The organism is Stenotrophomonas maltophilia (genome assembly GCF_025642255.1).
GTDB lineage: Bacteria > Pseudomonadota > Gammaproteobacteria > Xanthomonadales > Xanthomonadaceae > Stenotrophomonas > Stenotrophomonas maltophilia_P.
Map to the genome: position 1 here is coordinate 230,191 of NZ_CP106759.1, position 55,048 is coordinate 285,238.

Here is a 55,048-nt window from a genome sequence, read left to right on the forward strand (position 1 = left end):
TGCACATAGAACAGGATGTTGCCGCCGTTGAGCAGGCCCAGCAGCGCACCCGCGCCGAGGTTGTGCCAGGCCAGCCGGCTGCGACCGCTGAAGTGCCGCCACAGCTGCAATGCCAGCATCAGTACGAAGGCCACGCTGAAGCTGGCCAGCACCGCCGCCATCGACGGCGTGCCGGACAGCGCCACCTGCTTGAGCAGCACGTCCACCACCGCGAAGCCGCCCCACACGCCCAGCAGCCAGCCCCAGCCACCCGGCGAGGACGCCACCGCCGGGCCGCGCGGGCGCAGGCTGATGGCCACCATCGCCAGCAGGCCCAGGCCGAGCCCGGCCAGCTTCCACGGCGTGGCGGTCTGGCCGAAGAACAGGAACGCCGCCGCCAGTGACAGCAGCAGCGACAGCCGCTGCGCCACGTCGCTGCGGACGATGCCGGCCACCGCCACCGCGCGGCCCAGCACCAGGAAGATCGAGGGCAGCACCACCGCCAGCGCCAGCAGCGACGGCCACGGGGCATGCGGCGCGCGCAGTGCGTCCAGCGGCGGCTGCAGCACCACGGCGGTCAGGGTCGCGGCCACCAGGTAGTTCCAGGTGACCATCTGCGCAACATCCAGTTGGCGGCGTCCGGCCACCTTCAACAACACCGAAACCAGCACGCTGCAGATCACGGCCAAAGACAGGTAGAGCATGGGGCGGGCACAGGGCAGGGGCGGGGGACGGTATCATGGTGCCATGCACAAGCCTTCGTTCCCCGTCGCCCCTGGCGAAACCGCCTGCCTCGAACTGGACGGCCCGGCCGGCCCGCTGGAAGTGGTCGTCGACCTGCCCAAGGCCGATGTGCCGGTGCAGCCGATCGTGGCCATCGTCTGCCATCCGCTGTCCACCGAGGGCGGCACCCTGCACAACAAGGTGGTCACCATGACCGCCAGCACCCTGCGCGAGCTGGGCATCGCCACGGTGCGCTTCAACTTCCGCAGCGTCGGTGGTTCGGCGGGCACCTTCGATGGCGGCGTGGGCGAGCAGGATGACCTGAAGGCCGTGACCGCCTGGGTGCGCAGCCAGCGCCCCGACGACCGCCTGTGGCTGGCCGGCTTCAGCTTTGGTGCGTTCGTTTCGCTGAAGGCAGCCGCCACGCTGCAGCCGGAGGCGCTGATCTCGATCGCGCCGCCGGCCGGCCGCTGGGATTTCGACGGCGTGCAGCCACCGGCCCGCTGGCTGGTGATCCAGGGCGAGCAGGACGAGATCGTCGACCCGCAGGCGGTCTATCAGTGGCTGGACGCGCTGCAGGCTCCGCATGAGCTGGTGCGGATGCCCGACACCAGCCACTTCTTCCATCGCAAGCTGATCGACCTGCGGGGTGCGTTGACCCACGGCGTCAAGCACTGGCTGGGCGCAGCGGCATGAGTGCAGTCGAGTTGACCCCGTCGCAGCGGTATGCGGCCGGGGTTGCCCGGGGTGACTGGCAGGACGACCCCGCCCAGCACGCGGCGCTGGCCGAGCTGGACCGCATCCACGTGGGCCTGCTGGACAACGCCGACGACGGCTGGCTGGACCGGTTGTCCTCGTTCTGGAAGAAGCCCGAGCCGGTCAAGGGGCTGTATTTCTGGGGGGGAGTCGGCCGCGGCAAGACCTTCCTGGTGGATCTGTTCTACGACGGGCTGCCAATCAAGCAGAAGTACCGCACCCACTTCCATCGTTTCATGCGCAGCGTCCACGAGCGCCTGCGCGAGCACCAGGGCCAGAGCGACCCGTTGGCGAAGATCGCCCAGGAATGGCGCAGCAACCTGCGCGTGCTGGTGCTGGACGAATTCTTCGTCACCGACATCGGCGACGCCATGCTGCTGGCGCGCCTGCTCGAACGCCTGTTCGCCGAGGGCGTGACCCTGGTCACCACCTCCAATACGGCGGTGGAGAACCTGTATCTCAATGGCCTGCAGCGCGAGAGCTTCCTGCCCGCCATCAGCCTGCTGCAGCGCTTCTGCGTCGAGCTGTACGCCGAAGGCACGGAGGATTACCGGATGCGCGCGCTGACCCGCTCGCCGGTGTACCGCGCGCCGCTGGCCGCCGATAGCGACGACTGGCTCGCCACGCGCTGGAACGAACTGAGTGGTGGTCAGCCCGCCAAGGCCGGCAACATCGAGATCGAAGGCCGCAAGATTCCGGTCCGCGGCCGGGGCAAGAGCATCGCCTGGTTCGACTTCGCCGCCCTGTGCGAAGGCCCGCGCGGCCCATCGGACTACATCGAGATCGCGCACGAGTTCAATACGGTGCTGCTGGGCGGCATTCCCGCCTTCGATCGCCTGAACGAGGACGCCGCGCGCCGCTTCGTCAACCTGATCGACGAACTGTACGACCGCCACGTCAACCTGGTCTGCACCGCCAGCACCTCGCCGGTCGAGCTGTACACCGGCCAGCGCCTGCAGGGCGCGTTCGAGCGCACCGCCTCGCGCCTGATCGAGATGCAGAGCGCTGAATACCTGGGTACCCCGCACCGGGCGTGAGGGCCCGGGAGCTGCACGATCTGCCGGAAGGGCAGCCGCGCGCAGGCGCTGCAGCGGCAGCTCGACGTTACCGGCTGGGCGCCAGTGCGTTCCCCTGCGGCCGCTCCTCCGGCCCGGTCGACACCTGCAGGCCGTTGTCGCTGCGCTCCAGCAGCCGCAGCGGCTGGCCCTGGTAACGCACTTCCAGCGCATCGTGGGTATCGGCCAGCGCACGCACCAGCGGGCACAACGCCATCGCGCTGGCCTCCACACGCTGGGCACCGGCTTCCAGGCGCCGGTCCAGCTCGGCATCCAGGCGCTCGGCACGTTCCTCCATGGCGTCGCTGCGGCCGGTGAAGACCTGCCAGAGCACGCTGCGGGCGATCGAGCCGGACAGCGTCTCGGCCATGTCCTGCACCTTCGCCTCGAATCCGGGACCGAAGGTCGCCTGTTCCCAGTAGCCCTTTCCGAGCGTCCCCTCGATCCAGTCATCCGCCTGCCGCCGCAGGCGCCTGACCTTGCGGCTGTTGGCGGTGCCGGTCAGGCTCTCGTAGACGCCATCGAGCGCGTCGAAGCTCAGCTGGCTGACATCGCGCGCCAATGCCGTGGCGGCGGGCATCAACCGGCGCGCGCCGGCCTCCAGCTGGCGCAGGCGGGCGGCATCGGCGTCGCTGACCGGCACGATCGTGTCATCCAGGCTCAGCACACCATCGTGGAACACCACCTCGTGCGGCGCCTGCGGGCCGTGTCGCAGCCAGATGCCGCCGCTGTCCACCAGCACGTCATAGTCCGTGCGGATGCCACACTGGTCCGCGTGCAGCTTCGGCGCGTCGGCCGCCTGCGCCGGCATGATGCACAGCGCCGACAGCACTGCCAGGGCAGGCAGTCGCAGGTCCATTGGACATTCCTTTTCCAGTCGCCAGAGCCCAGCGTCCGCCTCTCCGGCCTGTCCGTCATCGGCCGAAAGTCACGCCGTCCACCGGCTGCCCACCTTCTATCCACAGGGTTGTCCCTTGGTCATTCCGTTACTGTCATGTGAAGCTGTCATTGTTCTGTTTCCGCACTCCTTTGTACCGCCGGAATGACGCGTTCCGGTCTTGACTGCGCGGCCCGTTCCGGCAGGTCCAAAGCGTCCGATCCGGGCGCCGATGGCACGATCCTTGCGGCGCAAGGGATTGCCGAATTTCACTACATTTGGCGTTGACGGACCCCACCACCCCCACTATCTTGTGGCCATCGGTCGCAGCGACCCCAAGTCGCAAGGACAACGGGGAAGGCGCAGAGGCGGGAGCCACGCGGCACCCCCGTCCACAGCGATACCCGTCGGCGACCGTCACGGCAGCGGCAGGCGCAGGTCTCACCTCCTGCGACGCCCAGCTGCCATCCTGGACCGTCATGTCCTGGGCCGCGCCACCGATGCACCTGCAACCACCCCATCACGCCAAGAGGACACACGCCGTGACCACCGAAACCAGCGCCACCATCGAAAAGGAAAGCGAGTTCCTGTTGACGTCGCCGCCGACGGCCAACGCGATGAGTGTGACCAAGCGCAATGGCACGACCGAACTGGTGGATCTGAACAAGATCGTGCGTGCGGTGCAGCGTTCCTCCGAAGGCCTGCACGCCGTCGATCCGATGCGCGTGGCCACCCGCACCATTTCCGGCCTGTACAACGGCGCCACCACCCGCGAACTGGACGAGCTGTCCATCCGCACCGCCGCCCTGCTGATCGGTGAAGAACCCGAGTACGGCCGTCTGGCCGCGCGCCTGCTGGCCAACTACATCGCCAAGGAAGTGTCGGGCCAGGAAATCTATGCCTTCTCGCAGTCGGTCAGCCGTGGCCATGAAGTCGGCCTGATCAACGACCGCCTGCTGAACTTCGTGCAGACCAACGCGCGCAAGCTCAACGATGCGATCGACATCTCGCTGGACCTGAACTTCGATTACTTCGGCCTGCGTACCCTGTACGACCGCTACCTGCTGCGCCATCCGCACACCCGCAAGGTGATCGAGACCCCGCAGCAGTTCTTCCTGCGCATCGCCAGCGCGCTGAGCGAGGACGTGTCCGAGACCCTGGCGCTGTACAAGCGCATGGGCAACCTGGACTACCTGCCGTCCAGCCCGACCCTGTTCAATTCCGGCACCACCCACGAGCAGCTGTCCTCGTGCTTCCTGCTCGATTCGCCGCAGGACTCGCTGGAGTCGATCTACTCCAAGTACGGCGATATCGCCCAGCTGTCGAAGTTCTCCGGCGGCATCGGCGTCAGCTACACCCGCGTGCGTTCGCGTGGTTCGCTCATCAAGTCCACCAACGGCCATTCCAACGGCATCGTGCCGTGGCTGAAGACCATGGACTCGTCCGTGGCGGCGGTGAACCAGGGTGGCAAGCGCAAGGGCGCGGCCTGCGTGTATCTGGAAACCTGGCACGCCGACATCGAGGATTTCCTCGAGCTGCGTGACAACACCGGTGACGAAGCCCGCCGTACCCACAACCTGAACCTGGCCAACTGGGTGCCGGACCTGTTCATGAAGCGCGTCGAGGCCGACCAGGAATGGTCGCTGTTCGATCCGCGCGTCGTGCCGGAGTTCACCGATCTGTTCGGCGAAGCCTTCGAGCAGGCCTACCTGCAGGCCGAAGCCCAGGGCAAGGCCAACCGCACCATCTCCGCCCGCAAGCTGTACGCCCGCATGATGCGTACGCTGGCCGAGACCGGCAACGGCTGGATGACCTTCAAGGACAAGTGCAACCGCGCCAGCAACCAGACCCTGCGTCCGGGCAACGTGATCCACCTGTCCAACCTGTGCACGGAAATCCTGGAGGTCACCTCCAACGATGAAACCGCGGTGTGCAACCTGGGTTCGATCAACCTGGGCAACCACTTCGACGAGCACAACGAGTTCGACTTCGAGAAGCTGGCCGAGACCGTGCGCCTGGCCGTGCGCCAGCTCGACCGTGTCATCGACCTGAACTTCTACCCGATCGAAACCGCCCGCCGCGCCAACCTGCGCTGGCGCCCGGTCGGCCTGGGCTGCATGGGCCTGCAGGACGTGTTCTTCCGCAAGCGCCTGCCGTTCGACAGCGCCGAAGCCCGTGCCCTGTCGAAGAAGATCGCCGAGACGATCTACTTCCACGCGCTGGAAACCTCGACCGAGCTGGCCCAGGAACGCGGCAAGCACCCGTCGTTCAACGACACCCGTGCCGCCAGTGGCGAACTGCAGTTCGACGCCTGGAACGTGGTGCCGGAAGACACCGCGCGCTGGGATGCCCTGCGTGCCCGCATCAAGGAGCACGGCCTGCGCAACTCGCTGATGATCGCCATTGCCCCGACCGCGACCATCGCCTCCATCGCCGGCTGCTACGAGTGCGTCGAGCCGCAGGTGTCCAACCTGTTCAAGCGCGAAACCCTGTCCGGTGACTTCCTGCAGGTCAACCGCTACCTGGTGAACGAGCTGAAGAAGCTGGGCCTGTGGACCGCCGACATGCGCGATGCCATCAAGCTGGCCGAAGGTTCCATCGCCGGCCTGACGCAGATTCCGGAAACCCTGCGTGAGGTCTACCGTACTGCGTGGGAACTGCCGATGCGTTCGCTGATCGACATGGCCGCCGAGCGTGGCGCCTTCATCGACCAGTCGGCCTCGCTCAACCTGTTCATGGAAAGCCCGAACATCGGCGCGATGTCGTCCATGTACATGTACGCGTGGAAGCAGGGCATCAAGACCACCTACTACCTGCGCTCGCGTCCGGCCACCAAGATCGCCAAGACCACGGTCAGCAACGCGGCCCCGGCCAAGGTGTTCAGCCCGGACGAAGCCATCGCCTGCTCGCTGGAGAACCCGGAAGCCTGCGAGGCCTGCCAGTAATCGCGCGCTGTGCCGTAGATGGAGCCGGGCTCGGCCCGGCTGCGCAATGACAAGGTAGCGCCGGGCCATGCCCGGCGTTTTGACCCGAGAAGACAAGGAAACACCCATGGCCGACAAGCCCAAGCAGATGCTGCTCGATCCCGGTTTTGAACTGACGTTGCGCCCGATGCGCTACCCGCAGTTCTATGACATGTACCGGAATGCGATCAAGAACACCTGGACGGTGGAAGAGATCAATTTCCAGATCGACATCACCGACCTGCACAGCAAGATGTCGCCGGGTGAGCGCCACCTGATCCATCGCCTTGTCGCGTTCTTCGCCACCGGCGATTCGATCGTGTCCAACAATCTGGTGCTGAACCTGTACCAGCACCTCAATGCGCCGGAAGCGCGCATGTACCTGTCGCGCCAGCTGTATGAAGAAGCGCTGCACGTGCAGTTCTACCTGACCCTGCTCGACAACTACCTGCCGGACCCGGAAGAGCGCGCCAAGGCGTTCTCGGCGGTGGAGAACATCGACTCGATCAAGAAGAAGGCCGATTTCTGCTTCAAGTGGATCGACTCGATCCAGGACCTGACCCGCATCGAGACCCGCGAACAGCGCCGCCAGTTCCTGCTCAACCAGATCTGCTTCGCCGCCTGCATCGAAGGCCTGTTCTTCTTTGCTGCGTTCGCCTACGTGTACTACTTCCGTTCGCGCGGCCTGCTGCCGGGCCTGGCCTCGGGCACCAACTGGGTGTTCCGCGACGAAAGCGCCCACATGGAGTTCGCGTTCGAGTCGGTGCGCGTGGTCCGCGAGGAAGAGCCGGACCTGTTCGATGACGAGATGAAGCAGCAGGTGTACGACATGCTGGCCGAAGCGATCGAATGCGAAGTGCAGTTCGCCGAGGACGTGCTGTCCGGCGGCGTGGCGGGCATCTCCACGCGCGACATGCGCCAGTACCTGCAGCACTGCGCCGACCAGCACTTCGCCAAGCTGGGCATGGAAAAGAAGTACAACGTGCGCAACCCGCTGCCGTTCATGGAACTGCAGGACGTGCAGGAGCTGACCAACTTCTTCGAACGCCGCGTTTCGGCCTACCAGGTCGGCGTGCAGGGCGAAGTTGCCTTCGACATGAACTTCTGACCCGTCCGGTCAGGCCTGTCGCAGCGAAAACCCCGGCCAACGCCGGGGTTTTTTGTGGGTAGCGCCGGGCCATGCCCGGCGGGTACCGCCCGGGGCTGCGCGCAGCGTCGATCGCGCCGCGCGCTCGCCGGGCATGGCCCGGCGCTACCGCCGCCCTTCCACCGCCATGCGCACCGCCAGCCCGGCCAGGACCGTGCCCATCAGCCAGCGCTGTGCCGCCTGCCAAGTGGGGCGCGCGGCGAGAAATGCCGCGATGCTGCCGGCCAGCACCACGATCACCGCGTTCACGCTCAGGCTCACCACGATCTGGGTAGCACCCAGGACCAGCGACTGCATCAGCACGCTGCCGTGTCCGTCCGGATGCAGGAACTGCGGCAGCAGGGACAGGTACATCACCGCGATCTTCGGGTTCAGCAGATTGGTCAGAAAGCCCATCGCAAACAATCTGCGTGGGCTGTCCGGCGGCAGGTCGCGCACCGCGAACGGCGAGCGGCCACCGGGTCTGAGCGCCTGCCAGGCCAGGTACAGCAGGTACAACGCCCCCCCGATGCGCAGCGCGTCGTAGGCGAACGGCACCGTCATCAGCAGGGCGGTGATGCCCAGCGCCGCGCACAGCATGTAGAACACGAAACCCAGCACCACCCCACCCAGCGAGACCAGGCCGGCGCGGCGGCCCTGGCAGATCGAGCGCGAGACCAGGTAGATCATGTTCGGTCCGGGCGTGAGCACCATGCCCAGCGAGATGAGGGCGAACGCCAGCAGATCGGAGGGCGCGGGCATGGGCAGTCCTGGCAGTGGGCGTGGCGCAGTGTAGCGCTGCCTGTACGGGGCCTGGCTTAACATTGCCGCACCCCACACCGAAGCCCTACCCATGACCCCGATCCCTGAAACCGTGCCACCGATCGAAGTGCGCATGGCCGAAATCGTCTTTCCCAACCATACCAACCATATGGGCACGCTGTTTGGTGGCCAGGCGCTGGCGTGGATGGACAAGGCCGCCTTCCTCGCCGCCGCCCGCTACTCGCGCCGCACCGTGGTGACCGCGCGCAGCGACCAGGTCGACTTCAAGCTGCCGATCCGCATCGGCCAGATGGTGGAAACGATCGGCCGCATCGTCGAGGTCGGCCGCAGCTCGATGAAGGTCGAGGTGGAACTGATTGCCGAAGACCTGCACAGCGGCGAGCGCAGGCTCTGCACCCGCGGCCACTTCGTGATGATCGCGCTGGACGAGGCGGGCCAGCCGATCGCGGTGCCGCCGCTGCCGGCGCCCTGAGCCGGCGCTTGTGGGGGCGCCGTGCTGCCCCCATCTGGTCGGCATGACCCCGCCGCTGACCGACTTCATCGACCGCGCCCAGCGCCTGTTCGTGCTGACCGGCGCTGGCTGCAGCACGGCCTCGGGAATCCCCGATTACCGGGATACCGATGGCCAATGGAAACGCACGCCGCCGGTCACCTACCAGGCATTCATGGGCGAGGCCGCCACCCGCCAGCGCTACTGGGCACGCAGCCTGCTGGGCTGGCCGCGCTTCGGCCTGGCCCAGCCCAACGGCACCCACCAGGCGCTGGCCGCGCTGGAGAAGCAAGGCAAGGTGCAGTTGCTGCTGACCCAGAACGTGGATGGCCTGCACCAGCGCGCCGGCAGCCGGAACGTGATCGACCTGCATGGGCGGCTGGACCTGGTGCGCTGCATGGGCTGCGAGCGCCGCAGCGGTCGCCAGGCGTTCCAGCAGCGCCTGCTGGACGCCAATCCCGGCTGGGACACGCTCGAGGCCGGCATCGCCCCCGACGGCGACGCTGATCTGGAGACCGATTTTTCCTCCTTCGTGGTGCCCGACTGTCCGTCCTGTGGCGGCCTGCTGAAGCCGGACGTGGTGTTCTTCGGCGAGAACGTGCCGCGTGAACGCGTGGCGGCAGTGCATGAGCACCTGCAGCAGGCCGATGCCGTGCTGGTGGTGGGGTCCTCGCTGATGGTCTATTCCGGCTTCCGTTTCGTGCAGGCCGCAGCAAAGGCCGGATTGCCGGTGGCTGCCGTGAACCGTGGCCGCACCCGTGCCGACGACCTGCTGCAGTTCAAGGACGAGCGCGATTGCGCTGAAGCGCTGGCCGGGTTCGTCATCGGGTAGCGCCAGGCCATGCCCGGCGAGCATGCAGCGCCACCGCGAAACAGCGATCCATCCACATGGTTGATTCGCCGCCCTTGCAGCGGTGCAATACGCACCCCCCTCTGCCCGTCCCTGCACCCCTCGTGAGCCAGCTGTTCTCGCCGATCACCTTCGGCCGCCTGACCCTGTCCAACCGCATCGTCATCGCGCCGATGTGCCAGTATTCCGCCGAAGACGGGCGCGCCAGCGATTGGCATGCCATGCATCTGGGCAACCTGGCGCAATCCGGTGCCGGCCTGCTGATCCTGGAAGCGACGGCGGTTGAGCCGCGTGGACGCATCAGCTGGGCCGACCTCGGCCTGTGGGATGACGGTACCGAAGCTGCGCTGGCACACGTGCTGGCCAGCGTGCGGCGCTGGTCGCCGATGCCGCTGGGCATCCAGCTGGGCCATGCCGGCCGCAAGGCCTCGGTACAGCGTCCCTGGGACGGCGGTGGCCAGCTGCCGGCCGATGATGCACGTGGCTGGACCACGGTGGCGCCGTCAGCGCTGCCGTTCCATGCTGCCGATCCCGCGCCGCAGGAACTGGATGAGGCGGGCATCGCGGGAATCGTTGCTGCCTTCGCCGCCAGCGCGGTGCGCGCCGAACGCCTGGGCTTCGAACTGATCGAAGTGCATGCCGCGCACGGCTATCTGCTGCACCAGTTCCTGTCACCGCTGAGCAACCGGCGCACCGATGGCTACGGGGGTTCGCTGCCCAATCGCCTGCGCCTGCTGGTAGAGGTATTCGATGCCGTGCGCGCGGCAGTGTCCGACAAGGTGGCCGTCGGCGTGCGCATCTCCGCCAGCGACTGGGTCGACGGTGGCTGGGATCTGCTGCAGAGCGAAGCGCTGTCCCAGGTGCTGGACGCGCGTGGCTGCGATTTCCTGCACGTGTCCAGCGGCGGCCTGGATGAGCGCCAGAAGATCAGCGTCGGGCCGGGCTACCAGGTGCCGTTCGCGGCCGCGATCAAGGCCAAGGTGCGCATGCCGGTCATCGCGGTGGGGATGATCACCGAACCGGAGCAGGCCGAATCGATCCTGCGTCATCGCCACGCCGATGCCATCGCCCTGGCCCGCGGCATCCTCTACGACCCGCGCTGGCCCTGGCACGCGGCAGCCGCGCTGGGCGACAGCGTGGTGCCGGCCGCGCAGTACCTGCGCTGCGAGCCGCGTGAGGCACGCGGCGTGTTCACCCCGCGCTGAAGGTCATGCCCGCCAGGCGGGCGGCAGGCCGGCCTGCAGGTGATCGAACAGCGCACGGATCCTGGCGGTGAAGTCGCGGCGGTCGCTGACGCAGAAATAGACCTCCATCGGTTCCGGGCGCCATGCGCTGTCCGCGCCGAACACCGCCTGCAACCGGCCATCGCGCAGAAAGGGATCGGCCACGAAGGCCGCCAGCCGGGTGATGCCGGCACCGGCCGCGGCCAGTTCGGCCAGCGCGTCGATGTCATCGCACACCATGCCGGGCGGCAGCGGCGCATCCGCGCGCTGGTCGCCCTTGCGCAGGCCCCAGCGCAGAGGCCGCCCATCGGTGGGGAAACGATGCAGCACACCCCGATGCCCGCGCAGTTCGGACGGCTCCTGTGGGCAGCCATGCGCCTGCAGGTAGGCAGGCGAGGCGCAGAAGACGAAGGGAATGCGTGCCAGCGGCCGCGCCACGACGCCGTCCTCCAGCTGCGCACCGATGCGGATGCTGGCATCGACCGCCTCCGGACCATGCTGCACGGCCCGGTCGGACAGCCGCAGTTCCAGCTGCAGCTGCGGATAGCGTTGCTGCAGTGAAGGCAGCAGGGGCGCCAGCACGTGGCGGCCGAACGCGCGGCTGCTGGCGATGCGCAATGGCCCGGCCGGCTCGATGTCACCGCTGGTGACCAGGGCCTGCGCCCGCGCCAGATCGGTTTCGATGTGGCGCACCTGCGCCAGGTACAGCGCACCGGCCTCGCTCAGCGCCAGCTGGCGCGTGCTGCGGTTCAGCAGGCGCACGCCCAGGTGTGCCTCCAGGCGATGGATGTTCTGGCCGACGGCGGTGGCGCTGATGCCAAGGCTGCGGGCCGCAGCGGCAATACTGCCGGTGTCTGCGGTGCGGGTGAAGCTGCGGATCAGCTGCAACAGGTTCATGACCCGCCAGCGTGCCACGAAAGCCCGCCACGATCACTTGGAACTGTCCGAAGTGGTTCGTTGCATCGGTGACAATGGATCACGCGGGCGGGGTGCTGCCCTACACTTGCAGGATGCGACCCGATTCCATCCTCACCCTGTCCTGCCCCGACCGTACCGGCATCGTCTACCGCGTGTCGGGCCTGTTGTTCGATCATGGCTGCAACATCCTCGACGCCCAGCAGTTCGGCGACGAGGAAAGCGGCCGGTTCTTCCTGCGCGTGCATTTCGACCGCGACGCCAGCCTGCCCCTGGACACGGTACATGCGTCCATGGCGGCACTGGCCCGCGAGTTCGGCATGGACTGGCAGCTGCAGGACGGTCGGCGTCGTGCGCGCCTGCTGGTGCTGGTCAGCAAGCAGGGCCACTGCCTGAATGACCTGCTGTTCCGCGCGCACAGCGGGCAACTGAAAGTGGATATCGCGGCAGTGGTGTCCAACCATGCCGATTTCGCACCGCTGGCTGCGTCCTACGGCGTGCCGTTCCACCATCTGCCGGTGAACGCGGATACGCGTGCGGTGCAGGAGCAGCAGATCATCGATCTGGTCGAACACGAGCGTATCGACCTGGTGGTGCTGGCGCGCTACATGCAGATTCTTTCACCCACCCTGTGCCGCGCGCTGGCCGGCCGGGCGATCAACATCCATCACAGCTTCCTGCCCAGCTTCAAGGGCGCGCAGCCCTATCACCAGGCGCACGCGCGCGGGGTAAAGATCATCGGCGCCACCGCGCACTATGTCACCGAGGATCTGGACGAAGGTCCGATCATCGAACAGGACGTGGCCCGGGTCGATCATGCGATGACGCCGCGCGACCTGGTACGCCTGGGCAGCGATACCGAATCGCAGGTGCTGGCGCGTGCCGTGCGCCGCCATGTGGAGCACCGCATCCTGCTCAACGGGCACCGCACGGTGGTGTTCCGCTGATACCTGCCCGGCCGGACGTGCGTCAGAGGATCCCGATCCCCGCAGTGCCCAGTGCTTCGCGCACCATCCCGTCGTTGGCCTCGGTCACCGGCCGGGTCAGGTCCCAGAGGAATTTCACCCTGAAGCCGGACGTGGCTGCGTCCTGCGCGCTCCACAGCACGCAGTAGTCGCGGGCCAGGCCACAGACGTGCACCTCGTCGATGCCGCGCTCATGCAGCCAGCCGGCCAGGCCAGTGGCGGGGCGTCCGCCATCGGGGCCGTGGTTCTCGCGGAAGGCGCTGTAGGAATCCACCTGCTGGCGGGTGCCCTTGCGCAGGATCAGGTCGGCCATGTTCCAGTCCACCTGCGGATGCAGGGCGGCACCGGAGCTGCCCTGCACGCAGTGGTCCGGCCACAGGGTCTGCGGTTGCGCATGCAGCAGGATCGTTTCGAACGGACGATGGCCGGGGTGCTGGCTGGCGAACGAAGCATGGTCCGCGGGATGCCAGTCCTGGGTGGCCACTACGGTGCGGTAGCGGCGCTGCGCCAGCAGCTGCGCGATCGGCGCGACCAGCGCATCGCCGCGGTCACAGGCCAGCGCGCCACCGGGCATGAAGTCCGGCTGCAGATCGATCACCAGCAGGGCGACAGTGGCGGGCAGGGTGAGCATGGACGTTCCAGCGCGGCGGAAGAGGCGACCAGCGTGGCCGCCCCCTCGCCACACGTCAATCGCCCTGCGGCGTTTCGTTGTCCTGGTCGTAATACAGCAGCCCGATCCGGATCCGCTCGCGGCCGGTCTCCCGGCGGTGCCGGTTGGCATCGCGCAGCGAGTACACGCAGCCACAGTACTCCTGCTGGTAGAACCGCTCGCGCTTGCTGATCTCGATCATGCGGCTGGCACCACCGCCCTTGCGCCAGTTGTAATCCCAGTACTGCAGGCCCTCGTAGCGCGCCGCGGCGCGGATGCCGCAGTCATTGATCTGCGCCATGTTCTTCCAGCGCGAGATGCCCAGCGACGAGCTGATGGTGTCGTAGCCGTGCTCATGCGCGTACAGCGCCGTGCGCTCGAAGCGCATGTCGAAGCACATCGTGCAGCGGATGCCGCGCTCGGGTTCGTTCTCCATGCCGCGCGCGCGGCTGAACCAGTTGTCGGTGTCGTAGTCGCAGTCGATGAAGGGGACGCCATGCTGCTCGGCGAAGCGGATGTTCTCCTGCTTGCGGAGCTCGTATTCCTTCACCGGATGGATGTTGGGGTTGTAGAAGAAGATCGCGTAGTCGATCCCGGAGGCGGTGATCGCCTCCATCACTTCGCCGGAGCAGGGCGCACAGCACGAATGCAGCAGCAGGCGCTTGCCGTCGGCGGGCAGGGACAGGGTGGGGCGTTGGAGCTCGGTCATCATCAGGTACCGCACGGACCGCCGGCAACGGCGGCGGCCCGTGCATCGGGGTGGAGAGACAGGTCAGGCGACGCGGGCGTCGGCGTGCTCGGCACGCAGTTCCACTGCGGCGGCAACCAGTGCCTGCAGTGCAGCGCGGGTTTCCGGCCAGCCACGGGTCTTCAGCCCGCAGTCCGGGTTGACCCACAGCTGCTCCGGCTTCAGCACGGCCAGCGCCTTGCGCAGCAGGTCCACCATCTCCGCCTTGTCCGGCACGCGGGGGGAGTGGATGTCATACACGCCCGGGCCGATCTCGTTGGGATAGTTGAACTTCACGAAGGCATCCAGCAGTTCCATGCGCGAGCGTGAGGTCTCGATCGAGATCACGTCCGCGTCCATCGCTGCGACCGAGTGGATGATGTCGTTGAACTCCGAATAGCACATGTGGGTGTGGATCTGGGTGGCATCGCGCACGCCGCTGGTACTGATGCGGAACGATTCCACCGCCCAGTCCAGGTAGGCGCGCCAGTGGGCGCGGCGCAACGGCAACCCCTCGCGGATGGCCGGCTCGTCCACCTGGATCACGCCGATGCCGGCTGCTTCCAGGTCCTGCACTTCGTCCCGCAGGGCCAGCGCGATCTGCCGGCAGGTCACATCGCGTTCCTGGTCGTCGCGCACGAACGACCACTGCAGTACCGTCACCGGACCGGTCAGCATGCCCTTCATCGGCTTGTCGGTGAGCGATTGCGCGTAACTGGACCAGCGCACCGTCATCGGCTGCGGGCGGCTGACGTCGCCGAAGATCACCGGCGGTTTGACGCAGCGCGAGCCATAGCTCTGCACCCAGCCGTTGCCGGTGAAGGCGAAGCCTTCCAGCTGCTCGCCGAAGTACTCGACCATGTCGTTGCGCTCGAACTCGCCGTGGACCAGCACGTCCAGGCCCAGCGCTTCCTGCACGCGTACCGCATGCGCGGTCTGCTGTTCCAGGAAGGCCTCGTACTCGGCCAGGCCCAGCTTGCCGGACTTGTGCCGGGCGCGTGCCTCGCGCACCTCCAGCGTCTGCGGGAAGGAACCGATCGTGGTGGTGGGCAGCAGCGGCAGCTGCAGCGCCGCATGCTGTGCGATGCGGCGCTGCGGGTAGGCGGTGTGCCGCTGCGCATCGGCCACGGTCAGCGCGGCTAGGCGTGCGGCCACGGCCGGGTTGTGCACGCGTGGCGAGCGACGACGCCCCTCCAGTGCAGCGCGGTTGGCAGCCAGGCCTGCTTCCGCATCCGCCCTGCCATCGAGCGCGTCGGCCAGCAGGCGCAGTTCCTGAAGCTTCTGCCGGGAGAACGCCAGCCAGCCCTTCAGTTCGTCATCAAGCTTCTTTTCCAGCGCAAGATCCACGGGCGTGTGCAGCAGGGAACAGGACGGTGCCAGCCAGAGCCGGTCGGCGCCGCGGTCCACCTGGGCAAACCGGGCCAGGATCAGTGCGTTGTCCAGATGGGTGCGCCAGATGTTGCGGCCGTTGACCAGGCCGGCCGACAGCACGCGCTCGGCCGGCAGCGCCTTCAACACGGCGTCCAGCTGCTCCGGCGCGCGCACCAGGTCCACGTGCAGTCCGTCCACCGGCAGGCCGGTGGCCAACGCCAGGTTGTCCTCGAGCGCACCGAAATAGGTCGCGACCAGCAGTTTCGGACGCCGTGCCGTGGCCAACCGGGCATAGGCGCGCTCATAGGCTGCCTGCGCATCGGCGTCGAGATCCTGCACCAGCAGCGGCTCATCCAGCTGCACCCAATCCGCACCGGCGTCGGCCAGCTGGCCGAGCAGCTGCACATAGGCCGGCAGCAGGGCATCCAGCAGGTCCAGTGCGGCGCTGCCGTCGGTGGTCTTGGACAGCAGCAGGAAGCTCACCGGCCCCAGCAGCACCGGACGGGTGTGGATGCCCAGCGCCCTGGCCTCGTTGAACTCGGCCAGCGGCTTGTCACCGCGCAGGGCGAAGGCCTGGCCCGCGTGCAGTTCCGGCACCAGATAGTGATAGTTGGTGTCGAACCACTTGGTCATCTCCAGCGCGCGCAGGTCGATGCCATCGCGCTGCAGGCCACGGGCCGTGGCGAAGTAGGCGGCCAGTGGATCGTGCGCGGCCAGTTCGCGGTAGCGTTCGGGAATGGCATCGAACAGCCATGCGGTGTCGAGCACCTGGTCGTACAGGCTGAAGTCGTTGCTCGGCGGTACATCGACGCCGGCCTCGATCTGCAGCTGCCAGTGCCGGGCACGCAGCGCCGCGGCGGTGGCCTGCAGGGTGGCGGCGTCGTCCTCGCCGGCCCAGTGGCGTTCGAGCGCCCGCTTCAGTTCGCGCTTGGCGCCGATGCGGGGAAAGCCCAGGTTGGTAACAGTGGTCATTGCAGCGTGTCCTCATTGCATGTCGGCATTGAGGAACGAAGGAACCGCAGGACGACGCGTGCCGTTGCCGGCCCACGGGCGTCTTGCCAGCGACCTTCGCCCCCGCGGGCGAACCGGATGCCGTGAAAAGGACGCACGTGGCCGCGCACCCTGCAGGCGCAGGACGACGACGGCCCCGGCAACCTCCCCGCGGAGATTCCAGGTCGAGTCAGGGGACGGTCGTGTCCCCCGGCCGGGGCCGGTATTCGGGCTGTTGGACGCGGGCCGCAGCCCACCTACTACCTGCCGCTTCCCAGGCGCGAGCCCAGTGCTGTTGGCAGGATTCGTTTCCATTCACCGCTGCGGGGCAGCTCCGGAATGGGCGCGCGAAGCGCCTTCACCGGATTCCCGTTTAAATTCATCCCTTCATTCGCATGAAGAGATGAATACCTTCGGCGTGCACAAGGTAGGCCGGTTGGCAGCAATGGTCAAGGCCCGGCATCACACCACCGGGATGTGGCACCTTTCTCAGGCAGTGAGAGGCCGGCTTGCGATACTGGCAACCGACGGACGGGAGGTGACGTGTGGCGGCGAAGTACTGCGATCTGGTCATGAAAGGTGGCATCACCAGCGGCATCGTGTACCCCAATGCGGTACTGGCGCTGGCGCGCGAGTATCGCTTCAAGAGCATCGGTGGCACCTCGGCAGGCGCCATCGCCGCCGCGGTGGCGGCGGCGGCGGCCTATGGTGATCGCCGCCAGCAGGCGGGCGAGTCGCTGCCCGGCGATGCCGGGTACGGTGGATTGTCGGCGGTGTCGGCGCAGCTGTCGCGGCGCGGGTTCATCTACGGTCTGTTCCAGCCGGCGCGCGGCGCGCGTGCAGCCTATCGGCTGCTGGTGGTGCTGACCGGCAATGCAGGCTGGCCCCGCAAGCTGCTGTGCCTGGCCATCGCCGTGTTCCAGATCGCGCCGCTGGAAGTGCTGGTGTCGCTGGCATTGCTGCTCGCGCTGGGCGCGTGGGGCGGCGGCTGGAGTGGAGTGGCGGCAACATTGCTGCCGTCCCTGCTGTGCGCCTACGGCGCTGGCGTGGCCGGGGCCGCGCTGCGGGTCGCGCGGGTGGCACGACGCAATCTGCTGGGCCTGTGCAGCGGCCTCGGCAGCGACGCGCGCCGGCCGGCGTTGACGGAATGGCTGCACGGCTGCCTGCAGCAGCTGTCAGGCAAGCCGGCCGATGTGCCGCTTACCTTTGCCGACCTGCACGATGCGCCGCGCTATGCCGACGAGCCGGACAGCCCGCATGCCATCACCCTGCAGATGATCACCACCTGCGTATCGCACAACGAACCCCGCACGCTGCCGCTGGGCGGCGCGCAGTTCTGGTTCCTGCGCGAAGAGTTCGACCAGCTGTTCCCGGCCAGCGTGGTGCAGTGGCTGGTCAACCATGCGGGTCCGCCGCTGGACGTGGATGGACGACTCTATTACCGCCTGCCGCAGGGGCCGCAGCTGCCGGTACTGGTGGCAACGCGGATGAGCCTGAGTTTCCCGTTGCTGATCAGCGCAGTGCCGCTGCATGAGCCCTCGCGCCGCGAGCGCCGCTGCGACCCTGGGGCGACCGCTTCCGATCCGGAACACAACGTGGCCGACAGCATGGAGGGGCTGACCAGTGCCGGCCAGGCCTGCGGCCCGGTGATCACCGCCTTCCGGATCTGCTGGTTCTCCGATGGGGGCATCAGCAGCAACTTCCCGATCCATCTGTTCGACGCGGCGCTGCCGCGCTGGCCGACCTTCGCCATCAACCTGGTCTATCCGCAGCATGCGGAGGAGGTCAGCTCCGGCGGCAATGCACGGCAGGCGCTGGAGCGATCGGTGTTCCTGCCCAGCGAGAACCGCCATGGCTGGCAACGCACCTACCAGTCCATCGCCGCGCCGGTGGCGGCCGGCGAGCTCGGCCGTTTCCTGTTCGCGGTGGTGGCAACCATGCAGAACTGGCGCGACCTGCTGCAGGCGCGTGCGCCGGGCTATCGCGACCGCATCGTGCACGTGACCCTGCAGGGAGACGAGGGCGGCATGAACCTGGACATGCCGCAGGAGGTGCTGACCCGCATCGCCGACAAGGGCAGCCTGGCCGGTGCGCGCTTCTGCGCGTTCTCCTTCGAGAATCACTACTGGATCCGCTGGCGCAACCTGGCCTCGGCCTACCAGCGTTACACGCTGGAAGTGGCGCGTACCGACGATCCCGCGCAGCAGGTGCTGGCCTATCGGGCGGCGTACACGATGGTGGCTGCCGGCGTGCCGTCGCCGCCGTCGTACAAGCTGGGCTCGGAGGACAAGCGGCTGGCGTCACAGCAGTTGTGGGGGCTGATGGTGGAGCAGGGCCGCAGCTGGGAGGATCTCGGCCCGGACCTCACCGACGGCGCACCACGGCCGCTGCCGCAGATGAAGGTGACCCCGATCTACTGACCGCTGCCGCAGCCGATTGAACTGTTCCGGCGGGTGCCGACCTTGTCTGGTGGGTGCCGACCTTGGTCGGCACGATCTGATCCCTGCGGTGGCTCATCGCCAGGGTTCGTGTCGACCAAGGTCGACACCCACCAGGGCAATGCGTCGTTCTGACAGCTTGCGAAGATCTGTTGCAACCGGACCCGCCCCGCCATCCCACGGAATGCAAGCTTTTGCCGTTGCTGTTGCTTCGGCCTGTGCAGGTGCAGGGCGCAGCCCTGCCGAACCAGCCCTATCGCCCCGGCAGCTGCGCGAACGCGCGCTGCATGCAGTCCTCGCGCGGGCACACCCGGCAACCCGGGCCGATCGACACCGAATTGCCCGGGCTCTGCACATCCAGCCCCAGCGAATACACCAGCCGCTCGGCATGCTGCAGGTCGCAGCCCAGCGCTACTGCGAAGGTCTTGCGTGGTTGGCCGTGACCAACCGGGCCGCTGCTGACCTGCCGGGCCAGCCAGAAGTGGCGCCGCCCATCGGGCATGCGCGCGGTCTGGGTCAGGATGCGGCCGGGCTGGTTGAACGCCTCGTAGACGATCCACAGCGGGCATGAGCCACCCACCTGCGAGAAGTGGAAGTCGGTGGCCGAGTGACGCTTGGAGACGTTGCCGGCGCGGTCCACACGGATGAAGAAGAACGGCAGGCCGGGCGCGCTGCGGCGGGCCAGCGTGCTCAGCCGGTGGCAGACTGCTTCGAAGCCGACACCGAACTGGTGCGCCAGCAGCTCGATGTCGTAGCTGCTGGCTTCGGCCGCACGCAGGAAGCGCAGGTAGGGCATTACCAGGGCCCCGGCGAAATAGTTCGACAGGCCGATGCGCGCCTGCGCGATGCGCGCCTCGTCGCTGAATCCGGCGCGGGCAATCACCGCATCGATCTGCGGCAGGTAGCCGTGCAGTGCCAGTTCGGCGGCCATCTGGAAGGCCTGCTGGCCCGGCTCCAGGTAGTCCGGCAGCCACAGCCGGCGGGCACCGGCATCGTAGTGGCGCTTCTCGCGCCCGGCCTGCAAGGCAGTCACTTCCACCAGCACGCCGTGGCGATCGGCCAGCAACTGGCGCAGGCGCGGGGCGACGTGCCCCGGCGACAGTCCCCATTCGGCGAACAACCGCTCGGCCAGCTCATCCAGCTCCGGGATGTGGTTGTGCATGCGGTTGAAGAACTCGCGCACCTGGTCGCCCGCCGGCAGGGTGCTGCCGGCACCGGGTTCGCCCAGCTGGAACTCCAGTGCGGCGGCATGTTCCCGCAACGCAAGGTGGCGGCGATGCAGGTCCAGCAGCGCCCGGCTCACCTGCGGCAGGTTGCCGGCCAGTGCCCGCAGCTCGGTGGCACTGACGTCGGCCAGCCCCAGGTCCCGCAGGGTTTCGGCCAATGATTCCTGCAATGCCGCGGGTTCATCCTCGTCGAACAGGGCGGAAACGTCGCCCAACACCTCCCCCAGCTTCTTCTGCACGGCGGGCGTCAACGGGCGCTTGTTGCGCTCGATCTGGTTCAGGTAGCTGGCAGACAGGCCCAGGGCGCGGGCCAGGTCGATCTGGCTGTAGCCGCGCTGCTCGCGCAGGCGCAGCAGGCGCAGGCCCAGCTGGCGCTGTGAGGATGGTAGATTCACAGAATTAACAGGAATCGTGAGGGGTGTTGGCCAGATTAAGCGGATTCAGGCCGGAAATCGAGGCGGCGGCTGTGAATAATGCCAAGCATCTTTCGCACCCCTGGATGTCGTCATGACTGTTGCAGCGCCCCGTATCCGCATGCTGATCGATGGCCAGTTCGTCGAATCGGCGACCTCCCACTGGCAGGACGTGATCAACCCGGCCACCCAGGACGTGCTGGCCCAGGTCCCGTTCGCCACCACCGCTGAAGTGGACGCTGCCGTGGCCGCCGCCAAGGAAGCGTTCAAGACCTGGCGCAAGACCCCGATCGGCACCCGTGCGCGCATCTTCCTGAAGTACCAGCAGCTGATCCGCGAGAACATGAGCGAGCTGGCGCACATCCTCACTGCCGAACAGGGCAAGACCCTGCCGGATGCCGAAGGCGATGTGTTCCGCGGCCTGGAAGTGGTCGAGCACGCCGCCGCCATCGGCAACCTGCAGCTGGGCGAGCTGGCCAACAACGTGGCCAACGGCGTGGATACCTACACGATCATGCAGCCGCTGGGCGTGTGCGCCGGCATCACCCCGTTCAACTTCCCGGCGATGATTCCGCTGTGGATGTTCCCGATGGCCATCGCCACCGGCAACACCTTCATTCTCAAGCCGTCCGAGCAGGACCCGATGGTCACCATGCGCCTGGTTGAACTGGCGCTGGAAGCCGGCATTCCGAAGGGCGTGCTGAATGTGGTCCACGGTGGCGAGGAAGTGGTCAACGCGATCTGCGACCACCCGGACATCAAGGCGGTCTCCTTCGTGGGTTCCACCCGCGTGGGTACCCACGTGTACAACCGTGCGTCGCTGGCCGGCAAGCGCGTGCAGTGCATGATGGGCGCCAAGAACCACGCCGTGGTGCTGCCGGATGCCAACAAGGAGCAGACCCTCAATGCGATGGTCGGTGCCGCCTTCGGTGCCGCCGGCCAGCGCTGCATGGCGGCCTCTACGCTGGTGCTGGTGGGTGAAGCGCGCGGCTGGGTGCAGGATCTGGTGGCCAAGGCCAAGACCCTGAAGGTCAGCGGTGGCACCGTGTCCGGTACCGATGTCGGCCCGGTGATTTCCTGCAGCGCGCGCGAGCGCGTGGAAGGCCTGATCGCCTCGGGCGTGGAGCAGGGCGCGCAGCTGGTGCTCGATGGCCGCAATCCGCAGGTCGATGGCTTCGAGAAGGGCAACTTCGTCGGCCCGACCATCTTTGCCGGTGTCACCACCGACATGCGCATCTACCAGGAAGAAATCTTCGGGCCGGTGCTGGTGATCCTGGAAGCGGAAACGCTGGAAGACGCCATCGCGATGGTCAACAGCAACCCGAACGGCAACGGCACCGCACTGTTCACCCAGTCCGGCGCCGCCGCGCGCAGGTTCCAGGAAGACATCGACGTCGGCCAGGTCGGCATCAACGTGCCGATCCCGGTGCCGGTGCCGCTGTTCTCCTTCACTGGTTCGCGCGCCTCCAAGCTGGGTGACCTGGGCCCGTACGGCAAGCAGGTGGTGCTGTTCTACACCCAGACCAAGACCGTCACCGCGCGCTGGTTCGATGACGAGACGCTGAGCCACGGCGTCAACACCACGATCAGCCTGAAGTAACGGCAGGAGCAGCCATGAGCCACTCGATGACGACGGAACTGGAAGAAGCGCAGCAGGCCTACCGCGAGGCCGCCCGCGACTTCGCACTGGCCGAACTGGCGCCGCACGCCGCGCGATGGGATGCGGAGGGCATCTTTCCGCGCGAGGCGATCGCCAAGGCCGGTGAACTGGGCTTCTGCGGTCTGTACATGGACCCGGAAGTGGGCGGCAGCGGCCTGAGCCGGCTGGACGCCGCCGTCGTCATCGAGGAGCTCGCCAGCGTCGATCCCTCGACCGCGGCCTACATCAGTATCCACAACATGGCCTCGTGGATGGTGTCCAAGTGGGGTCAGCCGGCACTGCGCGACGCGTGGGGCAACGATCTGGCGGCGGGCATCAAGCTGGCCTCGTACTGCCTGACCGAACCGGGCGCCGGTTCCGATGCCGCCTCGCTGAAAACCACCGCCGTGCGCGATGGCGACCACTTCGTGCTGAACGGCGCCAAGGCCTTCATCTCCGGCGCCGGCGCCACCGAACTGCTGGTGGTGATGGCGCGCACCGGCGGTGCCGGTGCCGGCGGCGTCAGCGCCATCGCGGTGCCGTCGGACCTGCCGGGCATCAGCTTCGGCCGCAAGGAAGAGAAGATGGGCTGGAACAGCCAGCCCACCCGTGGCATCACCTTCGAGAACGTCCGCGTGCCGGTCAGCCACCTTCTGGGAGAGGAAGGCGGTGGCTTCAAGCTGGCGATGAAGGGACTCGATGGCGGCCGCATCAACATCGCCGCCTGTTCGCTGGGTGCCGCGCAGGGCGCGCTGGATGCCGCACGCCGCTACATGGGCGAGCGTCGCCAGTTCGGCAAGGCGCTGGCCGAGTTCCAGGCACTGCAGTTCAAGCTGGCCGACATGGTCACCCAGCTGGTGGCCGCCCGGCAGATGGTGCATACCGCCGCGCGCAAGCTCGATGCCGGCGCCAGCGACGCCAACGTGTGGTGCGCAATGGCCAAGCGCTTCGCCACCGATGCCGGTTTCACTGTCTGCAACGAAGCGCTGCAGATCCACGGCGGCTACGGCTACATCCGCGAATACCCGATCGAACGCCTGCTGCGTGACTGCCGCGTGCACCAGATCCTGGAAGGCACCAACGAGATCATGCGGGTGATCGTTGCCCGTCACCTGCTCAACACCGAAGAGGAACTGCGATGAAGGATTGGCGTACCCAGGAGCACGTGGGCCTGAAGGTCGAGGCCGATGGCCACACCGCCGTGGTCACCCTGCACAACCCGCCGGCGCATACCTGGACCGTGCACAGCCTGTCCGCGCTGCGCGACCTGGTGGCTGCGCTCAATGCGGACCGCGACATCTACGCGCTGGTGATCACCGGTGATGGCGAGAAGTTCTTCTCCGCCGGCGCGGATCTGAACCAGTTCGCCTCCGGCGACAAGGCCGCCGCGCGCGAGGCCGCACGCCGCTTCGGCGAAGCCTTCGAGGCGCTGTCCGGCTTCCGCGGCGTGTCGATCGCCGCAATCAACGGCTATGCGATGGGCGGCGGGCTGGAATGCGCGCTGGCCTGCGACCTGCGCATCATCGAAGACCATGCCCAGGTCGCGCTGCCGGAGGCCACCGTCGGCCTGCTGCCGTGCGCCGGTGGTACCCAGAACCTGCCTCGGCTGGTGGGCGAGGGCTGGGCCAAGCGCATGATCCTGCTGGGCGAGCGCATCAATGCCGAGACCGCGCTGCGCATCGGCCTGGCCGAGGAGAAGGTCGGCAAGGGCGAGTCCAAGGCGCTGGCGCTGGAATGGGCGAAGAAGGCCGGCAAGCAGAGCCCGACCAGCATCGCGGCCTGCAAGACGCTGGTGCAGTCCACCCGCACCGGCACCCATGCCTCGGCGCTGGTGGCCGAACGCGAGGCCTTCGTCGATCTGTTCGATACCGCCGACCAGGTCGAGGGCGTGAACGCCTTCCTGGAAAAGCGCGCCGCGCAGTGGAAGAACGCATGACCACCGACACCGTTGCCGACGAAGCGCCGGTCCTGTTCGAAGAGCGCGTGGCCGGTAATGGCGCGCGCATCGGCATCGCCACGCTGAACGCGCCGCGCACGCTCAATGGCTTCTCGCTGCCGATGGCGCACCTGCTGCTGAAGCAGCTCAATGCCTGGGCCGACGACGACGGCATCGCGATGGTGGTGCTGCAGGGCGCCGGTGAAAAGGCGTTCTGCGCCGGCGGTGACCTGCACAGCCTGTACCAGAGCATGCGTGCATTCCGCGAGGCCGGCCGCAGCGATATCCGCGACAACGACTACGCGGCCGAGTTCTTCGACGTCGAGTACCGCGTGGATTACCTCATCCACACCTATGCCAAGCCGATCCTGTGCTGGGGCCATGGCATCGTCATGGGAGGGGGCATCGGCCTGATGTCCGGTGCCAGCCACCGCGTGGTCAGCGAGCGCTCCAAGCTCGCGTTCCCGGAGATCACCGTCGGTCTGTTCCCGGACGTGGGTGGCAGCTGGCTGCTGCCGCGCGTGCCGGGCAAGGGTGGCCTGTTCCTGGCCTTGACCGGTGCACTGCTCAACCCGGGCGATGCGATCTATGCCGGCCTGGCCGACGTGCACGTGGCCGAAGCGCGCCGCAGCGATGTGTTCGATGCACTGCTGCAGGTGGCCTGGTCACGCGACGCCGCGAGCAACCACGAGCGCCTGGGCCACCTGCTGCAATCGTATGCCAGCGATGCCGCGACCGGTCCGCTGCTGGCCAACGCGGCGAAGGTCGACGCACTGTGCGATGGCGATGACCTCGATGCCATCGTCGAAGGCATCGCCCACCTGCAGACCGAGGATGCCTGGCTGCAGGCCGCCCAGAAGACCCTCGCGGCCGGCGCGCCCGGTTCGGCGCGGCTGGCGTTCGAGCTGCAGCGCCGCAGTGCGGGCCAGGATCTGGCTGCAGTCTACCGCCTGGAATACATCGTCGCCCTGCACTGCGCTGCCCACGGCGATTTCGCCGAAGGCATCCGTGCGCTGCTGATCGACAAGGACCGCACGCCGTCGTGGAACCCCGGCACGCTGGCCGAAGCCAGCGCCCTGTGGGCAGATACGTTCTTCGCTTCGCCCTGGGCCGATGCCGCGCATCCGCTGGCCGACCTGGGTACCCCTGCCGCTGAAAGGAGCCTGGCATGAGCCGCATTGCATTCATTGGGTTGGGCAACATGGGTGGCCCGATGGCCGCCAATCTGGTCAAGAACGGCCACACCGTGCGCGTGTTCGATCTGGTGCCGGCCGCCGTGCAGGCCGCCGTCGACGCCGGTGCCGGTGCCGCGTCGTCAGCACGTGACACCCTGGCCGACGCCGAGGTGGTGATCTCGATGCTGCCGGCCAGTCGCCACGTCGAAGGCCTGTACCTCGGCGATGACGGCATTCTCGCCGCGATTCCGGCCGGCGCGCTGGTCATCGATTGCAGCACGATCGCTCCGGCCAGCGCCCGCAAGGTGTCCGAAGCGGCGGCCGCACGCGGCCTGCAGATGATCGATGCGCCGGTTTCCGGCGGCACGGCCGGTGCCCAGGCCGGCACCCTCACCTTCATCGTCGGTGGTGAGGAGGATGCACTGGAGCGTGCGCGCCCGGTGCTGCAGGCGATGGGCAGGAACATCTTCCACGTTGGCGCCAGTGGTGCCGGCCAGGTGGCCAAGCTGTGCAACAACATGGCGCTGGGCGTGATCATGGCCGTCACCGGCGAGGCCATCGCACTGGGCGTGGCGCACGGTCTGGACCCGAAGGTGCTGTCGCAGATGATGGCGGTGAGCACCGGCCGCAGCTGGGCCACCGAAGTGTGCAATCCGTGGCCGGGCGTGCTGGAGAATGCGCCGGCCTCGCGTGGCTACAGCGGCGGCTTCGGGAGCGACCTGATGCTCAAGGACATGGGCCTGGCAGTGGAAGCGGCGATGAGTGTCGGCGCCTCGATCCCGCTGGGTGAAGTGGCCCGCAACCTGTATTCGATGAATCATCAGGCCGGGCGCGGCAAGCTGGATTTCTCCAGCGTCGTACAGCTCATCACCAGCGAGAAGTAAGCGAATGCGTCCCTGGCCGCGTGCCGGGGCCCACCCGGGGTGGGATGGGCGGATGCCTGGTTTCGACCGGCATCCGCCCATTTTTTCTGCGCTTGGAGCCCCGGGGTCAGATCCCTTTCGCAACGCGAAAGGGATCTGACCCCATTTAGCCGCTGGGGTCAGAGCCCTTTGCCGTTGCAAAGGGATCCGACCCCGCCTCCATCAGGCGACGATCAGCGTCACGTCGATGTTGCCGCGGGTAGCATTCGAGTACGGGCACACGATATGCGCCTTCTGCACAAGCGCTTCAACCTGCTCGCGCGGCACGCCCGGCACGTTGATGGTCAGCTCGGCCTCGATGCCGAAGCCGGTCGGGATCTGGCCGATGCCCACCTTGCCGGTCACGGTGGTGTCGGCCGGCAGCGCGACCTTGGCCTGGCCGGCCACGAACTTCAGCGCGCCCAGGAAGCAGGCCGAGTAGCCGGCGGCGAACAGCTGCTCCGGGTTGGTGCCCGGGCCGCCCGCGCCGCCCAGCTCGCGCGGGGTCGACAGCTGGATGTCGAGCACGTTGTCGGAGGAGACGGAACGGCCTTCGCGGCCGCCGGTGGAGGTCGCCTGGGCGGTGTACAGAACCTTTTCGATGGACATCGGGATGCTCCTGGTCAGTGGGTGGTAGTGCGTTGGAGCCTACTTTGCCCGCTTTCCAAGGACGATGGGTGACAGACCGTCTGAGAAATTTGACCGATCGTCCTGCCTGTCTAGATCGTCCATTCCCGATCGGTGGTGAACATGATCGTCAGCCACCGGTCCGGCGAGGCTTCGCCCAGTGCATCGCCGATCTCGTCACGCAGTTGGTCCCACTCCCGCAGGGGCCGCGGCGGATCATCGGCCGGGACCACGAAGAACAGCTCGATCTGCTCGCCACGTCCCACCTGCGCCACATAGCTGCGGTGTTCGACGAAGCCATGCCTGGCGACGATCGCGCGCGCCACTGCGTCCACGTGGGCCTGCAGCTCCGGCGGAGTCACCAGCAGGATGCCGGCCAATGCCCGCCGCACCGTGCCCAGCGGCGCGATCATCACCAGTACGCAGACGAAGGCGAGGATGGCCGGGTCGATGTACGGCCCGATCCAGTCCCACGCGGTGCCACGCACCAGCGCGCCGCCCAGGAAGGCGACCAGATAACAGGCCGACATGCTGGCCGCGATCATCCAGTTCTTCGCGTCCAGCGCGATGAACTCCGACCCGATGCGGCGGTTGGCGCGCAGCACGAACACGCCCAGCGCTGCCTCGGCCAGCAGGGACAGCGCGGCGAAGATCATCGCCGGCCCCAGCGCGATGTGGCGGCCGCCGGACATCAGCGCGTCCACGGCATTGACCAGTGCATACAGCGCCGCACCGATCATCAGCGTGCCGCTCACGCCCAGCACGATCGGTTCCAGGTGCCAGAAGCCCATTGTGAAGCGCTGGTTGAGGCGCGACTGCAGCGCATCGGTATTGGTCGACAGCGCGATCAGGCGCGCGACCAGCAGCGACAGCCAGGTCATCACCACATCGATCAGCCCGTAGATGCCATCGAAGATGATGAGCGAGGAATTGGCCAGCAGGCCGAACACCACCGCAGTCAGCGCCAGCAGCAGTGCGCCGGCGATCGACAGGCGCAGCACCCCCTGTTCGGTGGTGGGGTCGAAGAAGTGGGGGCGATCGGTAGCCATGACCCGATTGTAGAGCGGAGCCATGCTCCGCTGCGTCTGCGCTGTCGAGGACATCACCGAGACGCCCAGCGAGCGCAACCGCGAATGCGTCGGCCAGGGCGTGGCCAACACGGTCACCGGCTTCCTCGGCGGCATGGCCGGCTGCGCGATGATCGGCCAGTCGATCATCAACGTGAGCTCCGGCGGCCGCGGTCGCCTGTCATGCCTGGTGGCCGGCGTCGTGTTGCTGGCGATGGTGGTGTACGGCAGCGAGCTGGGCGCGGCCTTTGACTACCAGCACGTAGCACCGAAGGTGCAGATTGACCTGCGCGATGCCCATCTGTGGGATCTGACCGCCGTGGCCGCGCTGGAGCGCGCGCAGGAAAAACTGGCCGCGCATGGCGCCGATGTAACGGTGGTGGGGCTCAATGCCGCCAGCCGGACGTTGATCGAGCAGGTGGGTGGGCGCGGCGGCGGGCACCGAGTTCGCACTCATCAATCGCCGCCACCTGTGCTGGGACATGGGTCCATAGGCGCTTCGGCAGGGGGCACCCGGGTGACCGCAGCGGCGGTCACCCGCGTTGTTGCATCAGTGCCTGCGGCCCATGCACCTGACTTCCACCCGCATGTCGGCGTCCATCACTTCGCTGGTGCAGATCATCTGGTTGTCGCCCGGCCCGATGTTGGGGCGCACGCCCAGATCGAAGAGGTAGCGACTGAAGTCCATGTAGGCGTCACTGGTGATGCCACCGGGGAACTCGTACACCACCGGATTGCCGTCCTTGGCAACGTCTGCTTTCGTCTCTGGAACCGGGTTGCCGTGAACGTCGCGGCCGGTGCCGGGAATAGGCGCCCAGCTTTTCATCTCGATGTCGTACGAGGCCTTGATGCTGGAGCCATCGGCGAAGTTCAGGGTGGTCACCGGGCGGCCCGCAGTCAGCGAGATGTTCTTTCCGCTGACCAAATTGACGAACGTCATGTGCGCCGCATACCCGCGGGCGAGCCAGGAGGCATTCAACTGTTCGATCGCGTTGTTCATCCTGGCCGGGCTTTGCAATGCATCGTATACGGTTGCCGGAACCGGCCGGTCTGCGGCGGGAGCGCGGCCGCCTGCATCTGAGCGTATGAACACCCTTCGCACGGGATATCTTGTATCTGCTTCACCTGCGCGTGCGCTCCCTGCGCACAGAGCAACAACGCCACCGCAGTGGCGTATCGGAACAGCCTCCTCGAATTCGATTCCTAGATGGATGGATTGGGTAGGAAATGAATGACGATCCTGGCTACTGCCGCAATGACCAGCGCAATCGACACGGCGCGGGTGAAGCGATGAATCTCGCGCCGTTGGAAGGGTATCCATACCGTGAGCAGGATGGTTGTGAGACCAAAAACCAGAACCGGGGTGCCGGAGGTCGTCATCGCCATGCACAGGCTGATGAAGGCGAACAGCTCCAGGACCAGTTCGATATAGGTGCGTTGCTGCATTACATGTTCCGTTTGCTTGGGACATCCATGCCGCACATCGTCATGCGGCGCTCAAACGATATCACTTCTCATTCGTATTTGGTGGCGTGGCGGGCGCGTGCCACACCAGCAATGGGGCACCGGCGCTTCGCACATCGCCTGACGCCCCGGCGCCATTCAGCCACCCGGTGTAAACTATTGATCTCACTGGCAATGCCGGTCTCCACGATCAACGCCCCGATGACGTCCGCCACCGCCCGTTACGCCGAATCCCTGCGCCTGTCCGTCGCCCCGATGATGGACTGGACGGACCGCCATTGCCGCGTGTTCCATCGCGTGCTGGCTCCCGGGGCGCGGCTGTACACGGAGATGGTGCACGCCAACGCGGTCATCCATGGTGACCGCGAGCGCCTGCTCGGCTTCGACCGCAGCGAACAGCCGCTGGCCCTGCAGCTGGGTGGCAGCGATCCGGCCCTGCTGGCGCAGGCCGCGCGCATCGCCGCGGACTGGGGCTACGACGAGGTCAACCTCAACTGCGGCTGCCCGTCCGATCGCGTGCAGGCGGGCCGCTTCGGTGCCTGCCTGATGCGCGAGCCGGTGCTGGTGGCCGAATGCGTGGCCGCGATGGTCCATGCGGTCGACATCCCGGTGACCGTGAAGTGCCGTCTGGGCGTGGATGAGGACAACGAGTACGAGGCGTTCGCCAGCTTCGTCGATCGCCAGGTCGCTGCCGGTGCAGCGATGGTGGTGGTGCACGCGCGCAATGCCTGGCTGAAGGGCCTGTCGCCCAAGGAGAACCGTGACGTTCCGCCGCTGAAGTACGACTGGGCCTACCGCCTGAAGCAGGAGCGGCCCGCGCTGCCGGTGGTGCTCAATGGCGGCCTGGCCAGCATCGAAGCCGTGCAGGCCCAGGCCGGCCATGTCGATGGCGTGATGCTGGGCCGGGCCGCGTACCACGATCCCTATCTGCTGCATCAGCTGGAAGCGCTGCACACCGGTACGCCGCTGCGGTCGCGCGCGGATCTGCTGCGCGCGCTGCGCCCGTATGTCGAGGCCCGTCTGGGCGAGGGCATGGCCCTGAAGCACATCACCCGTCACCTGCTCGGCCTGTTCCATGGGCAGCCCGGTGGGCGCGCGTTCCGCCAGGTATTGAGCGAGGGTGCGCACCGTCCAGGCGCCGACTGGACATTGGTCGAACAGGCCCTTGCCGTCACCGAGCGCGACGCTGACCGTGCCGCTGCGTGACGTCCGTCACATTCCTGACTTGACAACGCCGGCCGATTCGTCCCGAATGTTCACTTAGATGAACAAACCTGCGGTTCGCCCGGAAAAGTTCAGATCGGATTCACTGCCCCAAACCAAGAATTTGCAAAGGAATTGTAAAGACCGGGTCCCGCACCCGGTTCCCGGATTTACGACTTTTGAACGAATCGCCGTGCTCGGCTAGGATCGCATCGATGTCTTCCGCTCCCCTCCATTGCCGCATTGCCCTGGCCACCTGCGTGGTGCTGGCGGCTGCGCCGCTGTCGTCGGCAATGGCACAGCAGCCCCCGCGTGCGGAACACGGCCGGGCGGAGATGATGGAGCGGAGCGAGCGGGGCGGCCGTGGCGACGAGCGTTCGCTGTCCGATGCCGTGCGCCGCGTGCAGCGCACCACCGGTGGCCACATCCTGGGCGCCGAACGGGTGCCGTTCGATGGTCGTGACATCAACCGGGTCAAGTACATGGATGACCGGGGCCGGGTCCGCTACATGGACGACCCCGCCCCGTCGCGTTCACAGCCGCGCACGCCGCGGTCGGATATGTCTTCACTACGCGGCGATAACCCCTGAACAGGGATAGTTGTCGCTATCAACCCGTACCCCACTGGCCTCCGGGCCACACCCAGGACACTAGGGAGAGTTCATGCGTATCCTTCTGGTCGAAGACGAAGCCCCGCTGCGTGAGACCCTGGCAGCCCGGCTCAAGCGCGAAGGCTTTGCCGTCGATGCTGCGCAGGACGGCGAGGAAGGCCTCTACATGGGGCGCGAAGTCCCGTTCGACGTCGGCATCATCGACCTCGGCCTGCCCAAGATGTCGGGCATGGAGCTGATCAAGGCGCTGCGTGACGAGGGCAAGAAGTTCCCGGTGCTGATCCTGACCGCGCGGTCGAGCTGGCAGGACAAGGTCGAGGGCCTGAAGCAGGGCGCCGACGATTACCTGGTCAAGCCGTTCCACGTCGAAGAGCTGCTGGCCCGCGTCAACGCGCTGCTGCGCCGCGCCGCCGGCTGGAGCAAGCCGACCCTGGAATGCGGCCCGGTCGCCCTGGATCTCGCCGCGCAGACGGTCAGCGTTTCCGGCAGCAATGTCGACCTGACCAGCTACGAGTACAAGGTGCTGGAGTACCTGATGATGCATGCCGGTGAACTGGTCTCCAAGGCCGACCTCACCGAGCACATCTACCAGCAGGACTTCGACCGCGACTCGAACGTGCTGGAAGTGTTCATCGGCCGCCTGCGCAAGAAGCTGGACCCGGACGGCGAGCTGAAGCCGATCGAGACCGTGCGCGGCCGCGGCTACCGTTTCGCGATCCCGCGCAACGAGGGCTGAGCCGGCTCACCCTGGCGATTGCACGATGTCCGGCCGTCTGTGGTTCTTCCGACGCTGGCGGCCGCGCTCCCTGCAGGCGCGCCAGCTGTTCGCCGCGTCCGTGGGCCTGGTCGCGTTCCTGGCCCTGGCCGGTTACGCGCTCGACGCCGCCTTCGCCGATACGGCGAAGGCCAACCTGCGTGAGCGCCTGAAGAACTACGCCACTGCCTATGCGGCGGGCATCGACTTCACCCGCGATCGTTCGCTGTACATCCGCGAGCAGCCACCGGACCCGCGCTTCGACGTGCCCGGCAGCGGTCTCTACCTGCAGGTGGTGATGCCGGACGGCAAGGGCAATTCGATGTCGGCCGAAGGCCCGATGCTGCCCACCGTCGGCGGCGGCCTGCTTGCGCCACGCCAGGAGGTATTCGAAGGCCCGCTGCCGATGATCCAGATCGACGGCAGCCAGGGTTCGGTGTACCGCTACGGCCTGGGCCTGGTGTGGGACGCCGATGCCGATCCCGCCACCGAGTTCCCGTACACCATCTACGTGATGGAAGACTCGCGCGCGCTCGGTGCGCAGCTGCGGGTGTTCCGCAGCCGTGTCTGGTTCTACCTGGGTGGCATCGGCCTGATCCTGCTGCTGCTGCAGACGGTCATCCTGCAGTGGAGCCTGCGTCCGCTGCGTCGCGTGATCACCGAGCTGACCAAGGTGCAGCGCGGCGAGACCGAGCGCATGAGCGAGCGCCACCCACGCGAGCTGGAGCCGCTGACCGACAGCATCAATGCCTTCATCGAAAGTGAGCGCGAGAACCTCGAACGCCAGCGCAACACGCTGGCGGATCTTGCGCACAGCCTGAAAACGCCGATCGCGGTGCTGCGCACGCAGATGGACAGCGGTGCCGGTGATGGCGCGCTGCGCGAAGAGCTGGACGTGCAGCTGCAACGCATGAACAACCTGGTGTCCTATCAGCTGGCGCGCGCTGCGTCGTCGGGCCACAAGCTGTTCTCCGCACCGTTGCCGATCGAGTCCAACGCCGAAGAGATCGTGCGGGGCCTGGAAAAGGTCTATGCCGCCAAGGGCGTGCTGTGCGAGTTCGACATCGATCCGGCCGCGCGCTTCCATGGCGAGCCGGGTGACCTGCAGGAACTGCTGGGCAATCTGCTGGAAAACGCCTTCAAGTGGGCCAAGCGCCGTGTCCTGCTGACCGCGCAGCCCCTGCCGGCACCGAATGCACGCCGCGCCGGCCTGCTGCTGGCCGTGGACGACGACGGCCCCGGTATCGCGCCGGACGATATCGGCAAGGTGCTGCAGCGTGGCGTACGTGGCGACGAACGCGTGCAGGGCCACGGCATCGGCCTGTCGATCGTGCAGGACCTGATCAAGGATTACCGCGGCGAACTGGCGGTCGGCCGTTCCAGCGAACTGGAAGGCGCCCGCTTCGAAGTGCGTCTGCCGCCGGGCCCGTAATCCACGCCGCCGGGCATGGCCCGGCGCTACCTACGGCCAAACGGTAGCGCCGGGCCACGCCCGGCGAACCGATGACATGACTCAGCCGCCCAGCGCCGGTGGTTCACCATAGAAGCGCCGCAGATGCGCGGCGACATCGGGCAGCGCTTCGGCCAGCACGTCCGGAGCGGAGAAGTGGTACTCGCTGGCGACCGCGAAGAACTCCTCCGGTGCTTCGGCGGCATACGGGTCGATCAACGTCTCCTGGCCGGCATCCACCTGCGCGCAGAACGCATCGTAGGACTGCTGGAAGACAGCAGCCCACTCACGTTGCCACGCACGCGGCAGCGGCGGTGTGCCGTCCATCGCGCCATCGAGCGCATCGAGCTTGTGCACCATCTCGTGCACGGCCACGCAGTAGCCCTCGTACGGTGCGGCCAGATCGGCCTGCACGTCGGCCCAGGACAGGATCAACGGCCCGCTGTCCCACGATTCGCCGATCAGCTCGTCGTCCCATTCGTGCAGCACGCCCGCCGCATCCACGTGGCTGCGATGCACGCGGAATGCGTCGGGGTACACGATCAGCTGCGACCAGCCCTGCAGCCCCACCTCGCCGAACTCGAGCAGTGGCAGGCAGCACAGGGCCGCCAGCAGCACGCCGTCGGCGGCCTGCAGCTGCAGGTTGCCGATCGGGGTGATGGTCTTCTCATGCAGGAAGCGCGCCGCCAGCGTGCGCAGCCGGGCGCGTCGTTCGTCGGAAAGCCCCTGCAGCCATGCCGCACGGCGGCAGGCCTCATCCCAGTATGCGTCTTCGATCGGCCGCGGTGCGGGCCGCAGCCACTGCAGCAACGACTTGATCAGCGGAACATTCCCGGCAGGTAGCTGTGCCACTTCGGCGCACGCAGCCGCTGCAGCATGTCCTCATCGCTGCCGCCACCGCCGGTGCTGGTGGCGCTGCTGGCCGCCGGGCGTGCCGGAGCAGGCTTGGCCGTGGTGGTCGATGCCGTCGGTGCGCGCTGCGAGGCGGCATCGCCGTTGGAGGACACACAGGCGCCGCGGCTGTCATCCAGTGCTGCTGTGGCCGACGCCGCGAAGGGCATCGTCAGCAGGATCAGGCAATGGGCATAACGGCGCATTGACGACATCCACGTTAAGGGAAGGTGAGTTCCCGATTCTAGCCCGAACCCGGCACCGGATTGGAAGCCCGCCGCCGGCCCCGTGGCGGGCGTCGCTGGCGGCTTTCCCGCATAATTCCGTCCTGACTTCGTGGAAGCTGCCGTGGACGATCGCCAATTGCTGGCCAAACTCGCTGCCGGTCGCCTGTCCGGCGACGCCCTGGCCCGTGAGCTGGGCCAGACCCGGGCGGCAATTTGGAAGCGCATTCAAGGGCTTAGGGCCGCAGGTGTCGATATCGAGGGCCGTGCCGGCGAGGGTTACGGCCTGACCCGCCCGGTCGAGCTGCTGGACCCGGCGACGATCCGTGCCGCCCTGCCGGCCGATGCCCTGTCCCTGCTGCATGACCTGCAGGTGGCCTGGACGGTGGATTCCACCAATGCCGAATTGCTGCGGTGCAGCGCGCCCCAGCGCGGGGTCAGCGTCCTGCTGGCCGAACGCCAGACCGGAGGGCGGGGGCGGCGCGGCCGCACCTGGGCCTCGCCGCTGGCGGCCCATGTCTATCTGTCGGTGCTGCGCCTGTTCTCCGGGGGCCTTGGCCGGCTGGCGGGGCTGAGCCTGGTTGCCGGCATCGCCGTGGCCGAAGCGCTGCACGATCTGGGTTTCACCCAGGCGCAGCTGAAGTGGCCGAATGATCTGATCGTCGATGGCCGTCGCAAGCTGGTCGGCCTGCTCGCCGAAGGCGGCGGCGAATACGCCGGTCCGGCTCGCGCGGTGATCGGCATCGGCATCAACACGCACATGCCGCCCTCGTTCGCCGAGCAGATCACCCAGCCCTGGGTGGATCTGGACACACTGGCCGGCGCGCCGGTCGACCGCAACATCGTCGTCGCCGCCGTGCTCGCACGGCTGCTGCCGGCGCTGGAGGAATTCGATCGCGAAGGGCTGGCGCCGTTCCTGCCGCGCTACGCCGCCTTCGACATGCTGGCCGGCCGCGAGGTGCGCGTCGAGCTGGAGGGGCAGTGGCAGCACGGCACCGCACTCGGCCTGGCCGATGACGGCGCGCTGCGCGTGAGCATCGACGGCTGCGAGCGCCGCCTGCATGCCGGCGAAGTCACGGTGAGGGCGGCATGAGCGACTGGTTGTTCGACCTGGGCAATTCGCGCTTCAAGTTCGCGCCGTTGCAGGGGGATCGCGCGGGTGACGTACAGGCCTGGGCGCATGGCGCCGAAGGCATGGCCGGGCAGCCGCCGCACAGCCTGCCCAGCGGCGCGACGGCGTTCGTCGCCAGCGTGGCCGCACCTTCGCTGACCAGCGCCATGCTGGACCAGCTGCAGCGGCGCTTCGACCAGGTGCATGTGGTGCGCACCAGCGCCGAATGCGCAGGCGTGCGCATCGCCTACGCGCGCCCGGAGAAGTTCGGTGTGGATCGTTTCCTTGCCCTGCTGGCCGCCGCCAAGGCGCAGCGCCCGGTGCTGGTGGTGGGCGTGGGCACGGCGCTGACCATCGACCTGCTCGATGCCAGTGGCCAGCATCACGGCGGCCGCATCGCCGCATCACCCACCACCATGCGCGAAGCACTGCATGCGCGCGCCGTGCAGCTGCCCGCCAGTGGCGGCGATTACAGCGAGTTTGCCAATGACACCGCCGACGCACTCGCCTCCGGTTGCGATGGTGCTGCGGTGGCGCTGGTCGAGCGCAGTGCGCAGCAGGCGCAGGCACTGCTGGGTGTGATGCCGTCGCTGCTGGTGCACGGTGGCGGCGCGCCCGCGCTGATGCCATTGCTGGACGGCGCCGACTACCACCCCTCGCTGGTGCTGGACGGCCTCGCCCGCTGGGCGGTGCACCAGCCTGCAGGCTAGTATCCGCGCATGCTCACCCGTGCCCTGATCGTCGTCCTGGCCATCCTCAATCTTGGCGTTGCCTGCTGGTGGCTGCTGCGCGATGCGCCGCAGAAGCCTGCGCCGCCACCGCGGCCCGCCGGCGTGGCCGAACTGCGCTGGGTGCCCGGCGGCACCGATGCGGCGGTGGCCGCGCAGGCATCGTCGGAGGCACCGGCGCCAGCACTGGTGGAGCGCGACCCCGCAGCGGCGACCGCCGTGGCGTCCACTCCTGCCCCTGCCGCGCCGGCCAAGCCGCAAGCCGAGCCGGCCAAGGCGCCGGCTGCGGAAGCAACCTCCAGCCCGACGCCAGCGCCGGCGCCGGTCGCACCGCCGGTCGCGCAGGCGCCTGCCGCCAGCGAGCCGCCGCGCTGCATCGCGTTGGGTCCGTTCGCCGATCGTGCCGCCGCCAGCGCAGCGCAGGGCCGGGCCGGCACGCTGCTCAGCCAGGCGCGCCTGCGCGAGCAGCCGGCCGCCAGTGGCAGTGCCCGCTACCGCGTGCTGCTGCCGGCCGCCGCCAGCCGCGAAGAGGCGCAGGCCACGGTCAAGCGCATCGTCGCTGCGGGCCTGGGCGACTACTACATCATCAGCCAGGGTGAGGACGCCAACGCCGTGGCGCTGGGCCAGTACCGCAACCGCGAAGGCGCCGAGCGGCGTATCGCTGCGGTGCAGGCCGCCGGCTTCCAGCCGCGCCTGGTGGCCAGCGGCGACGCCGGCCAGTGGTGGGTGGACGGGCAGCTGGCCGGCACCGCACAGCCTGCGCAGGTGCAGCAGCGCAGCGGCGCCGCCCGGCAACAGTCGCTGGAATGCGCGCGACTGCGCTAGAATCCCCCCACTGCGGCGCTGCCGCCGGTGCGTCACCCATGCCGCTTTAGCTCAGTTGGTAGAGCAACTGTCTTGTAAACAGTAGGTCATCCGTTCGATTCGGATAAGCGGCACCATCCCGCAGTCGCTCGCTTCCGCAGCGTTCTTTCTCCTGCCGCGAATTGCAGCGCGTTTGCCAGGCGCCAGAGTCGCATACGCAGGGCTGTCAAAAAGAAGAGTGAACTCGAAGCATCTGAGGTGGCCACGCATCTCCGTACGCCTGAAGAAATGGCCGCCTATCTCGATGCCTGCATCATTGAAAGCAATGGCGATTCGGCCTTCACTGCCAAGACACTGGGCGATATCGCGCGTGCCCAGGGGATGAGCAAGATTGCACGAGCGACGGGGTTGTCGCGCGTGAGCCTCTATCGGGCGCTGTCCGGCGAGCGGAGTCCTGATTTCGCGACCGCTACCTGAGCGGCACGCGCTCGCGCACACGATCTCCCGGAGGCGGCATGCTCAGTCCGGAATGCGGGCGATCACCTTGATCTCGAAGTCGAATCCGGCAAGCCAGTTGACGCCCACCGCCGTCCAGTTGGGATAGGGCTTCTCGGGGAAGACCTCGCTCTTTACGGTCATGACGGTTCCGAACTGGTTCTGCGGGTCCGTATGGAAGGTGGTCACGTCGACGATGTCGTCAAGCCCGCAACCACCGGCCTTCAGGGTTGCCTCCAGGTTCGCGAAGGCCAGGCGGACCTGCGCCTCGAAGTCGGGCTCGGGCGTCCCGTCGCTGCGGCTGCCCACCTGGCCGGACACGAACAGCAGGTCACCCGACTCGATCGCGGCCGAATAGGTCTGCGAGGTGTACAGGTCCTGCCGGCCGGCCGGGAAAACGGCATTGCGCTTGCTCATGGGATTCTCCAGAAGGGGATCGATGAGCCTCAAGGTAGTCCTCGGCATTGGCCGGATAAACGCCTATAAAGCGCCATCACTATTTGCCAAATCAAAACAATCGGCGGGCGTGGCGGCGCGGCTCATGCCGCGTGCAACTGCAGCTCCACATACTCCGCCAGCCCCCGGCAGGCCAGCAGCAGGCCTTCGCGCGCGCCGTCGCCGATGTCGTCCTTTTCGGCGCCATCCACACGCACGCGCTCGGCGGCGTGGAATACCTCCAGCAGCGTGACCAGGCCGGCGGCGGCGCGGTCGGTACGCGCACGGGTCACGCCCTGGCCTGGGCTGGGTACGGGGCCTTTCCACGGCTGACCATCGGCGGCATCGCCGCTGCGGATACGCTGCAGGCAGCCCACCAGCGTGATCGGCTCAGGCAGATCCACGGCAGCGGAAAGCGCAGCTTCCAACGGCTCTGCCAGTTCGCGGGGCAGGTGCTCGGCGGCATCGCCCAGGGTGGCAAGCAGATAGGGGTAGCGGGGTGCGGTCATGGGACATCCTCATGCGGAACAGAGGCGCCACCCGCAGAGGGTGGCGGACGATGCGTGGCTTCCAAGACCGGAGATCGATGAGCCGGCGGGCACAAGGCCCCCACGCACCGCCCGCCGTAGATCGGCAGACGGATTGCCAGCCGGCGCCACCCCGAGACAGGTGGCGCCGACTGACAAAGCGTATACAGCTTCAATCACACGGGCTTGGAAGTCCCGGCCACCCGTTGTCGGTGGCGATTCATCATGCGCACGCGCAAACACCGCCCGCCAGTCATTCTTTCCAATGACTTCGTGCGATTCGAAAGAAAAAATGAATTATCGCTTTTGACCTGTTTCGCGCGATGTAAAGGCAAAAGCGACATCCTGCGCGAGGCCTTTGCAAGGGCGGAATTCCAGTGATCCCACGCGCGGCAATGGACGCGACATACGCGAAGTAAAGCTGGCTTAACCGGTGCGGCAGACGACGGCAGTCACGATGCTAACGGCAATCGCCGGCAAGCGCAGCGCCGATCCTGATGGTGCTGAAGGATCGGCACTGGCGTAGACGCCTCAGTGCTGCCATCCGCCCGGCCCGGGCGGCCCTGCCATCTGCGCATGCGTCGTCATGGCCCGTCGCTCACGTGCGGGCTGGCTACATCGCCCATACGCGCCCAGCCGTGCCGATTCCGACACTGCGTTGCCGTGCGGTGTTCCGCCACCGCTGACCGCATCTGCCCTGCTGCACCGCCGCGAGTCGTGTCACACAGCTCTGGCTAGACTGTGCTTCTTTTTCCGTTGCAGGAGGCACCCATGGCCCATCCCATTTCCGTCTCGTTGATCGGCGTCCCCACCGATGTCGGTGCCGGCCATCGGGGCGCGCGGCTGGGGCCGGAAGCGCTGCGCGTGGCGGGCCTGCCGGAGGCGCTGGCGGCGCGCGGCGTGGACGTGCGCGACCTGGGCAACCTGGATGGCCCGCGCAACCCGTGGACCGCGCCGGTCGAAGGCTACCGCCATCTGGACGAGGTGGTGGCCTGGAACCATGCACTGATGGAGGCCAGCTATGCCGAGCTGCAGGCCGGGCGCATGCCGATCATGCTCGGGGGCGACCATTGCCTGGGCATCGGCTCGATCACCGCGGTGGCCCGCTGGTGCCGCGAGCAGGGCAAGACCCTGCGCGTGCTGTGGCTGGATGCACACTCGGACTTCAATACCAGTGATGTCACGCCGTCGGGCAACATCCACGGCATGCCGGTGGCCTGCCTGTGCGGGCTGGGGCCGGAGGCACTGACCCGTCTGGGCGGCAGTGCGCCGGCAATCACGCCCGCCCAGGTGCACCAGATCGGCATCCGCTCGGTGGACCCGGAAGAGAAGCGCCTGATCAAGACCCACAAGGTCGATGTCTACGACATGCGCTACATCGACGAGAACGGTATGAAGCGCACCGTGGAGGCCGCGCTGGCCGGAATCGATGACAGCACCCATCTGCATGTCAGCTTCGATGTCGACTTCCTCGACCCGAGCATTGCACCCGGCGTCGGCACCACGGTGCCGGGCGGGGTGAACTACCGCGAAGCGCAGCTGGTGATGGAAATGATCGCCGACAGCGGGCGCATGGGGTCGCTGGATATCGTCGAGCTCAATCCGCTGCTGGACAAGCAGAACGCCACCGCCGAACTGGCCGTGGACCTGGTGGAAAGCCTGTTCGGCAAATCCACGCTGATGCGCGATTGAGGGCATCCCTGAACGGATCGCCGATCCGTTCACGCCCGCTGCACGCCGCAGCCGCCAGATTGCACCTCACGCGGCGGCGGTGGCTTCGGCCCTGCCTGCCGAGCGACAGAACCCCATCCGCGTTGTAGCGGTGAAGCGGCGAACCCAAGGAGAAGCCCATGAAGCGCGTAGTTGCCCTGATGCTGTTGTCGATGTTCTCGGTGGCCATGCTGGCCGGCTGCAACACCGTTGCCGGTGCCGGCAAGGACGTGCAGAAGGCCGGTGAAAAGGTCGAGGATGCCGCCAAGGGCAACTAAGCCCGACGCGGTGTGGAACAGAAAAAGGCCGGGATCTTCCCGGCCTTTTTTTCGTGCGTGTGTATGGCCGCGTAGTCGCCATCGCGTGTGGCGATGGAGTGAACCATTCAAGCAGGTGAGCATGTGTTTCATGAGCGGTTGACCGCCTTTCAACAGCGGATGCGGGAAGCTGCAGTCACGGTAAGAACGCCGTTGCAACCAAGGATTCCCAGCAATGAACAAAGACATCATTTCCGGCAAGTGGTCGCAGCTGAAGGGCAAGGCCCAGGCCAAGTGGGGCGATCTGACCAACGACGATTTCGATGTGGCCGAGGGCAATGCCGAATATCTGGCCGGCCGCCTGCAGGAACGGTATGGCTGGGCCAAGGATCGCGCCGAGAAGGAAGTCCGTGACTTCGAAGACAGCGTGCGCAAGGACTACCCGGACTACAAGTAAGTAGCCGGCGGTAAGCGGTTCCCCACGTCGACGCCCGCACCCTCTGGTGCGGGCGTCGTGCTGTCAGGGACTCAACGTGTCGGCGGATCCGGCACGTAGCGGTTCGGAAACGCCTGCGGCTCGCGCGGCAGGCGCGAAGGCGGGTCGAGCACGATGCCGCGTGCGCGCAGCGCGCGTGCGCTGTCGTAACGCAGCTGCACGACCTGCGCCGGCGTGCGGCTGGCCCGTTCGAATGCGGTATCACGCACCGAGGAGCGTTCGCGCGCGCCGTGACCGGTGCCCAGCGACGGTGCCTGCGACCGCGCTGAGTAGCCGTCCATGCGGCTGGCGCTGGCGTCCGCAGCGGATTCCGCAGCGGCCGGCGCCGGGGCGCCACGGCGCAGCAGCGGCTCCGGTCGGAGCGGCCAGCGACGGGCCTCCTCGAACACCGCCGCGCCGATCACGCCGATGTTGTCCGCACGGCCGGTACGGCTGGCATAGCTGCCACTGGGGCTGCTGAAGACGAACTGCGCCACTTCATCCTGGCTCTTGCGCCAGCCGGTGATGTCGGCGCGCTGGCCGGGGTTGAGCACATAGCCGGTCTGCGACGGGTCGGCATCTTGGCCGGAGATGGCATTGATGCCATCCACCGAGAGCACCACCAGCACCCGCCGCGGGCTGTCGTTGTACAGGCGTACCGCATAGCGATGGCCGCGCTCGCCCGCCACCCAGCGCTGTCCATCGGCTGCATGGCTGCGCAGTTCGGTGCCGCGGTCGCGGTCGATCAGGGTCATCCGCACAGGGCCGTCCTGCGGCATCGGCGGTGGCGGCGGAACCGGGCGGAAGCCGGCCAGGGGCAGGATCAGCAGCAGGGGCAGCAGGCGTTTCATGTGGGAACTCCGGTGGGCTCGGGTGAATGAACGACCCGCAGGCCCTGACGGGGTTGGCCGTGGGCACGGTAAACTGGTTCCGTTCATCGAAGGTTTCCCCACGCAGTCATGACGACCCGAGTCCTTACCGGCATCACCCCCTCCGGCACCCCCCATCTGGGCAACTACGTTGGCGCCATCCGTCCGGCCATCGCGGCCAGCCGCACCCCGGGGATCGAGAGCTTCTTCTTCCTGGCCGACCTGCACAGCCTGATCAAGGCGCAGGATCCGCAGCGCACCCAGCGCGCGACCCTGGAGATCGCAGCCAGCTGGCTGGCCTGCGGCCTGGATCCGGAACACGTCTGGTTCTACCGCCAGAGCGACATCCGCGAAACCACCGAACTGATGTGGTTCCTGACCGCGATCGCCAGCAAGGGCATCCTCAATCGTGCCCATGCCTACAAGGCAGCGGTGGACAAGAACCGCGAGGAAGGCCTGGACGAGGATGCCGGCGTCAGCGCCGGGCTGTTCATGTACCCGGTGCTGATGGCTGCCGACATCCTGATCTTCAAGGCCAACCAGGTGCCGGTCGGTCGTGACCAGATCCAGCACATCGAGATGGCCCGCGACTTCGCCCAGCGCTTCAATCACGTCTACGGCAGGGAATACTTCCCGCTGCCGGAGGTGGTGATCGATGAGCAGGTGGCCACGCTGGCCGGCCTCGACGGCCGCAAGATGAGCAAGAGCTACCACAACACCATTCCGCTGTTCGCGCCGCGCGAGGAGCTGAAGAAGCTGGTGTTCTCGATCCTGACCGATTCGCGCGCACCGGGTGAGCCCAAGGACACCGAGGGCTCGGCGCTGTTCCAGATGTACCAGGCCTTCGCCACGCCGGAGCAGACCGCTGCTTTCGCCCGGGCATTCGCCGAGGGCATCAGCTGGGGCGATGCCAAGCAGCAGTTGTTCGAGCGCATCGACGGTGAGCTGTCACCGTTGCGCGAGCGTTACAACGCGCTGATGGCCGAGCCGGAAAAGATCGAGGCGCTGCTGAAGCGCCGTGGCCAGCAGCTGCGCGAGACGTTCGCGATGCCGCTGCTGGATGAGCTGCGGCACGCCGTGGGGTTGCGCGACCTGTCCACCGCCGGCGACATCGCCAGCGAGGATGCCGGCGCTGCCCGCGTGGCGCCGCCGCAGTTCAAGCAGTACCGCGAGAAGGATGGTCGTTTCTACTTCAAGCTGACCGCCGGCGACGGCACGCTGCTGATGCAGAGCATTGGTTTTGATTCGCCGCGCGATGCCGGCCAGCTGATCGCCGTGATCAAGCAGGCCGAGCAGGGTGATGCGCTGCAGAGCGAGCTGTTCAAGCTGGAGGCGGAGGTTGACGCGGTCCTGGCGGCACTGGCCGCGCTGCGCGAAGATGCCTGAGCGGAGGGTGCTGTAACGCCGGGCCCATGCCCGGCGGCGCTACCTGATGCACCCCGCCGGGCATGGCCCGGCGCTACCGATGGATGTGGAGCCGGGCATCGGGCCCGGCGCTATGGAAGGAGTCTGCGATGGCGTGGTTGTCGCTGCTGCTTTTCCTGCCCTGGTTCGTCGTGCTGGGCAGCCTGTACTGGCTGTTCCCGCGCCAGCCGCGCACAACGCGGCGGCGCCTGTTCGATGGCCTGGTGCTGCTGCTGGCCTTTGTTCTGAGCATCGTGGCGATGCTGTGGGGCCACCACCTGGGCCTGGTGCAGACCGACGCGGGGCCGATCTGGCCGCAGGTGCTGGCGGTGCTCTATGCCTACGGCGCTTTCCTGGCGGTGCTGGTGCTGGCACTGCTGCTGCGACCGCGATGGTTGTAGTCCCGGGGCAGAGCGCGTGCCTCCGACCAAAGCCGCATCGAACCGGTCCTGCCTGCACGCCTACCATGGACGCCTGATTCCGATTCCGCCAGGTGCGTGCCGATGATCGCCGACCCCAGCATCCACACCATCGATACCGGCTTCCAACGTCCCGACTTCGATGCGGCCTACCTGATCGTCGAGAACGGGCGGGGCGCCTTCGTGGACTGTGGCACCGGCCTGTCCGTGCCGGCGATGCTGCGGGCGCTGTCCGATGCCGGCCTGCAGCCCGACGCGGTGGACTGGCTTCTGCTCACCCATGTGCATCTGGACCATGCCGGCGGTGCGGGTCTGTTGATGCAGCAGCTGCCCAATGCCCGGGCCGTGCTGCATCCGCGCGGTGCGCCGCACATGATCGATCCGACCCGGCTGATCGCCGGCGCCACCGCAGTCTACGGCGCGGAAGAGATCGCACGCAGCTATGGCCGCATCGAGGCGATTCCCGAGCACCGCGTCGTGGTGGCCGAGGATGGCCATCGCCTCGATCTTGCCGGACGCGAACTGCTCCTGCTGCATACGCCCGGCCACGCACTGCATCACTACTGCGTATGGGATGCGCGCAGCCGCAGCTGGTTCACCGGCGATACCTTCGGTATCTCCTACCGCGAACTGGACAGCGCGCAGGGCGCCTTCATTTTTCCGACCTCTTCGCCCGTGCAGTTCGATCCCGAAGCGATGAAGGCGTCGATCCAGCGCATGCTCGACTACGATCCGCAGTCGATGTACCTCACCCACTATGGCCGCGTGGAGCAGGTGCAGCGGCTGGCCGGCGACCTGTTCGAGCAGATCGATGCGATGGCGGCGATCGGCCGCCAGTGCGACGAGCGGCCCGACCGCCATCGCTGCCTGCTGGCGGCGCTGCAGGCCCTGTACCTGGAGCGCGCGCAGCAGCATGGCTGTGTGCTGGATGACGCAGCGGTGGTGGCTGTGCTGGCCATGGACATCGAGCTCAACGCGCAGGGCCTGGCCTGCTGGCTGGATCGCGAGCGCCGCTGACGGAGCGGGACTGCGGCCGGCACTGCTGTCACGTTACACTCTGGTGACTTCCCATCCTGCCGTGGTATTGCCGTGAACCCGATGCGCGTGTTGCTGCTGTCGTCCTGCCTGTTCGTGGGTGGCCTGGCCCAGGCGGCCAATGACCTTCCCGGCGGCGGTATCGACCCGCAGGCGCTGTCGCGCCACGTGCGTGTACTGGCGTCGGACGAATTCGAGGGCCGTGCTCCGGCCAGCGAAGGCGAAGAGCGCACCGTGCAGTACCTGATCGAGCAGTTCCGCAGCTATGGCCTGCAACCCGGCGGCGTGGACGGCAGCTGGGTGCAGCCGGTGCCGCTGGTGCGTGCGCAGCTGGAGGGGGCGGCCACGGCCAGCCTGGCGTTGAAGCAGGGCCGCCGCGCCCTGGTCAATGGCGTGGATGTGACCCTGCAGAGCCTGCAGCCGCGCGCCCGGGTGCAGATCAAGGATGCACCGCTGGTGTTCGTGGGCTATGGCATCGACGCACCGGAACGCCATTGGAACGACTACAAGGACATTGATCTGCACGGCAAGATTGCCGTGGTGCTGATCAATGATGCCGATTTCGAGGCCGACGCTCCCGGCGCGTTCGATGGCAAGGCAGTGACCTACTACGGCCGCTGGACCTACAAGTTCGAAGAGGCTGCGCGCCGCGGCGCCGAAGGTGTGCTGATCGTGCACGAGACCGCACCTGCGGCCTATGGCTGGGCGACGGTGAAGAGCTCGGGCACTTCGCCGTTGTTCGATATCGAGCGCAGCCAGGCCGAGGCGATGGCCCAGCACACACCGCTGCGCGGCTGGATGCAGCGCGAGCTGGCCGAGGCGATCTTCGCCGACGCCGGCCTCGATTTCGAGGCGGAGAAGCGCAAGGCGATGCGTGCCGACTTCCGTCCGGTGGCCCTGGACAACGCGCGGCTGAGCGTCGATTTCGCCCTCAAGCGCGAACAGGTGGTGACCCGCAACGTCGTGGCCAAGCTGCCGGGCGGCGAGCACGGCGATGAAGCGGTGATCTTCTCGGCGCACTGGGACGCTTTCGGCATCGGCCAGCCCGATGCGAAGGGCGACCGCGTGCGCCGTGGCGCCATCGACAACGCCACCGGCGTGGCCACCGTGCTGGAACTGGGCCGGGTGTTCGCGGCCGGCCCGCAGCCGCAGCGCACGCTGTACTTCGTGGCGCTGACGGCTGAAGAAAAGGGATTGCTGGGGGCCAGCTACTACGCCGCGCATCCGCTGGCGCCGCTGGACAAGACCGCTGCCGTACTGAACATCGAGATGTTCAGCCCGGATGGGCCGACCCGTGACATCGCTTCGTGGGGCAAGGGCCGGGTATCGCTGGAAGGCGACCTGGAGCGGGTGGCCAAGGCACGCGGCCGCAGCTACAGCCCGGACCCCAACCTGGAGGCCGGTTTCTTCTACCGCGCCGACCATTTCGCCTTCGCCCGGCTGGGTGTACCGGCGATCACCATCGGCCCGGGCCTGGACAAGCTGGACGGAGGCGTGGACGCCGGACGCGCGCTGCGCGAGAAGTACTTCGCCGACTGCTATCACCAGGCCTGCGACGCGTGGACGCCGGGCTGGGATCCCAGCGGTCATGCCGCCGATACGCTGCTGGTCTACGACCTGGGCGCGGAGCTGGCCAACAGCCGGCGCTGGCCGACCTGGGAGAAGGACTCCGAGTTCCGCGCTGCCCGCGACAAGAGCGAGGCGGCACGCCGCTGACGGCTAGCGCCTGCGCAGCAGCGTCCAGGCACCCCATGCACTGGCGGCCAATGCCGCCAGGTAGCAGGTGATCATGGTGCCGAGGCTGACCGTGCGCAGGCCGCTGAAGCGGCCGAGCAGGTTCATCCGCAGCGAGCTGTGACCGCTGCCCAGGTCCACTGCCAGCTGCACTGCCAGCGCGCTGGCGAAGACCAGAAGGGCGATGCCGAAGCCGGTGCGTGGCCAGCGCGCCTTCGCGCCCGGGCGTCGCAGCAGCCAGCCCAGCGTGGTTGCCACCGCCAGCAGCAGGGCGGCCCACATCAGGGGCGTGGCGGGAGATGCGGCAGCCACCGGCATTGCACCGGTGGCTGCCATCAGCACGGCATCCTTACTTGCGGGTGCCGTCGAGCCAGTTCGGGCCCTTGTTGGTGAGGAAGAACACATAGACCACCAACGATACCGCGATGGTGGCAGTGACATAGATGGCGAACCAGTCCACGTGGCCGGTCTTCAGCGCGCCCTGGTACAGCAGCGGGGCCGTACCGCCGAACAGCGAGTTGGCCAGCGCGTAGCCCAGGCCCACGCCCAGTGCCCGAACGTGGGTCGGGAACAGCTCGGCCTTCACCACGGCGTTGATCGAGGTGTAGCCGGTGAGGATGACGAAGCCCAGCGCCAGGGTGAGGAAGGCGAGGGTGGCATCGTGCTGGTGCGGCAGCTGCGTGATCAGGTACCAGCTGTACAGCACGCCGCCCACGCCGAAGAACACCAGCAGGCTCTTGCGCCCGATGATGTCCGACAGCCAGCCGCCGACCGGCTGCAGCACCATCAGGAAGGCCAGCACGCCCAGGTTGATCAGGGTGCCGGTCATCGGGTCGTCGCCTGCGAAGGCGCTCTGGATCATCTTCGGGCCGTTCACCGAGTAGGTGTAGAAGGCAATGGTGCCGCCGGCGGTGATCAGGAAGCACAGCAGCAGCGGGCGCCACTGGTGCACGAACAGTTCGTACATCGAACCGGATTTCTTGGCCTTGCCTTCGCGCGCGGCCTCGATCGAGGATTCTTCCAGCGACTCATCCATGCCACGGCGCAGCCAGAACACCACGACCGCGGCGATGCCACCGATGCCGAAGGCGATGCGCCAGCCGAACTCGGAGATCTCCGGCTTGCCCCAGACGTTCAGCATCAGGAACAGGGTCAGCTGGGCCAGCACATGGCCGCCGACCAGGGTGACGTAGTGGAAGGAGGACAGGAAGCCACGACGGCCCGGAATGGCGGCCTCGGACATGTAGGTGGCGCTCGCGCCGTACTCGCCACCGGTGGCGAAGCCCTGCAGCAGGCGCGCGAACAGCAGGATGATCGCCGCCCAGATGCCGATGCTGGCGGCAGTGGGGGTGATGGCGATGATGAAGGAGCAGAACGCCATCAGCGTGACCGATACGGTCAGGGCCAGGCGACGGCCATGGCGGTCGGCGAAGCGGCCGAAGAACCAGGCACCGATCGGGCGCATCAGGAAGGTCGCGGCGAAGATCGCCCAGACGTACATCGTGGAGTTCTTGTCTTCCGGCGAGAAGAACTGCGACTCGAAGTACACGGCGAACACCGAGTACACGTAGACGTCATACCACTCCACCAGGTTGCCGGCGGAGCCTTTGAGGGTATTGGAGATCGAGCGGCGCAATGCGGCGCCGTCGTTCGCGGGAACAGCAGGGTGGGGCGTGGTGCTCATCTGGGCGGGGATCCTCGATGCGATAGCGTCCGTGCGCGGAAAATACAGCGTCCGACCATGTGGTGGCGCAGCCGGGCAGCCTTCTTGGTACTGCATGACCCGTCAACGCGGGGTGGCAGGCCAGGACAGGGTGCATGGATGGACGACAGCGTGCCACCTTGCGGGGTGCCGGACCATACTCAAAACGTCCTAGAATCCGCCTTCCCCCGGTCCCTTGGTGCGTCATGTCGGCTCCCCCTGTTCCGTCTGCGGCTGCCCCCCGGGGCGGCCTTGTCGTGTTGGCGCTGCTGCTGGTCTACGTGGTCTGGGGCTCGACCTATCTCGGTATCGCCAAGGCCCTGCACGGCGGTGCGCTGCCGTTGACGATGGTTTCTGGCAGCCGCTTCATCATCGCCGGGGGCCTGATGTACCTGGCGCTGCGCCTGTTCTGGAAAATGCCGAAGCCGACGTTGCGGCAGTGGCGCAGCCTGGTGCTCATGGGGGTGACCATGCTGGTGCTGGGCAATGGCATGGTGGTGCTGGCCGAACGCGATGTGTCGTCCGGCCTGGCGGCCACGGCGGTGGCATCGGTGCCCCTGTGGATGGCGCTGTTCTCGGCGCTGCGCGGCCAGCACGCCAGCCGTGGCGAATGGCTGGGCATCGCCATCGGCTTCCTCGGCGTTGTCTGGCTGAATGCGGGCAGCAGCCTGACGGCGACGCCCACCGGGCTGGTGCTGCTGCTGATCGCACCGATCGGCTGGGCCTTCGGCTCGGTGTGGGCGCGCGGCCTGGACCTGCCTGGCCCGTTCATGACGGCCGCCGGGCAGATGATCTGCGGCGGCGTGCTGCTGGTGCTGATCGGGCTGGCGGTGGGTGAGCGGCCCACCACACTGCCCGATACCGGTGGCCTGCTGGCCATGGCCTATCTGTGCGTGTTCGGTTCGATCGTCGCGTTCACGGCCTACGTGTGGCTGCTGCAGAACGTACGCCCGGCGCTGGCCGGCAGCTACGCCTACGTCAACCCGGTGATCGCGGTGCTGCTGGGCGCAGCCCTCAACAGCGAACGCTTCGGCTGGCGCGACGTGCTGGCGATGGTGGTGATTCTGCTGGGCGTGGTGGTACTGACAATGGCAAGGACGCGCAAGCGATGAGCATCGACGAGACAGAACAACGCCGGGGCCTGCTGGTCACCGCATCCACCTTCGTGCTGTGGGGACTGGTGCCGGTGTACTGGCACCTGCTCAATGAAGTGCCGTCGTTCCAGATCATCGCCCATCGCATCATCTGGAGCACGGTGCTGGTGGTGGCCTGGCTGCTGCTCAGTGCGAAACTGGGCTGGTGGCGGAAGATCGCCGCCCAGCCGCGCGCGCTGCCGATCCTGGCGGTGTCGAGCCTGACCATCGCGTTCAATTGGGGCCTGTACATCTGGGCCGTCAATGCCGGCCACGTGATCGAGACCAGCCTGGGCTACTTCATCAACCCGCTGGTGAACGTGCTGCTGGGGGTGCTGGTGCTGAAGGAACGCCTGCGCCGGCTGCAGTGGGTGGCGGTGGGCATGGCGGCGGTGGGCGTGGCCTGGCTGACTCTCGACGCTGGCACGCCGCCGTGGATCGCGCTGGGCCTGGCCTGTTCGTTCGGCCTGTACGGCCTGCTGCGCAAGCTGGTCTCGGTCGATCCCGTAGCCGGGCTGGGCGTGGAAAGCCTGTATCTGTTCCTGCCTGCGCTGGCGTTCGCGGTCTGGGCCGAGAATGGCCACGGTGGCGGATTCTTCAGCGGCTGGGGCCTGCGCAACGATCTGCTGCTGATCTTCGGCGGCGTGGTCACCGCCGTGCCGCTGATCGGTTTCGCCTACGGTGTGAAGCGCATCGCGCTGTCCCTGGTGGGCATCCTGCAGTACATCGCACCGAGCCTGCAGCTGCTGCTCGGCGTGTTCTTCTTCCACGAATCGTTCGACATGGCCAAGGCCGTCGGTTTCGCAGCGATCTGGGCCGGGCTGCTGCTGTTCATCGGTGACAACCTGCGCACGATGCGGGCGGCAAAGCGCTGAGCCGGAAAGCAACGCGGGACGGAGCACCGGCCCCGTCCCGCGTCCGCGCCGCCTCGGATGGCGGCGTACACATCAGGTTTCGCGCAGTGCCGTGGTGATCGGCAGGCGGGCGGCGCGCAGCGCCGGGAACAGGCCACCGACCAGGCCGATGCCCAGCGCCCACTTCAGCCCCGTCCACAGCAGTTCCGGCGATACGTGGAACTTGAACACCACCGCGCTGAAGTTGCTGCCGATGGTGGACACGCTGTAGCCGTTGAACAGCAGCCACGCCACCGTGCAGCCCAGCAGGCCGCCGAGCAGGGCCAGCAGCATCGTTTCCAGCATCACCGCGGTCACCACCGGCAGTCCGCGGAAACCAATCGCGCGCATGGTGGCGATTTCGCGCGCACGCGTGGCCACGGCGGCATACATGGTGTTGAGCGCGCCGAACACCGCGCCCACCGCCATGATCGTACCGATCACCTTGCCGAGGATGTCGATCAGCTTGGTCAGGCCGCCGCCCTGCTTGCTGTAGTACGCACGGGTGGTTTCCACGTCCAGCTTCAGGCGCGGATCGGCGGCGACGGCGGCCTTGAACTGATCGAAGCCCGGCTTGCCCTCGGTACGCACGCTGATCGACTGCCAGGCACTGCGCTGGTACGTGGTGGCCAGGGTATCGGCGTCGGTCCACAGTTCGGAGTCATGCGCATCACCGGTGGCGAACACACCGACCACCGTCCAGGTCTGGTTGCCCAGGGTGAGCGTCCTGCCGACCTCCATGTCGCGGAACTGGCCCTTGGCGCCCTGGCCGACCACGATCTCGCGCAGGCCGGTGGCGAACTTGCGGCCTTCGATGATCTTGACCTTGTCATGCACCGCCCACGCCTGCGGCCCGACGCCACGGAACTGCGCGTTGACGTCGGTACCGTCGGACCTGGAGACCAGGTTGACCACCTGCGAGAGTTCAGGCGACAGCAGCGGCCGTCCCTGCGCATCGCGGCTGATGCCGGGCAGGGTGGACAGGGTCGGTACCTGCTCGCGGGTGATGACCGAATTGGTTTCCGCCTGCGAACCACCGCGCAGCACGATGGCGGTGGTGTCATCGCCGGTGTTGCTGAGCGTGGCCTGGAAGCCTTCGCCCATCGCCAGCATCGCCACCAACACCCCGACCACGCCGGCGATGCCGACCACGATCACCGAGGATGCCCCCCAGCGCTGCGGCAGGCTGGCGATGCCGATGCGGGTGGCGGCCAGGGCCAGCCGCCCGCTGCGGGTCAGCGCCAGCCACAGCCCGACCAGCACCGCCACGGCAAGCACGCCCACCCACGGCAGGCCGATCCATACCGCCAGGCCGATTGCCAGCGCCAGCACGGTCACCGTGTTGCCGAACCACTTCTTGAGCTTGTTCTTGAACATGTCGGTGTCCTCCTCAGCGGCCGGCCAGTGCGTCGACGATCTTCAGGCGCTTGGCGCGCAGCGCCGGCAGCAGGCCGACGACCGCGCCAATCACCACGATCAGGCCCAAGCCCATCAGCCAGGTCGGGGTGGGGATGTGCGGCGGCAGCAGGCCCATGCTCTTCGGTCCGATGGCGGGGAGGATCAGTGCCGCCAGGCCCATGCCGATCAGGCCACCGAGACCGATCAGCAGCACCGATTCGATCATCACCAGTATCAGCACCGTGCTGTCCTTGAAGCCCAGCGTCTTCAGCGTGGCCAGCTCCGGCACGCGCTCGCGTACGGCCTGCGCCATGGTGTTGCCGGTCAGCAGCAGCAGGGTGAAGAACACCGCGCCCATGATCGAGGTGACGATCATGCCGATGTCGGCAAACTGCTTGACGAAGGCCTGCTGGAACGCCGATTCGGTCTGGGTCTTGGTTTCGTGGTCGGAGTTGGCGGAAATCGCATCGATGGCCTGTGCCACCCGCGAAGAATGGTCGGGGTTGTCGAGCGTCACCGTGTACCAGCTGACCTGGTTCTTGATGTAGTCGTTGGACTCATCGAAGTATTTCCAGTTCATCATCAGCTGGCGCTCTTCGTTGGAGGCCTGCGCCGGATCCTTGGAACGGAAGATGCCCTTCAGTTCCAGCGGCCAGTCGTTGCTGCCGCCGCGCGGGAAGATCGTCGCCTGCAGCGGGATGGTATCGCCGACTTTCCAGCCGAACTGCTTGGCCAGGGTCTCGCCGACGATCGCACCGGTGCGGGTGTTCTTCCAGTCTTCCAGCTGCGCCGGGTCGATCTGCAGTTCGCGGTAGACGTCGAAGTAGTTGGGCGATACCGAGAAGTTCGGGAAGAAGTTCTTCGGATCCTGGTAGATGCCGCCGAACCACATGCCATAGGCCACGTCGCGCACGCCCGCCACCTGGCGGATCTGCGTTTCCAGGCGGATCGGCAGCGACTGGGTGATCGACAGGCGCGAGGCCACCACCAGGCGGTTGGCCCCTTCCACGCTGCCACCGGAGGTGAATGCCACGCGCACCGAGTCGAGCATGCCGAACAGGAGGAACGCGGCCACCACCGACAGCAGGGTCAGCAGGGTCCGGGTGCGGCTGCGGAACAGCTGCGCCCAGACCAGAGAGAAGTATTTCATCGCTGTGGCCTCCGTCAGTGGGCCAGCGGCGCGTCGGCCAGCTCGCCCTTGTCCAGGTGCACCGTGTGCGTGGCGTACTCGGCGGCCTTCGGGTCATGGGTGACCATGATGATGGTCTTGCCGTGTTCGCGGTTGAGCTGCTGCAGCAGGCCCAGGATCTCCTCGGCGGACTGGCGGTCGAGATCGCCGGTGGGTTCGTCGCAGATCAGGAAGGTCGGGTCGGAGACGATCGCACGGGCGATCGCCACGCGCTGCTGCTGGCCGCCGGACAGCTCGTTGGGACGATGGTTGCGGCGGTCGGCCAGGCCGACCAGGGTCAGCGCGATCTCGGCGTTGCGGCGGCGCTGCGCGGCATTGAGATGGGTCAGCAGCAGCGGCAGTTCGACGTTCTTCTGCGCGGTCAGCATCGGCATCAGGTTGTAGAACTGGAACACGAAGCCAACGTGGTGGCTGCGCCAGGTCGACAGCTGGCCACCGCTCATCTGATCGATGCGCTCGCCTTCGATGCTGATCTCGCCGCCGCTGGGATTGTCCAGGCCACCGATCAGATTGAGCAGGGTGGTCTTGCCTGAACCGGACGGCCCCATCAACGCGACGAAGTCGCCGCGGGCGATGTCCAGGTCGATGCCGTGCAGCACCTGCACCTTCTCGGGGCCGCGCTGGTAGGTCTTGGTGATGTTGCGCAGTGAAACCAGGGTCGACATGGGTGGTTCTCCACGTAGGCGGGAAACGGTGACGCACCCCGGCTGCCGGCCGGGCATGCGTGGAACGGTGTCGTTGTCGAACGGTGCCGCTGGCGGCGCCCCGGAAGGCGCCGTGCCGCTACTGCGTTTGCTTCTGCTGGACCCGGGTGCCATCGCGCAGGGTGTCCGGCGGGTTGACCACCACCAGCTCGCCGGCATTCACACCCTTGAGCAGCTGGCGATCCTTGCCCATGGCCTGGCCAGCCTGGACCGTGCGCTGCTGCACGCGGTTCTCGTCGCCGAGCACGAAGGCCACCGATGCACCCTCGCGCTCGACCACCGCGCCTGCCGGCACACGCACGCCCTGCGGCTTGGCTTCAGCCTGCGGCGCTGCCTGTTCCAGGAAGCTGACCCGCACGCCCATCTCCGGCACGATGCGCGGGTCCTTCAGCTTCAGGGCCACACGCACCTTCACCGTCGCCTTGCCCCGGTCGGCGGTGGGGATGATGGCGATCACCTCGGCCGGAATCTTCCATTCCGGATAGGCATTGAGGATGGCTTCCACCGGCATCTTCGGTTGCACGCGGCCGATGAAGGCTTCGCCGACCTCGACCTCGATCTCCAGCGAATCCATGTCGACGATGGTGCCGATGCCTGTGCGGGTGAAGCCACCACCGGCCGACAGCGGCGAGACGATCTCGCCCGGCTGTGCCGCCTTGGCCGTGACCACGCCGGAGAACGGCGCACGCACGATGTTGTTGTCCACCCCAAGGTCGGCGATCGCCAGCTGGTCGTTGGCCACCTTCACGTTGCGCTGTGCGGTTTCCAGCTGCGCGCGCAGGCTGTCGCGCTGGGCCACGGCCTGGTCGTACTGCGAGCGCGAGACCAGCTGCTGCCCGACCAGCGCCTGCAGCCGGCTGGCCTCTGCCGCCGCCTGCCTCTGCTGTGCCTCCAGTCCGGCCACCTGGCTGCGTGCGGCCTGCAGCTGCGAGGCATACAGACTGCGCTGCGCATCGGCATCGATCGGGTCGAGGGTGGCCATGATCTGCCCCGCCTCCACGCGCATGCCTTCTTCGATCATCACCTCGCGCACCTTGCCGGTGATCTTGGCCGACACCGTAGCCATGCGCCGGGCGACGACATAACCACTGGCATCGAGGACCGAGCTGCTGGCGCTGCCCTGCTGGATGGCGACCGCCGGTGCGGTTTCCACCTGCACGGCCGGTGTGCGGCCGAACAGCGCGAAGGCGCCTGCGGCCAGGAGCAGGATCACCGCGATCACGGCAATCCACAGCCAGCGGCGCCCGCCGCCGCCACCACCAGAGGCAGGCGGCGGTGACTTGCGTTCGATACGGAGTTCCTTCAACAGCTCGGCAGAAGCGTTCATTCGTTCCATCACAGGCGTTCGGGCGGGTGTGACCGGAAGGGCGACAGCGGCGGTTCCGGCAGTGGAGCGTGCGGCACAGCATGACGGCAGGCACGGGGATGACGGCAGTGACAGCTGTCATCCGATGACCTTGACGGTGGCAACTGCGAAACGTGACCAAGGGGGCGCAGGATGGCAACGTCCCCGCTACCGGTACCGCCCATGGCTCCGATCGCCCCGTCGCTGGCTGGCCTGCAG

General features: G+C 67.3%; 55 protein-coding genes, 1 tRNA gene, 1 pseudogene and 1 riboswitch (2 of these 58 running past the window's edge). Of the genes and pseudogenes, 34 read left to right on the plus strand and 23 right to left on the minus strand.

What is annotated here, in order from left to right; translation table 11 throughout:
- On the minus strand, positions 1-683 hold the 5' portion of the coding sequence (locus N8888_RS00980; protein WP_263176853.1) for an EamA family transporter. Its footprint begins 175 nt before the window's first position; 683 of the gene's 858 nt are visible here — the first part of the coding sequence; it begins with the start codon at positions 681-683; the stop codon falls past the left edge of the window.
- Positions 684-726: 43 nt separating this feature from the next.
- On the opposite strand from N8888_RS00980, the gene N8888_RS00985 reads away from it, so the two are divergent.
- Both N8888_RS00985 and zapE read left to right on the plus strand, forming a co-directional pair.
- Positions 727-1,398 (plus strand): alpha/beta hydrolase, encoded by a 672-nt coding sequence (locus N8888_RS00985; protein ID WP_065174186.1) that lies wholly within the window; start codon positions 727-729, stop codon positions 1,396-1,398.
- Positions 1,395-2,495 carry a cell division protein ZapE gene (gene zapE / locus N8888_RS00990; RefSeq protein WP_053518589.1) on the plus strand — a complete coding sequence of 367 codons (1,101 nt, stop codon included), beginning with the start codon at positions 1,395-1,397 and terminating at the stop codon, positions 2,493-2,495. The genes N8888_RS00985 and zapE overlap by 4 nt, the downstream gene beginning before the upstream one ends.
- 67 nt (positions 2,496-2,562) lie before the next feature.
- Here the strand turns inward: zapE and N8888_RS00995 are convergent, their stop codons facing one another.
- Positions 2,563-3,372 carry a DUF2884 family protein gene (locus N8888_RS00995; protein WP_053518587.1) on the minus strand — a complete coding sequence of 270 codons (810 nt, stop codon included), beginning with the start codon at positions 3,370-3,372 and terminating at the stop codon, positions 2,563-2,565.
- Positions 3,373-3,932: 560 nt separating this feature from the next.
- Between N8888_RS00995 and N8888_RS01000 the strand changes: the two genes are divergently transcribed.
- Together N8888_RS01000 and N8888_RS01005 are read left to right on the plus strand one after the other, a co-directional pair.
- Positions 3,933-6,335 carry a ribonucleoside-diphosphate reductase subunit alpha gene (locus N8888_RS01000; protein ID WP_053518585.1) on the plus strand — a complete coding sequence of 801 codons (2,403 nt, stop codon included), beginning with the start codon at positions 3,933-3,935 and terminating at the stop codon, positions 6,333-6,335.
- A 106-nt stretch (positions 6,336-6,441) separates the two neighbouring features.
- Positions 6,442-7,461, plus strand: coding sequence for a ribonucleotide-diphosphate reductase subunit beta (locus N8888_RS01005; protein ID WP_005420683.1), 1,020 nt, complete (start codon positions 6,442-6,444; stop codon positions 7,459-7,461).
- A 144-nt stretch (positions 7,462-7,605) separates the two neighbouring features.
- On the opposite strand, the gene N8888_RS01010 is transcribed toward N8888_RS01005, so the two are convergent.
- The gene (locus N8888_RS01010) at positions 7,606-8,241 is read right to left on the minus strand and encodes a LysE family translocator (RefSeq protein WP_262218881.1); all 636 of its coding nucleotides are present in this window, start codon (positions 8,239-8,241) and stop codon (positions 7,606-7,608) included.
- A gap of 91 nt (positions 8,242-8,332) precedes the next feature.
- Here N8888_RS01010 and N8888_RS01015 point away from each other — a divergent pair, with 91 nt between their 5' ends.
- From N8888_RS01015 to N8888_RS01025, 3 genes are all read left to right on the plus strand, one after another.
- On the plus strand, positions 8,333-8,734 hold the full coding sequence (locus tag N8888_RS01015) for an acyl-CoA thioesterase (protein WP_053518579.1): 402 nt from the start codon (positions 8,333-8,335) through the stop codon (positions 8,732-8,734).
- 43 nt (positions 8,735-8,777) lie between these two features.
- Positions 8,778-9,584, plus strand: a complete 807-nt coding sequence (locus N8888_RS01020) for an NAD-dependent protein deacetylase (RefSeq protein ID WP_065174189.1) — start codon at positions 8,778-8,780, stop codon at positions 9,582-9,584.
- 122 nt (positions 9,585-9,706) lie between these two features.
- On the plus strand, positions 9,707-10,807 hold the full coding sequence (locus N8888_RS01025) for an NADH:flavin oxidoreductase/NADH oxidase (protein WP_080375304.1): 1,101 nt from the start codon (positions 9,707-9,709) through the stop codon (positions 10,805-10,807).
- A gap of 3 nt (positions 10,808-10,810) precedes the next feature.
- Here N8888_RS01025 and N8888_RS01030 read toward each other — a convergent pair whose 3' ends face one another.
- Positions 10,811-11,722, minus strand: coding sequence for a LysR family transcriptional regulator (locus tag N8888_RS01030; protein WP_253119919.1), 912 nt, complete (start codon positions 11,720-11,722; stop codon positions 10,811-10,813).
- A 113-nt stretch (positions 11,723-11,835) separates the two neighbouring features.
- On the opposite strand from N8888_RS01030, the gene purU reads away from it, so the two are divergent.
- Positions 11,836-12,687, plus strand: a complete 852-nt coding sequence (gene purU / locus N8888_RS01035; RefSeq protein WP_053518573.1) for a formyltetrahydrofolate deformylase — start codon at positions 11,836-11,838, stop codon at positions 12,685-12,687.
- A gap of 22 nt (positions 12,688-12,709) precedes the next feature.
- Here the strand turns inward: purU and pncA are convergent, their stop codons facing one another.
- From pncA to metE, 3 genes are all read right to left on the minus strand, one after another.
- Positions 12,710-13,336: a bifunctional nicotinamidase/pyrazinamidase gene (gene pncA / locus N8888_RS01040; protein ID WP_263176865.1), complete on the minus strand. Its 627-nt coding sequence runs from the start codon at positions 13,334-13,336 to the stop codon at positions 12,710-12,712.
- A 55-nt stretch (positions 13,337-13,391) separates the two neighbouring features.
- A complete protein-coding gene (locus tag N8888_RS01045) occupies positions 13,392-14,063 on the minus strand; it encodes an epoxyqueuosine reductase QueH (RefSeq protein WP_263176867.1) in 672 nt (223 codons plus the stop codon).
- A 63-nt stretch (positions 14,064-14,126) separates the two neighbouring features.
- Complete coding sequence (gene metE, locus N8888_RS01050; RefSeq protein ID WP_263176869.1) at positions 14,127-16,424, minus strand: 5-methyltetrahydropteroyltriglutamate--homocysteine S-methyltransferase; 2,298 nt, start codon at positions 16,422-16,424, stop codon at positions 14,127-14,129.
- A gap of 219 nt (positions 16,425-16,643) precedes the next feature.
- Positions 16,644-16,873: riboswitch (cobalamin riboswitch) on the minus strand.
- Positions 16,874-17,014: 141 nt separating this feature from the next.
- Between metE and N8888_RS01055 the strand changes: the two genes are divergently transcribed.
- On the plus strand, positions 17,015-18,862 hold the full coding sequence (locus tag N8888_RS01055) for a patatin-like phospholipase family protein (RefSeq protein WP_263176870.1): 1,848 nt from the start codon (positions 17,015-17,017) through the stop codon (positions 18,860-18,862).
- Positions 18,863-19,133: 271 nt separating this feature from the next.
- On the opposite strand, the gene N8888_RS01060 is transcribed toward N8888_RS01055, so the two are convergent.
- Entirely contained in the window at positions 19,134-20,501 is a 1,368-nt protein-coding gene (locus tag N8888_RS01060; RefSeq protein ID WP_053520141.1) for a helix-turn-helix domain-containing protein, read from the minus strand.
- Between the two features lie 112 nt (positions 20,502-20,613).
- Here N8888_RS01060 and N8888_RS01065 point away from each other — a divergent pair, with 112 nt between their 5' ends.
- The 5 genes from N8888_RS01065 to mmsB are packed head-to-tail and all read left to right on the plus strand — an operon-like array spanning position 20,614 to position 26,153.
- The gene (locus N8888_RS01065; RefSeq protein WP_053520140.1) at positions 20,614-22,119 is read left to right on the plus strand and encodes a CoA-acylating methylmalonate-semialdehyde dehydrogenase; all 1,506 of its coding nucleotides are present in this window, start codon (positions 20,614-20,616) and stop codon (positions 22,117-22,119) included.
- A 14-nt stretch (positions 22,120-22,133) separates the two neighbouring features.
- Entirely contained in the window at positions 22,134-23,300 is a 1,167-nt protein-coding gene (locus N8888_RS01070) for an acyl-CoA dehydrogenase family protein (RefSeq protein ID WP_065174194.1), read from the plus strand.
- On the plus strand, positions 23,297-24,094 hold the full coding sequence (locus N8888_RS01075; RefSeq protein ID WP_053520138.1) for an enoyl-CoA hydratase: 798 nt from the start codon (positions 23,297-23,299) through the stop codon (positions 24,092-24,094). Before N8888_RS01070 ends, N8888_RS01075 begins: the two co-directional genes overlap by 4 nt.
- Positions 24,091-25,266 carry an enoyl-CoA hydratase/isomerase family protein gene (locus N8888_RS01080; protein WP_263176871.1) on the plus strand — a complete coding sequence of 392 codons (1,176 nt, stop codon included), beginning with the start codon at positions 24,091-24,093 and terminating at the stop codon, positions 25,264-25,266. Before N8888_RS01075 ends, N8888_RS01080 begins: the two co-directional genes overlap by 4 nt.
- Positions 25,263-26,153 carry a 3-hydroxyisobutyrate dehydrogenase gene (mmsB, locus tag N8888_RS01085; RefSeq protein WP_065174196.1) on the plus strand — a complete coding sequence of 297 codons (891 nt, stop codon included), beginning with the start codon at positions 25,263-25,265 and terminating at the stop codon, positions 26,151-26,153. Before N8888_RS01080 ends, mmsB begins: the two co-directional genes overlap by 4 nt.
- A gap of 201 nt (positions 26,154-26,354) precedes the next feature.
- Here the strand turns inward: mmsB and N8888_RS01090 are convergent, their stop codons facing one another.
- Both N8888_RS01090 and N8888_RS01095 read right to left on the minus strand, forming a co-directional pair.
- Positions 26,355-26,780 carry an organic hydroperoxide resistance protein gene (locus N8888_RS01090; protein WP_049464150.1) on the minus strand — a complete coding sequence of 142 codons (426 nt, stop codon included), beginning with the start codon at positions 26,778-26,780 and terminating at the stop codon, positions 26,355-26,357.
- 110 nt (positions 26,781-26,890) lie between these two features.
- Positions 26,891-27,871, minus strand: a complete 981-nt coding sequence (locus tag N8888_RS01095) for a cation diffusion facilitator family transporter (RefSeq protein WP_197571411.1) — start codon at positions 27,869-27,871, stop codon at positions 26,891-26,893.
- Positions 27,872-27,890: 19 nt separating this feature from the next.
- Between N8888_RS01095 and N8888_RS01100 the strand changes: the two are divergent.
- Positions 27,891-28,289, plus strand: a pseudogene (locus N8888_RS01100) (SulP family inorganic anion transporter); the annotation flags it as partial.
- Between the two features lie 126 nt (positions 28,290-28,415).
- Here the strand turns inward: N8888_RS01100 and N8888_RS01105 are convergent.
- Together N8888_RS01105 and N8888_RS01110 are read right to left on the minus strand one after the other, a co-directional pair.
- Entirely contained in the window at positions 28,416-28,865 is a 450-nt protein-coding gene (locus N8888_RS01105; RefSeq protein ID WP_111186501.1) for a hypothetical protein, read from the minus strand.
- Positions 28,866-29,068: 203 nt separating this feature from the next.
- Positions 29,069-29,311: a hypothetical protein gene (locus N8888_RS01110; RefSeq protein WP_107231488.1), complete on the minus strand. Its 243-nt coding sequence runs from the start codon at positions 29,309-29,311 to the stop codon at positions 29,069-29,071.
- A 192-nt stretch (positions 29,312-29,503) separates the two neighbouring features.
- Here N8888_RS01110 and dusA point away from each other — a divergent pair, with 192 nt between their 5' ends.
- The 4 genes from dusA to N8888_RS01130 all read left to right on the plus strand — a co-directional run bounded on the left by dusA (position 29,504) and on the right by N8888_RS01130 (position 33,329).
- Entirely contained in the window at positions 29,504-30,535 is a 1,032-nt protein-coding gene (gene dusA, locus N8888_RS01115; protein WP_263176877.1) for a tRNA dihydrouridine(20/20a) synthase DusA, read from the plus strand.
- A gap of 212 nt (positions 30,536-30,747) precedes the next feature.
- Entirely contained in the window at positions 30,748-31,122 is a 375-nt protein-coding gene (locus N8888_RS01120; protein ID WP_053520383.1) for a hypothetical protein, read from the plus strand.
- A gap of 73 nt (positions 31,123-31,195) precedes the next feature.
- A complete protein-coding gene (locus N8888_RS01125) occupies positions 31,196-31,879 on the plus strand; it encodes a response regulator transcription factor (protein ID WP_053520384.1) in 684 nt (227 codons plus the stop codon).
- A gap of 25 nt (positions 31,880-31,904) precedes the next feature.
- Positions 31,905-33,329 (plus strand): ATP-binding protein, encoded by a 1,425-nt coding sequence (locus tag N8888_RS01130; protein ID WP_065174201.1) that lies wholly within the window; start codon positions 31,905-31,907, stop codon positions 33,327-33,329.
- Between the two features lie 81 nt (positions 33,330-33,410).
- Here the strand turns inward: N8888_RS01130 and N8888_RS01135 are convergent, their stop codons facing one another.
- Together N8888_RS01135 and N8888_RS01140 are read right to left on the minus strand one after the other, a co-directional pair.
- Positions 33,411-34,199: a M90 family metallopeptidase gene (locus tag N8888_RS01135; RefSeq protein ID WP_263176882.1), complete on the minus strand. Its 789-nt coding sequence runs from the start codon at positions 34,197-34,199 to the stop codon at positions 33,411-33,413.
- The gene (locus N8888_RS01140) at positions 34,166-34,444 is read right to left on the minus strand and encodes a hypothetical protein (RefSeq protein ID WP_053520154.1); all 279 of its coding nucleotides are present in this window, start codon (positions 34,442-34,444) and stop codon (positions 34,166-34,168) included. The genes N8888_RS01135 and N8888_RS01140 overlap by 34 nt, the downstream gene beginning before the upstream one ends.
- A 142-nt stretch (positions 34,445-34,586) precedes the next feature.
- Between N8888_RS01140 and birA the strand changes: the two genes are divergently transcribed.
- From birA to N8888_RS01165, 5 genes are all read left to right on the plus strand, one after another.
- Positions 34,587-35,555: a bifunctional biotin--[acetyl-CoA-carboxylase] ligase/biotin operon repressor BirA gene (gene birA, locus N8888_RS01145; protein ID WP_053520153.1), complete on the plus strand. Its 969-nt coding sequence runs from the start codon at positions 34,587-34,589 to the stop codon at positions 35,553-35,555.
- Complete coding sequence (locus N8888_RS01150; protein ID WP_263176884.1) at positions 35,552-36,283, plus strand: type III pantothenate kinase; 732 nt, start codon at positions 35,552-35,554, stop codon at positions 36,281-36,283. The genes birA and N8888_RS01150 overlap by 4 nt, the downstream gene beginning before the upstream one ends.
- A 9-nt stretch (positions 36,284-36,292) precedes the next feature.
- A complete protein-coding gene (locus N8888_RS01155) occupies positions 36,293-37,126 on the plus strand; it encodes an SPOR domain-containing protein (RefSeq protein WP_263176886.1) in 834 nt (277 codons plus the stop codon).
- Positions 37,127-37,166: 40 nt separating this feature from the next.
- Positions 37,167-37,242: transfer RNA gene (locus N8888_RS01160), tRNA-Thr, on the plus strand.
- Positions 37,243-37,363: 121 nt separating this feature from the next.
- Positions 37,364-37,582 (plus strand): addiction module antidote protein, encoded by a 219-nt coding sequence (locus N8888_RS01165; RefSeq protein ID WP_258391177.1) that lies wholly within the window; start codon positions 37,364-37,366, stop codon positions 37,580-37,582.
- Between the two features lie 42 nt (positions 37,583-37,624).
- On the opposite strand, the gene N8888_RS01170 is transcribed toward N8888_RS01165, so the two are convergent.
- Positions 37,625-38,017 (minus strand): RidA family protein, encoded by a 393-nt coding sequence (locus N8888_RS01170; RefSeq protein WP_263176887.1) that lies wholly within the window; start codon positions 38,015-38,017, stop codon positions 37,625-37,627.
- Positions 38,018-38,139: 122 nt separating this feature from the next.
- Positions 38,140-38,544: a hypothetical protein gene (locus tag N8888_RS01175; protein ID WP_111186496.1), complete on the minus strand. Its 405-nt coding sequence runs from the start codon at positions 38,542-38,544 to the stop codon at positions 38,140-38,142.
- Positions 38,545-39,333: 789 nt separating this feature from the next.
- Between N8888_RS01175 and rocF the strand changes: the two genes are divergently transcribed.
- From rocF to N8888_RS01190, 3 genes are all read left to right on the plus strand, one after another.
- Positions 39,334-40,254, plus strand: a complete 921-nt coding sequence (gene rocF / locus N8888_RS01180; RefSeq protein ID WP_053520148.1) for an arginase — start codon at positions 39,334-39,336, stop codon at positions 40,252-40,254.
- A gap of 158 nt (positions 40,255-40,412) precedes the next feature.
- A complete protein-coding gene (locus N8888_RS01185; RefSeq protein WP_053520147.1) occupies positions 40,413-40,550 on the plus strand; it encodes an entericidin A/B family lipoprotein in 138 nt (45 codons plus the stop codon).
- Positions 40,551-40,764: 214 nt separating this feature from the next.
- A complete protein-coding gene (locus tag N8888_RS01190; RefSeq protein ID WP_019661831.1) occupies positions 40,765-40,986 on the plus strand; it encodes a CsbD family protein in 222 nt (73 codons plus the stop codon).
- Positions 40,987-41,057: 71 nt separating this feature from the next.
- On the opposite strand, the gene N8888_RS01195 is transcribed toward N8888_RS01190, so the two are convergent.
- The gene (locus tag N8888_RS01195; RefSeq protein ID WP_263176889.1) at positions 41,058-41,855 is read right to left on the minus strand and encodes a hypothetical protein; all 798 of its coding nucleotides are present in this window, start codon (positions 41,853-41,855) and stop codon (positions 41,058-41,060) included.
- Between the two features lie 108 nt (positions 41,856-41,963).
- Here N8888_RS01195 and N8888_RS01200 point away from each other — a divergent pair, with 108 nt between their 5' ends.
- From N8888_RS01200 to N8888_RS01215, 4 genes are all read left to right on the plus strand, one after another.
- On the plus strand, positions 41,964-43,259 hold the full coding sequence (locus N8888_RS01200) for a tryptophan--tRNA ligase (RefSeq protein ID WP_111186494.1): 1,296 nt from the start codon (positions 41,964-41,966) through the stop codon (positions 43,257-43,259).
- A gap of 128 nt (positions 43,260-43,387) precedes the next feature.
- Entirely contained in the window at positions 43,388-43,678 is a 291-nt protein-coding gene (locus tag N8888_RS01205; protein ID WP_053520144.1) for a hypothetical protein, read from the plus strand.
- A gap of 102 nt (positions 43,679-43,780) precedes the next feature.
- Positions 43,781-44,713, plus strand: coding sequence for an MBL fold metallo-hydrolase (locus tag N8888_RS01210; RefSeq protein ID WP_053520143.1), 933 nt, complete (start codon positions 43,781-43,783; stop codon positions 44,711-44,713).
- A gap of 81 nt (positions 44,714-44,794) precedes the next feature.
- A complete protein-coding gene (locus tag N8888_RS01215; RefSeq protein WP_111186493.1) occupies positions 44,795-46,447 on the plus strand; it encodes a M28 family metallopeptidase in 1,653 nt (550 codons plus the stop codon).
- A 3-nt stretch (positions 46,448-46,450) separates the two neighbouring features.
- On the opposite strand, the gene N8888_RS01220 is transcribed toward N8888_RS01215, so the two are convergent.
- Both N8888_RS01220 and N8888_RS01225 read right to left on the minus strand, forming a co-directional pair.
- Positions 46,451-46,801 carry a hypothetical protein gene (locus tag N8888_RS01220; protein WP_227255248.1) on the minus strand — a complete coding sequence of 117 codons (351 nt, stop codon included), beginning with the start codon at positions 46,799-46,801 and terminating at the stop codon, positions 46,451-46,453.
- 13 nt (positions 46,802-46,814) lie between these two features.
- Complete coding sequence (locus tag N8888_RS01225; RefSeq protein WP_111186492.1) at positions 46,815-48,149, minus strand: MFS transporter; 1,335 nt, start codon at positions 48,147-48,149, stop codon at positions 46,815-46,817.
- A 224-nt stretch (positions 48,150-48,373) separates the two neighbouring features.
- Here N8888_RS01225 and yedA point away from each other — a divergent pair, with 224 nt between their 5' ends.
- Positions 48,374-49,279 carry a drug/metabolite exporter YedA gene (gene yedA / locus N8888_RS01230; RefSeq protein WP_053516552.1) on the plus strand — a complete coding sequence of 302 codons (906 nt, stop codon included), beginning with the start codon at positions 48,374-48,376 and terminating at the stop codon, positions 49,277-49,279.
- A complete protein-coding gene (rarD, locus tag N8888_RS01235) occupies positions 49,276-50,175 on the plus strand; it encodes an EamA family transporter RarD (RefSeq protein WP_053516550.1) in 900 nt (299 codons plus the stop codon). The genes yedA and rarD overlap by 4 nt, the downstream gene beginning before the upstream one ends.
- 72 nt (positions 50,176-50,247) lie before the next feature.
- Here rarD and N8888_RS01240 read toward each other — a convergent pair whose 3' ends face one another.
- The 4 genes from N8888_RS01240 to N8888_RS01255 all read right to left on the minus strand — a co-directional run bounded on the left by N8888_RS01240 (position 50,248) and on the right by N8888_RS01255 (position 54,811).
- Complete coding sequence (locus N8888_RS01240) at positions 50,248-51,570, minus strand: ABC transporter permease (protein ID WP_111186489.1); 1,323 nt, start codon at positions 51,568-51,570, stop codon at positions 50,248-50,250.
- A 13-nt stretch (positions 51,571-51,583) separates the two neighbouring features.
- Positions 51,584-52,741 (minus strand): ABC transporter permease, encoded by a 1,158-nt coding sequence (locus tag N8888_RS01245; protein WP_053516548.1) that lies wholly within the window; start codon positions 52,739-52,741, stop codon positions 51,584-51,586.
- A gap of 14 nt (positions 52,742-52,755) precedes the next feature.
- Positions 52,756-53,445, minus strand: coding sequence for an ABC transporter ATP-binding protein (locus tag N8888_RS01250; RefSeq protein WP_053516547.1), 690 nt, complete (start codon positions 53,443-53,445; stop codon positions 52,756-52,758).
- 118 nt (positions 53,446-53,563) lie between these two features.
- Entirely contained in the window at positions 53,564-54,811 is a 1,248-nt protein-coding gene (locus N8888_RS01255) for an efflux RND transporter periplasmic adaptor subunit (RefSeq protein WP_263176894.1), read from the minus strand.
- Positions 54,812-55,012: 201 nt separating this feature from the next.
- On the opposite strand from N8888_RS01255, the gene N8888_RS01260 reads away from it, so the two are divergent.
- A protein-coding gene (locus N8888_RS01260; protein ID WP_065182016.1) for a hypothetical protein crosses the window boundary here: on the plus strand, positions 55,013-55,048 show its 5' end (the start). 150 nt of this gene lie beyond the right edge of the window; only the first 36 of its 186 coding nucleotides appear in the window; the start codon lies at positions 55,013-55,015; the stop codon falls past the right edge of the window.

Excerpts from the sequence above, each read along its gene's own strand:
- rarD (WP_053516550.1), top strand. The coding sequence starts at position 49,276 with ATGAGCATCGACGAGACAGAACAACGCCGGGGCCTGCTGGTCACCGCA.
- N8888_RS01090 (WP_049464150.1), bottom strand. The coding sequence starts at position 26,780 with ATGTCCATCGAAAAGGTTCTGTACACCGCCCAGGCGACCTCCACCGGC.
- N8888_RS01210 (WP_053520143.1), top strand. The coding sequence starts at position 43,781 with ATGATCGCCGACCCCAGCATCCACACCATCGATACCGGCTTCCAACGT.
- N8888_RS01110 (WP_107231488.1), bottom strand. The coding sequence starts at position 29,311 with ATGCAGCAACGCACCTATATCGAACTGGTCCTGGAGCTGTTCGCCTTC.
- N8888_RS01095 (WP_197571411.1), bottom strand. The coding sequence starts at position 27,871 with ATGGCTCCGCTCTACAATCGGGTCATGGCTACCGATCGCCCCCACTTC.
- N8888_RS01030 (WP_253119919.1), bottom strand. The coding sequence starts at position 11,722 with ATGAACCTGTTGCAGCTGATCCGCAGCTTCACCCGCACCGCAGACACC.
- N8888_RS01140 (WP_053520154.1), bottom strand. The coding sequence starts at position 34,444 with ATGCGCCGTTATGCCCATTGCCTGATCCTGCTGACGATGCCCTTCGCG.
- N8888_RS01080 (WP_263176871.1), top strand. The coding sequence starts at position 24,091 with ATGACCACCGACACCGTTGCCGACGAAGCGCCGGTCCTGTTCGAAGAG.
- N8888_RS00995 (WP_053518587.1), bottom strand. The coding sequence starts at position 3,372 with ATGGACCTGCGACTGCCTGCCCTGGCAGTGCTGTCGGCGCTGTGCATC.
- N8888_RS01220 (WP_227255248.1), bottom strand. The coding sequence starts at position 46,801 with ATGGCAGCCACCGGTGCAATGCCGGTGGCTGCCGCATCTCCCGCCACG.
- purU (WP_053518573.1), top strand. The coding sequence starts at position 11,836 with ATGCGACCCGATTCCATCCTCACCCTGTCCTGCCCCGACCGTACCGGC.
- metE (WP_263176869.1), bottom strand. The coding sequence starts at position 16,424 with ATGACCACTGTTACCAACCTGGGCTTTCCCCGCATCGGCGCCAAGCGC.
- N8888_RS01185 (WP_053520147.1), top strand. The coding sequence starts at position 40,413 with ATGAAGCGCGTAGTTGCCCTGATGCTGTTGTCGATGTTCTCGGTGGCC.
- N8888_RS01005 (WP_005420683.1), top strand. The coding sequence starts at position 6,442 with ATGGCCGACAAGCCCAAGCAGATGCTGCTCGATCCCGGTTTTGAACTG.
- N8888_RS01150 (WP_263176884.1), top strand. The coding sequence starts at position 35,552 with ATGAGCGACTGGTTGTTCGACCTGGGCAATTCGCGCTTCAAGTTCGCG.
- N8888_RS01170 (WP_263176887.1), bottom strand. The coding sequence starts at position 38,017 with ATGAGCAAGCGCAATGCCGTTTTCCCGGCCGGCCGGCAGGACCTGTAC.
- dusA (WP_263176877.1), top strand. The coding sequence starts at position 29,504 with ATGCCGGTCTCCACGATCAACGCCCCGATGACGTCCGCCACCGCCCGT.
- N8888_RS01255 (WP_263176894.1), bottom strand. The coding sequence starts at position 54,811 with ATGAACGCTTCTGCCGAGCTGTTGAAGGAACTCCGTATCGAACGCAAG.
- N8888_RS01055 (WP_263176870.1), top strand. The coding sequence starts at position 17,015 with ATGAAAGGTGGCATCACCAGCGGCATCGTGTACCCCAATGCGGTACTG.
- N8888_RS01120 (WP_053520383.1), top strand. The coding sequence starts at position 30,748 with ATGTCTTCCGCTCCCCTCCATTGCCGCATTGCCCTGGCCACCTGCGTG.
- N8888_RS01175 (WP_111186496.1), bottom strand. The coding sequence starts at position 38,544 with ATGACCGCACCCCGCTACCCCTATCTGCTTGCCACCCTGGGCGATGCC.
- N8888_RS01045 (WP_263176867.1), bottom strand. The coding sequence starts at position 14,063 with ATGACCGAGCTCCAACGCCCCACCCTGTCCCTGCCCGCCGACGGCAAG.
- N8888_RS01250 (WP_053516547.1), bottom strand. The coding sequence starts at position 53,445 with ATGTCGACCCTGGTTTCACTGCGCAACATCACCAAGACCTACCAGCGC.
- N8888_RS01190 (WP_019661831.1), top strand. The coding sequence starts at position 40,765 with ATGAACAAAGACATCATTTCCGGCAAGTGGTCGCAGCTGAAGGGCAAG.
- N8888_RS01205 (WP_053520144.1), top strand. The coding sequence starts at position 43,388 with ATGGCGTGGTTGTCGCTGCTGCTTTTCCTGCCCTGGTTCGTCGTGCTG.
- N8888_RS01015 (WP_053518579.1), top strand. The coding sequence starts at position 8,333 with ATGACCCCGATCCCTGAAACCGTGCCACCGATCGAAGTGCGCATGGCC.
- N8888_RS01130 (WP_065174201.1), top strand. The coding sequence starts at position 31,905 with ATGTCCGGCCGTCTGTGGTTCTTCCGACGCTGGCGGCCGCGCTCCCTG.
- N8888_RS01215 (WP_111186493.1), top strand. The coding sequence starts at position 44,795 with ATGCGCGTGTTGCTGCTGTCGTCCTGCCTGTTCGTGGGTGGCCTGGCC.
- zapE (WP_053518589.1), top strand. The coding sequence starts at position 1,395 with ATGAGTGCAGTCGAGTTGACCCCGTCGCAGCGGTATGCGGCCGGGGTT.
- yedA (WP_053516552.1), top strand. The coding sequence starts at position 48,374 with ATGTCGGCTCCCCCTGTTCCGTCTGCGGCTGCCCCCCGGGGCGGCCTT.
- N8888_RS01240 (WP_111186489.1), bottom strand. The coding sequence starts at position 51,570 with ATGTTCAAGAACAAGCTCAAGAAGTGGTTCGGCAACACGGTGACCGTG.
- N8888_RS00985 (WP_065174186.1), top strand. The coding sequence starts at position 727 with ATGCACAAGCCTTCGTTCCCCGTCGCCCCTGGCGAAACCGCCTGCCTC.
- N8888_RS01125 (WP_053520384.1), top strand. The coding sequence starts at position 31,196 with ATGCGTATCCTTCTGGTCGAAGACGAAGCCCCGCTGCGTGAGACCCTG.
- N8888_RS01010 (WP_262218881.1), bottom strand. The coding sequence starts at position 8,241 with ATGCCCGCGCCCTCCGATCTGCTGGCGTTCGCCCTCATCTCGCTGGGC.
- N8888_RS01200 (WP_111186494.1), top strand. The coding sequence starts at position 41,964 with ATGACGACCCGAGTCCTTACCGGCATCACCCCCTCCGGCACCCCCCAT.
- N8888_RS01070 (WP_065174194.1), top strand. The coding sequence starts at position 22,134 with ATGAGCCACTCGATGACGACGGAACTGGAAGAAGCGCAGCAGGCCTAC.
- N8888_RS01225 (WP_111186492.1), bottom strand. The coding sequence starts at position 48,149 with ATGAGCACCACGCCCCACCCTGCTGTTCCCGCGAACGACGGCGCCGCA.
- N8888_RS01020 (WP_065174189.1), top strand. The coding sequence starts at position 8,778 with ATGACCCCGCCGCTGACCGACTTCATCGACCGCGCCCAGCGCCTGTTC.
- N8888_RS01075 (WP_053520138.1), top strand. The coding sequence starts at position 23,297 with ATGAAGGATTGGCGTACCCAGGAGCACGTGGGCCTGAAGGTCGAGGCC.
- N8888_RS01065 (WP_053520140.1), top strand. The coding sequence starts at position 20,614 with ATGACTGTTGCAGCGCCCCGTATCCGCATGCTGATCGATGGCCAGTTC.
- mmsB (WP_065174196.1), top strand. The coding sequence starts at position 25,263 with ATGAGCCGCATTGCATTCATTGGGTTGGGCAACATGGGTGGCCCGATG.
- N8888_RS01105 (WP_111186501.1), bottom strand. The coding sequence starts at position 28,865 with ATGAACAACGCGATCGAACAGTTGAATGCCTCCTGGCTCGCCCGCGGG.
- rocF (WP_053520148.1), top strand. The coding sequence starts at position 39,334 with ATGGCCCATCCCATTTCCGTCTCGTTGATCGGCGTCCCCACCGATGTC.
- N8888_RS01155 (WP_263176886.1), top strand. The coding sequence starts at position 36,293 with ATGCTCACCCGTGCCCTGATCGTCGTCCTGGCCATCCTCAATCTTGGC.
- N8888_RS01195 (WP_263176889.1), bottom strand. The coding sequence starts at position 41,855 with ATGAAACGCCTGCTGCCCCTGCTGCTGATCCTGCCCCTGGCCGGCTTC.
- pncA (WP_263176865.1), bottom strand. The coding sequence starts at position 13,336 with ATGCTCACCCTGCCCGCCACTGTCGCCCTGCTGGTGATCGATCTGCAG.
- N8888_RS01245 (WP_053516548.1), bottom strand. The coding sequence starts at position 52,741 with ATGAAATACTTCTCTCTGGTCTGGGCGCAGCTGTTCCGCAGCCGCACC.